Below are 56692 nucleotides of genomic sequence, written 5' to 3' on the forward strand. Positions count from 1 at the left end.
GAAATACGGGATTTGATTTCTCCCGGCTTTTCTGCTATAATTCCCTCGACAAGATCAGGCTTCTCCCGCCCTGCAGTTCCCTGCGCGGGAGAGCACAGAAGATGAGGAGGTCTTTCCATATGATACAGTTCAAACCCCAGGGAGTCTGTTCCCAGATGATCCGCGTGGAGCTGGACGGCGACACGGTTAAATCTGTAGAATTCACAGGCGGCTGCTCCGGCAACACGCAGGGTGTCGCCCGCCTTGTGCAGGGCATGAACGTAGACGAAGCCATCTCCCGGATCGAGGGGATCCGCTGCGGCTTCAAGCCCACCTCCTGCCCGGACCAGCTCGCGAAAGCGCTGCGGATGGCGAAGGCACAGGCACAGTAAAAAGAAATATACGGACATTGGAAAGAGAGGGCTCACCGCCATATATGTGGCAGCGCCCTCTCTTTCGTTTGGTTTTTCTTTTTTTGTTGTGCGTTCTCTTATGTCCTGCCGGACTGCTGTATCCGCTGTTTCACGACGGCTTTAGCCCATGCGGGCCTTTGTGACGGCTTATCAACGTAAGGAAATTCTTGTATTTTTTCATTCTTTTGTTTCCTTAAAGTGCACCGCAAAACAGCAGATGCAGCAGCCCGGCAGGATGGGATTGGTAACCCCCGCAGGGGACACGATACATGATCGTGTTTCTTGTTCTCTTGGGTTTTTTGTTTTTGTTTTTTTTACTTAGGTTTCTTCGTCTTCTTCAGGCGCATTAGGGTTGGCTTCATGGATATAGAGACCGTCCGTGTATGAGCTGCTCATGTCGTTGCCCGCTGAATGAATGCAGCGCACCCGGTAGTACCAGTCTCCCTCCACTTCCATCCGCCTGCTTGTGCTGACAGAATAGGTGTTTTTGTTCTCCTTGTGCCAGGAGTCTACAAACTCCCATTCTCCGTCCTCATCTTTGATTCTTTCAACCATAACCGAGACTTGTACCGACTCAACGTCATGCTGAGCGATGGTTGTCCCGCCTGCATAGAGCAGTTCCGGACCCATCTCCCGAATCTTGGAGTAGCCTGCCTGCAGATCTGCCCCCCGCGTCATCGCGCCTGCAATACCTGTGCTCTCGCTCTCCCACGTCAGGTAGGAGCCGTCTATTTGAGGCCCGCTTTCATTAGCCTTGCTCTGGAGTTCTGTCGTAATGGTAAGGCCCGCCACCAGCATGGCTGCAAAAAGCACAGATATTAGTCTTTTTTTCAAGTTTATCCCTCCTCCTTTTGTTCTGCTTTTCTTTCCATATAATAAGACACATGAACTTCCAAAAACTGACGCGTTTTTTACAAAAAATGTAAATTATCCAAAATTTCTTCCAGATCTTCTTCTGTCATTATGCCGGTAAGCTGATAATGCACATCTTTGTAGTCGAAACTGGCACTGTATTCCGTCTCTTTTGTCTGTTCTATCTCATATTTCTGAACTGTGACTTTCGTCTTTCCCAAGTCATATATATACTCTTTGATCAGCCCGTCCTCAATATCGTATCCCCACGCCCCATCACTATGAGAGATATTGATGATATATGAGAGAGTCTTATCCTGCTTCAAATATAGAATAAAGGCTGTTTGAAGTTCTTCATCTAACTCCATATAAGAAAACTTTATCTCTTCCGATCTCTGTACAATTCTCACCGGATCAATCCCAAAAACATCCTTTATCTCCTGATACGCCTGTTCTTCCAAATTTTCTCCCGAATTAACGGTATCTTCCTCATCCGAATTTACTTTCGTCATCTCCCTGTCCCCAATCGCCTGCTTTAGCACCTCCATCACCCTGGCCGGCCCGCCGACGCCCGTGATCCCCACGGCAGCCACGATCGCTACCACTGCGGCGATGCCGGCGGCGCGCTTGAAGAAGCGGGCGTGGATGCGGGACGCCTTCGATCCTTCCCGCTCCCGCTGGATCTGCCGTCCCAGGCGCAGCGCCTCCTGATCCTCCGGGGAGAGGCGGCCGTATGCCTGCTGCCGCTCGTAGGCTTCGATCTTCTCATAGAGCTTTTCCTTCGCGCTGTCATCGGGCGACAAGCCGGCGAGCTCCGGGGACTTCGCCAGTTCCTCCTCGATCTGCGCCGCCTCCCGGTCCAGTTGCTCCTGCATGAACGCGGCAAAGGCCTCCTCGTTCTTTCGCTCTTCCTCTGCATGTATCTTGCTGTTTTCTTCTCTCATGGATCTCCTCTCTGATCGCCTCTTTCACGGCGCGATCCACACTTTTTCTTGACCCCCGGCATCCATGCGTTTACAATTGTGATAGAACTATGAATCGGAGGAATACAGTATCATGAAACGTATTATCTTAACAGGCGGCGGTACCGCGGGACACGTCACCCCGAATATCGCTCTTCTCCCCCGGCTTCGGGAGTTACAGTATGATATCCACTACATCGGCTCCTACAACGGCATCGAGAAGGAGCTGATCGAACAGTTCGGGATCCCCTACCACGGAATATCCTCCGGAAAACTGCGCCGCTACTTCAGCGTACAGAACTTCACGGACCCGTTCCGCGTGCTGAAGGGATTCGGCGAGGCCAAGCGGCTCATCAAACTGCTGAAGCCGGACGTGATCTTCTCCAAGGGAGGGTTTGTATCCGTTCCTGTGGTCATGGCCGGAAAGAAGTGCAAGGTGCCTGTCATCATCCACGAGTCGGATATGACGCCCGGCCTTGCCAACAAGCTGTCCTTCCCCTCCGCCGCAAAGGTGTGCTGCAACTTCCCGGAGACCGTGGAACTGCTCCCCGCCGACAAGGCGGTGCTGACCGGCTCCCCGATCCGCCAGGAACTCCTGGAGGGGGATGCGCAGAAGGCCCGGGACTTCACAGGACTGACGGAAGACAAACCGGTGATCCTTATCATCGGGGGAAGTCTGGGTGCCGTGGCGGTCAACAATGCGGTGCGAAGCTGCCTGCCGGAGCTTCTGAAGGACTTCCAGGTGATCCATCTGTGCGGCCGCGGCAAGCTCGACCCGACGCTCAATAACCTGAACGGCTACGTGCAGTACGAATACATCAAGGATGAGCTCAAGGATCTCTTCGCCCTGACGGATATCGTCATCTCCCGGGCGGGGGCCAACGCCATCTGCGAGCTCCTGGCCCTGCACAAGCCCAACCTCCTGATCCCCCTGTCTGCGAACGCAAGCCGCGGCGACCAGCTCCTGAACGCCCGCTCTTTTGAGCGGCAGGGCTTCAGCATGGTCCTGGAGGAAGAGGAGATCACGGATGAGAAGTTCCTCTCCTGCATCCGCCAGTTGTATGAGAACAGGCAGTCCTATACGGACGCCATGTCACGGTCCCGCCAGCAGGATTCGATCGATACCATCATCGATCTGATTGAGGCTGCTGTCAATGGCCGGTAAAAGGTTTGTGAAAAAACAGGTGTCGAAATGACACCTGTTTTTACGTTCTATAGATATGGTCATATTCTTCCCTGTAATGTTTCTTTATCCAGTTCTTAGCCCTGTACAGCATGCTCTGAAAGCTGTCCAGGCTCATGCCCATGCACGCCGCCACTTCTTTCTGCGGTTTCCCCATACAGTACACAAGCGTCACCGCGTCAAACCATCTCCGGCTTTTCCGGTAGAGGGCGCCAAGGATCGTGTCCGCCGACCGGATCACTTCCCGCCTCCACAGCCTGGCAAAGAAGATATCCTCACTGCTCTCCTCTGATCCGAGGCTGCCTTCCTCGTCTTCTTCCATGCCAAGGGACGTACTGCGGGCGATGTCCCGTATGTGATTGAGCGCCATGTTCTTCGCCGCAGTGAGCAGCCACTTCCTGGCATTCTCCACCTTTGTGTGCTCCATGTAGATGTAGTAGCGCAGAAAAGTCTCCTGCATGATATCTTCTGCGGCATACCAGTCTTTCAGATACAGATATGCCGTCTGGAAGACGAGATCCTTATACGCATCGTACACCGCTTCAAAGCCGGGTCTTCCCATAAACTCTGTTCCCACATCATTTTCCTTTATCTGCTGTTAATCCGGGCCCGGAGACTACTGTTCCCCGCTCAGCTTCTTCAGGATCTCGTCCCGGTCCTCATCCGTGAGCGTCCCCATCTTCCAGCCAAGGCCCACGCCGTCGTTCTCATAGCGGGGGATCATATGCATATGGAAGTGGAACACCGTCTGTCCTGCCGGCTCCCCGTTATTCTGCACCAGGTTGTAGCCGTCGCACCCGAGCACGTCCTTCATGCGGGACACGATCTTCTTTGCCACGGGAAGGACCTTTGCCGCCACCTCATCCGGCAGGGCGTAGAGGTCCGCGTAGTGCTCCTTCGGAAGCAGGAGCGCGTGTCCCCTCGAGGCCGGCCCCAGATCCAGGATCGCCCGGAAGTCGTCGTCCTCATAGATGGTCGCAGAGGGGATCTCCCCGTTTGCGATCTTGCAGAAAATACAGTTGTCATCTCTCATTTTCTTTTCCTTCTTTCTTTAAAAAATGGTTTAAAAAATAGTGATTGAATATTTCATCCGCCGATGCTAAACTGGTTGTCCAGAAAGGGCGGTGATAAACGTTGTTCACCTCTGCAGATTACGACAAACTACAGCATTTAATGGCAGAAAACGCGGAAAACCGCGCGCTTCTGGAGAAGCTTCTGTCCGCCCACGAGGAGTCCGTCGCGGCCATCAGCCATGAGATCCGCAATCCCCTGACCCTCGTGTACAGCACGCTCCAGCTTCTGGAGACAAGGCATCCGAAGATCACCTCGGACAAGTACTGGCAGTCCATGCGCCAGGATGTGGAGTACATGCAGGCGCTGCTGACAGACTTATCCAGCCTGAACCACAGCCGCTCCCTGCGCCTGTCCGCGTTCTCCTTCCGCGCTTTCATGGAGGAGCTTGTCCTCTCCTTCGCCGCTTCCTGCGCGGACGGCCCTGTAACGTTCACGTCCCGCCTGGACCCTGCCCTCCCCGTCATCCGGGGCGACCGGATCCGGCTGCGGGAAGTATTCCTCAACCTTCTGCGCAACGCCGGAGAGGCGGTGGACGGCGCCGGCTCCATCTTCCTGGACGCCTCCTTCCTGCCCGCCGGGCCTCGCGCCGGGGACGGACCTTCCGCGCCGGGGGAAGCCTGCATCCTCGTCACGGTCCGCGACACCGGCTGCGGCATCCCGAAGGAACAGCTTTCCCATATCTTTGAGCCCTTCTTCACCTGCAAGCCGAACGGCACGGGGCTTGGCCTGGCTATTGCCGACCGGACCGTAAGAGCCCACGGCGGCCGCATCCTGGTCCGGTCATCTGTACAGGCCGGAACCGAATTCCGGGTCTTTCTTCCGGTACAGGAGCACGGACAGGAGAAACCCGGCGGCCAGTCCGCCGATGTGGGCGAAATTGTCAACGCCGGAGCTGGTGAACCCGTAGTACAATGTGAGGGCGATCATGAGCAGGATCCCCTGCCCGGAGACCGTTCCGATCCGCCCGTGGTTGCGAAGCGCAATGTACAGAAGCGCCCCGATGATCCCGAAAATGGCGCCTGACGCCCCTGCGCTCACCGCGTACTCCCCGGTCCTTATCTCCGCGAACGCCGAGAGGAGGTTGCCGCAAAGCCCGGCCGCAAAGTAGAGGAGCAGGAACTTCAGCTTCCCCAGGACAAGCTCCAACTGCCAGCCCATCACTCCCAGCATCAGCATGTTGTTGACCAGGTGGGAGAACCCGAAGTGGAGGAAGATGGACGTAAACAGCCGGTAGTATTCGCCCTCCTTTAGGAGCGGCACATACATGGCGCCGTTTTGCAGCATATAGTATGCGTCCTCCGTCATCCCGCCGAAGCTGAGGAAGATAAATACGGCAGCATTCAGGGCGATCAGGGCGATGGTGCAGGGTGCTTTTTTCCGGTACATACTCTCTTCCTTTCTTCCCGGCTGCGCGCCGCGCAGGGATGATGATCGGTTATGCTTTATTATAGCATAAAGCGCCCCTGTCTGGATACGGTTGTTCTAAAAACCGTGTATAGAAAATCACCTCTCTCACAGTTCCTCCTCGTCTATATAGATCCCGTCCCAGTCCCTCCATCCGGGCTTCCTGTGGCGGCGCAGGAAATCCCGCACCGGGTGCCACATATTCTCCGTCTCCCGCATGATGCTGCTGCCCGCCTCCTGCCGGGCGATCCAGTCGTGCTCCGCCGTGTCATAGGGCAGGGCCTCCTCCTGTTCCGGCGCGGACGGCTGCTGCATCTCCTCCAGCTTTTTCGTGATCTTGTGGAGGCTGTAATTTTCCCGCATCGTCTCCCGGTGCAAAAGGAAGGAGGTCCGCACGCTCTCGTCATCCCGGTAATCCGTCCACTGCACAAAGGACTCAGTCAGGCTGTGGAACGCCTCCCATATATTCCGGCCGCCGGCCGGCCAGTAGCAGAAGCTGTAGACCCCGTCCTCCCAGAAGATGTACGCCGGATCAAGAAGCAGCCGGTCCGGGCAGAGCAGGTGGCTGTTCACCTCCTGTATGACGCCGAGGAGGTCGGAGATGAACTGCAGCATCTCTTTTCCGCTCATTTTCGCCTCCCTGTATTTTGTCTTCATGGAGATCTTGCCGCTGACCTCGTACTCATACACGCTGGCCCCGTCCTCGCCGCGCCCCCGCACGGGCAGAAGACCCCGGACCGCATTTTCCTCCAGCATGCGGATCTGGTAGTCCTCCGCGTATTCCCCGGATCCCTCCAGCACGAGCACCGCGCCGTCCAGCCCCCGGCGCACGTCGGCGTGCCTGATCCCGTATTCCCGTTCCATCTCTTCCATATCCATCCTCCCTCTTCCTCATCCTGTCAGTCTGCGCAGATCCCGGATGTGCTCCTCCGGATCCGTCACCGCCGCCCGCTGCTCCACCTGCAGGTGCAGCCCTCTGCGCACGGCAGACGCGCGGACCGTGATCTCTTCCTCCCCGACTTCTATCTGTGCCTCCGCGCCCGGGAAAAAGATGCACTTGCCCCGGATCCTATCCCGGAACGCCTGCTGCAGAAGGGCGGCGTCGGCCCCCTCCCGCTCCCTGGCCTTCGTGCTCCCGATCACCGCCGTCTCATAGGCGCAGGAGGAAATGATATTCTTGTCATGAAAATAAAATAAAAGCAGCAGGCTGCTCACAAGGATCAGCCCCACCAGCGGCATGAGAAAGGCCGCTTCCACGGTAAGGCTCCCCTTACATGTACGGTTTCGTCTTCTCCTCATCGTCCCGCCTCCTTCCCGGACATGCGCCCTTTTCTCCCGCTACGGCCCCGCGTACTCCGCCGCCAGGAAAAACAGGAAGCCCGCCGTGACAAACGGCGCCATGGGAAGGGCCGCCTTCCGGGACCAGCGCTTCCTGGCCAGACAGATGCAGGCGGCACAGGCCAGCAGGACCCAGGCGGATGCCAGCACTTCCATGAGCTGCCAGAAGCCGAGGTAGAGCCCCAGCACCGTCACCAGCCAGCCGTCCCCATAGCCCACCGCCTCGCGCGTAAGGCGCGCGGTCAGAAGGAGCATCGCCCCGGCCAGCGCGCCCGCCGCCGCGGCCGGCCACCAGGCGGCGCCTTTTACGACGGTACACCCCGCCGCCAGGATCCCCGCCACAAGAAGGACAAAACCGGAGATCCGGCGGAACCAGATGTCATAGACAGAGATGCCAAGAAGAAAGGCGAGACAGATGAGATGCTCCGCCGTCAGAATCTCCCCCAGCCTTTCCACATCCAGCCACCACGGTCCTATCCGCATTTTGAACACGCCCCCTTCCCCACCGCCTCGGACAGGGGCAAGGCGTACACCGTCCGCTTCAGTCCGCTGCAGTTCAAGCTGCTGTGATACTTCTCCCCGTAGTCTGTGACATAGACAAGGCCGTGGGCTTCCCCGTGCACGCAGCCGCTGCAGGGGTAATACTTTCCCTGGCTTTCATTGCGAAGCCCGTCCAAGGCGGACGCCGGCACCATCTGGATGGATAGTTCCAGGTAGGTGCAGTGGTAATCCCTGTGGTAGACCATCCCTGTCTCCGTGACATACACGGTCTCCTCCTCTCCTGTCAGGAGCCCGGCCTTCTCATACCCGGTCCAGCCCTTGACCCGCAGGCTCTCCTCCATGGGGACCGACACCCCGCCAAAGACAGGCAGGGGCAGGCGGACCCGGTAGGCGGCCTCCAGTTCCATGATCCCCGTCACCATGGACATGCGGGATCCCTCGCAGCGGATGCCGCCGCTCCCGCTCTCCACAAGGCTCCGGTCCAGCCTGTCCGCGCCGGCCGCCTGCACCAGGTCCTGCTCTATGCTGCCCGGCAGGAGGAACGGTTTTGCATAAGCCGTCTCCGCCGCCGCTTTGCCCGCATACTGCAGGCCGCAGCGGATGCTCGTCCGCACCGCCGTCACCTCCAGCATGCAGCACAGGGCCAGCACCGCGAAGAAAAACAGGGGCAGGGCCGCTGCTGCCTCCACGGTAATGCTGCCGCAGAACATACAGCGCGCGGGGACACAGAGGGACGCCCTCTTTGCGAAGATGCCCTTTCGGGCGTGTGAGGAAGTAAGATGGGAATGAAATATAATATCCGGGAACAGCATGCCAGTCTCCTTTCTGAAAATAGATCATGGACTAAGAGGGCGTCCCTCTGTGTCCCCCGCTGTGTCAGTTGTAACCAAAATACGTTGAAAAACGGTAGGAGATCCCCCTGCGGAGGCTGCACCTGCTGTCCAGCTCCAGCTTTGTGATGCAGTGATCGGCCCGGAACCAGTCCAGCCCTTTCTCCGTGCGCAGGTCCATCTCGATCAGGTCCAGGCTTCGCATGGCCGCCTCCCCGGTCCCGGTCAGGAACAGGAGCATCTGGATGTAGTCCCTGTAAGCCATGCCGCCCGTGGTATCTTTCCCCTCGTTCCACTCCTCCCCGTCCCCCAGCTTCAAAAGGGAGGACAAGGTTAGCTGCCAGCTCTCGCTGTCCTTGACAAGGGGGACCTTGCGGCCTCCCAGGAGCGCCCGGATATCCACGATGCTCTCCCCGAAGGACCAGGCAAACAGGATGGCCTGGGTGACCGCCTGGATGACGGCCGGCACAGCCAGAAGGGCGCACAGGGTGCCTGCCATGGCGGACGCCTCCGCCTTTCTCACGCTGTCCGTCTGGATGTAGGCGAAGTTGGCCGCCAGGCGGATGAGCAGGATCTTCTGCACGGCGGCCTCCAGATTTTCCCGGTCCGAAGCCTTCCCGGCAAGGATGTACTCCAGCTCATAGGCAAGCGGCCCAACCGCCTCCTCCCCGGAACCGTCCCCCTCCGGGACGGCGCAGGAGAAGTGATCCAGCAGGTAGACGCCCAGGGCCAGCCTGGACGCCTCCCCCTGCTCTGCCACGTCATCAAAAGAACCGTACCCGCTCACCAGGCTGCGCCTGGAAGGCTGCCCGGACAAATCTGTCTGCTTATCCGACACCTGCCTGTCCCGGGGCATGACCAGGGACAGAAGGGGCGACTTCCTGAGCCCCTCCACGTGGTCCAGCGGATTCTCCTCTTCGGGTAGCTGCTGCTCCTGTTCTTCCAGCAGCGAGGCCAGATGATCCTCCCCGGCCTGCTCCTTCTTCCTGTAGTCCTCCGCTGCCTGCTCCTGTCCGCCCCAGATCTGCGCGTTCCCCAGGAGGCCTTCCAGCTTGTCAAGCCCGTACCGGTGCCGCACCCAGTCTTCGACCTGCACAAGGAAGGGACTGCCGCCCCGGTCCGTGAGGATCTCAAGCCGGGTGATGTCGTGCTCCATGCTGCCCGCCCCGTAGAAGGCAAGCCGTCCCGTCACCTTCTCCTCACCCCAGGAGCCGCTCTCGTAGCTGCCCTCCAGCGCGAACAGATCGTACTCTTCCAGAAGCTCCCTCTGGTACTCGGCAAAGACCGACTCCAGCGCCCGGTTCACATCCGCCCTGCGGTAGTTCTTGGCAGACTGGATGGAAGCGCTCTCCAGAAGGGAGCCCGCAAAGGAGATGAGCAGGATGAAGATAAGCGCCAGAAAGGCCGTCATCTCCCCCCGCAGGGCTTCTCCCCCGCCTCTATATGCCCGCGCTCTCACTTGTGATCTTCTCAAAGATCGTCTGCACGAGGCTGGTGAGCTGGGATTTGAAAATGATCACAAGACCGATCAGGACCACCAGGATCAGGATGATCTCCACCACGCCGACTCCTCTTTTCTCCCGCAGGACATGCATCAGGTAATATATTCTCCACATACTGTTTCCTCCTTCTCTTCTCTCGTTTTTGTTTGTGCTTTTCCCTAGAGGGGGATGGATAAAAAGGCGGGCACGATCACGATGACAAGCACCACCGCCAGCATGAGGAACATAGGCAGGAGCAGCTTTGTCCCCGCCTCCTCCCCCCGGCGCTTCGCCAGGGCCTTCCTCTCCTCAAAGGCGTGGATCCCCTCCAGCCGCAGGGCGTCCGCCAGCCCCTTCGTCCCTTTGCGCAGGTTCTGGGACAGAAGCGCCCCCAGCTTCATGTACGCCTGCAGGGCGCACCTGCTGCCGAAGTTCTCGTAGCACTCCTTCTCCGGAACACCGCCGCACATCTCGTTCCAGGCGGCGCACATCTCCTCGTAGGCAGCCCGGGTTCCGGATGTCTGCCTCCTTTGCTGGTAATCGTCCACGATCTTCTTCCAGGCGCTCTTGCTGCTCATCCCCGCCCCCAGGAGCAGGTTGAGCTGACTTACGATCTGGGGATAGTCCAGCATCATCTGCTGCCGCCGCCTCTCCCCCTCCTTCTTCTCATTCTGCTTTTCCAGGCAGACAAGGAGCGCTGCTGTCAGGATCCCCATGACAAGGACCACCCCGCCCCGGGGATCCATGGGAAGATGGTAGCGGATCTCCTTCCCGCCGACCTCCTCCGGCAGCCGGACAGACTCCTTCGTGCGGTTCCCGCCGTCGTACGTCCGGATCTCCTCCCGGATCCGCTCCAGCAGCTCCTCCCCGGCCGTCCGCTCCGGCTCAAGGATCCGGACGCTGACCGCGTGGACCGCCTGCTTCTTTGGATCCTCCGTGTAGGTAAGAAAGGCCCGGAGTCCGACGAGCACGCCGTCTGCCTCTTCGGCCAGCGCCTCCTGAAGCGCGCCCGCCTGGATCTCCCCTGTCACGTTCATCACATCATACCGGTCCAGCTCCCATTCCACCGTGACCGGCAGGTCCGGTATCTCCGTCACCAGATCCAGGTCCGCCGTGACGTGGTCCAGATCCCTGTTCTCTCCCAGGATCCGTGTCTCCAGCTCCTTCCCGGCGCGGGAGAAGACCTGCTGCAGCTCTTCCTCTGTGTACTGCCTCTCCCCCACCGTCACGTCAAGGGGGCCGTCCGCCCGCTTCCCGTCCACCGTGACGTCCAGGCGCACGTCCCTGTCCCCCTGCCCGTAACCGTTCCTTCGGATCTGCGTCTGCTCCCCGGCCGCGCGCTGCGCGTCCAGGATCAGGAGCGCCAGGGACAGCAGGAAGGTCAGAAGAAGGACAAGCAGGATCAGATTTCGATATTTACAATTTTTTGCCCGAGATAGCAGGCTCCCAGATAGACGGCCAGACATGCGCTCATCACTCCCGCTCCCGCCAGATTCCCGTACAGCGCCCCCATGAATTCCGGAAAACTCAGCTTCATATAGGCGATGATCCCGAAGGGGATGAAGGACATCACCCGGAACTCGTACTTCCTCGCAGCGAGGATCGTATCGATCTCCCGCTGCATCTCCATCTTGTCCCGGATCTGTGAAATGGAGTCGCGGATCACGGCCAGGGAGTCGCCCCCGCTCTTCTTTGCGGTGACGAACACGCTGACAAAATTCCGCACGTCCTCCTGGTCCACCCGCCTGGCCCAGCCGGTTAGGATCTGGTCCATGGGGATCTGCAGATAGATCTGGCGTATCATGTAGTCAAACTCCCTGCATATGGGTGTTTGTTCATTATAAAGTATACTTATATCTTTTTTTGTTTCTTTCATGGCGTTTTCCAGCGAATATCCCACATGAAGGGACGCTGCCAGAGACCGGATCGCCTCCTGAAACTGCACGGCGAATTCCCGTTTCTTTTTCTCCGTGCACTGGAGTTCCCAGTGTCTCAGATAGAGCAAGACGCCCGGCGCGAATACAAGAAAGGCCCGAACGGACTCATAGTAGAGCCAGGCGATCACCGCGAGATACCCCGCGTACTGCAGGACGGCCAGCACATATTCATGGGGCCGGATATCCTGCCGAAAGTAATTTTCCCGTGTGGGAGAGCGGATCTTTCTTCGCCCACTTCCCCGTGACGGTCCCTCCCGGTCCCGTCCCCGTCTCCTGAAATTCATAGAGACAGCCTGTCTGAATCTCCCCGTCCGCATAGTCCAGCACCTCCACGATCTCCAGTACTTTTCTGCTCTTGTCCCGCAGCCGCCCCACATGGATGATGATATCGATGGCGGAGGCGATCTGCCTCTGGATGGCTGCCAGCGGGATGTCCATCCCCATGAGCACCATGGTCTCCAGCCGCCGCAGCATATCCTGCGGGCTGTCGGAGTGTCCGGTGCTCAGGCTTCCCCGGTGTCCGGTGGACATGGCCTGGATCATATCGATGGTCTCCGCGCCCCGGACCTCCCCCACGATGATGCGGTCCGGCCGCATCCTGAGTGCCGTGCGGATGAGCTGACGGATGGTGATCTCCCCCGCCCCCTCCATGTTCGGGTTCCTGGCTTCCAGGCGCACCAGATTGGGCGCCCCCAGGATCTGCAGCTCCGCGTTGTCCTCGATGGTGATGATCCGCTCCTCCCCCGGAATGAACTGGGACAGGGCGTTTAAAAGGGTCGTCTTCCCGGACCCCGTCCCGCCGCTTATAAAGATATTGTAGCCGGAAACGACCAGTTTTTTCAGGAAGGCGGCCATCTCCTCGCTGAGCGCCCCGAGGCGGACCAGGTCCTGCATGGTGATCTGCTCGGCCGGAAATTTCCGGATCGTCACCACCGGGCCGTTTAAGGCCACCGGGTAGAGGACCACGTTGACCCTCGAGCCGTCCGGCAGCCGGGCGTCCGCGATGGGCACCGACTCGTTGACCATCCGGTTGGCCCCCGCCACGATCTGCTGGATCACATCCTCCAGCCTGCTCCGGGAAGGAAAGCGCTTGTCCGTCATGGTGATCCTCCCCTTCCGCTCCACAAAGATATTCTGCGTCCCGTTGATCATGATCTCCGTGATCTCCTCATCCTCGATCAGATCCTGCAGAAGGTCCAGCTTCCGGAACGCGTTGAAAAGCTCCCGGCCAAGTTCCGCCTTCTTCTGCAGCGGGATGTACTCCCTGGCGCTCTCCTCGTCCAGCACCTGAAAGATCAGCTCCGTCAGCTCATCGTCCCCGATCTCTCTTGACAGGTCCAGCCTTGCCAGGACTTTTTCCTGAAGCTGCTCTTCTTCTGTCACATCGTATCACCCTCTCCAGTACGTGCATGTATCCCGCCTGCCCGAGGGAATCCTCAAACTGCCGGATCTTGGAGGCGGCGGCAGGGTCATCTGCCACGGGCATGTAGATCTCATCGCAGACTCCCAGTATGCTGTAAAGTCCCTGCACGCAGTCCCCGATATCCAGCACAAGGGTGTCGTAGATGCTCGTCCGGAGCACCTCGTCAAAGAGCCAGAGCCATTCGCCCGGCTTCACATCCCGGATGTCTTCCGGTATGACTGCCGGCGGCACGTAGTCCATGCCGTCCATCCTCCTGACAAGTCCCGCCAGGACAGACGCCATCTTTTTGGACTCCTGCCTGACATAGTAGAGAAGCACCGACATGTTCCGGTTCCTCTCCTCCGGGAAATAGAGTCCCGCCCCGGCGAACGCCTCCAGATTCAGGTACAGCACGTTCTCTTCCGCGGCCAGTTCCCTTCCCTTTCTCAGGGCCATCCCTGTCTGCCCCAGCCGGTGCACCGGCGAGTAGAACCCCAGGATCCGTCCGGTTCCTTTCTTCCGGATCCCGAGAAACGCCGCGTCTTCCCCTTTTGCCAGAAGCTGCACAAGACGCATGCACACCGCCTCCCCCGACTGGTACTTAAAGATGGCGTCCTCCTGACCGCTGTCCCGCTCCGAGGCGAGGACAAAGATCTTATCCGCCTCATCCCCGCTGACTGTGCAGGCATCCGACACCAGCAGGACATCGACCGCGTCCTGTCCGCCTGCTTCCCTGATCTGTCCGGGACTTCCACATGTTTTTACTTGAAAGGCAAGTTCCCGTTTCCCGTTCAGAAAGGCAGCAAGGCGGGCGGCATACTCTGTCTCGGGGTCGCAGATGACCAAATTTCTGCTGCTCACATACAACCTCCTCACATGCTTTCCCGCATGTTCATTCATACATTCCTTACAGTTCCCTATTCAGTTGTGTCTTTTGTGTTTTTGAAATTCTCTGCCGATACGGCCTTGAATCACAGAAACATCCGTCAGATTTCCAATAAGATCGATCAGATACAAGTTATGAAAACTTGTATGGTGTATTATAGACCTGGTCTCCCGAAATGTCCATAGCCTTTTTCAAATTATTTTTTCTTTGTGAAATTCTCACAAAGATTGGTAGAGCATGATCCCGTAAAGGAGCGCAACCCCCGGAATTCCGAGCATTCCGGACGTCAAAAACGAGACCGGTCCAAGCCCCACAGACAGTTTGACGCCTCGGGAGTCAAGAAAATAATTTACAAAGAAAATGATTGCCATCCCAACGAGCGCCCGCACAAAAAAGTTTACGATCCATCCCCCGCGTAGGGAAACATCCCTGTCCTCTGTCACAGCGCAGCCTCCGTCTTTTTTACATATATATTGGCTCCTCCGGGTATGATATTCCCATTTTCCGGCTATACTGGAAATAAAGAGAAACAACCACCGGAGGTGACGCCCATGAGACTGTTCCAGCGGGGAAGAGCAGCGGAGGAAGATATCTACCGGAGGCTCTCCTTTGACCGGGAGAACTTCGATCTCGCCGCGGAGATCGCGCAGGCCAGGCAGGAGATCGAGAACGCCTACAACAACTTCCAGAACGCGAGCGACCCGGATCTCATCGACTGCTATATCTACAGCGGCAACGCCGCCTGGAAACGATACTGCTTTCTCCTGCGGCAGGCGAAGGCCCTGGACGCGTAGCAGGCCGCAATCACCGGAAATGCCAAAAAGAATGCCGGACCACATGATAAAGAGGGATAAGGAACTATCTAACGGCTGACAGACAGGTTGTAATAACAGAAAGCGGGTATATCACGAAATGCGGTATATCCGCTTTGTTACGCAATAGAACGCCGTTTTTGAGGGATTGAATATAAACACCTTACCCCTCTGTTTTCGAGCCCGCAAAGCCGTATAAATCAAGGCTTTTTTAACCCCTAAATGACCACAAGACACCTATGATAGATAGAGGGCGCAAGCGGTCTTTCCGTTTGCGCCCTCTTGTCTGCCTGTGAGCAAAGACGGGAAAAGCCGTCAAGGGCGCGAAGCGTTCATCTTGACCCTTGACGGCTTTTCTTGGCTTTGCTATTTCCTCATAAGGTCAAGAAAAGTTTGTCGACATAGCGGTATTTATATTTATCCGAGAAAAAATAAAAGAGCCGATAACCGCATTTTGATCTGCGTGTTATCGGCTCTGCGTCTGTGCGTCTGGCTCTTTGATAACTGTGGTATTCAGATGTTTTACATTGATTAAAGTCTCTTGTCTACACTTAGGACAGAACAGCGGAAAATATTTTAGTTCTGTGTCCCCACGGATTTTCAGCCTTGTCTTATTTCCGCAAACAGGGCAGCGCAACCATTCTGAAATCACATTTTCCATATCAGTTATCCTCCCTGTCGTAATACTGATTTTTAGGGAGTGTCTTTATGAGAATAAATGAATAAGTAATAGTAATTGCAAACAGTACCAACTGGAAGATGATACGCTTTTCTATCGTCAATCCTACCACATTTGCAAAAACACTTGTGATGTTAATTGCGGAGTGCGTAATTATGCAAGGGAACAAACTACCGCCACGATAATAAAGAATGACAAACAGAAAACCAATCGCAATCGCCCCTGTAACTTGAAGTAAGTTTTCTGCTATTCCCGCACCACTGCCATTCACCAAGTTTAATAAATGTCCCAAACCAAATGTAACACTTGAAATGATAATTGCCGTTTTTACATTGTCTTTTGCTATCGCTTTGAAAAGCAGTCCTCTAAAAATAACTTCTTCTAAAAATCCAACCCAAAGCATACAGGCAATATAGCAGACAGTTCCTGCCAAGTTCAAATTAAACGCCGCTCCGTTCCAAAAATTTCTTGTGGCTAAAATTATCAAGGGAATATAGAACAGAAAGCGGCTGGCAGATATAGGAGATTTGCAAAGCCCATATCGTTTTAGTAAGTTATTTTTTCGAATAAAAACCAAGAGGATCACGGACTGTAATATAGAAAAAATTGCACTTGCAGAATATTCAACCCCTATTTTTTCATTTAGTGGATTGGCTAAAGATTGCAGCACACAATAAATCACAATCCACACAATCGCAAAAGTCAGTTCGTTTTTTTCGTATAGTTTTCTCATTTCGTTTCCTCCTGTGTTGCTAATATTGCCCCTCTGTAAGCCCGTTCTAAATGAGATTTTATGAGTTCTTCATCATACTCCAAAGAATTGTTGGCTATGATACTCGCATATCCGTGAGCAAATAAAAAAACTGTCAAAAAAATTTCTTTCACTTGCTCTATACTTCCTCCGACTGCTCCTTGCATTGCCAAAAGAACAGGCGCAAGTTCTTCGGCATCTATCATTTCAAGCAAAGTCGTTCCATTAAAAAAGTTCGATTGAAAAAGGAAGCGGAACAAATGCGGTTCTTCAATCGCAAAGCGGATATAATTCAACCCAATTCCAAGCATAACGCCTTTCTGCGGGCTTTTAATATTCATTAGATATTCTGTATGATAGTCGTCTGCTTTTGCATAAGCCGCTTTTTTCAATTCTTCAATCGTTGCAAAATGGTACATGACTGGCTGTGTGGAGCAGTTCAGTTTCTTTGCAACAGTTCTTGCATTGATGTTTTCCGCTCCTGCTTCACGGGCTATCTCAAAAGCAGCGTCAATAACCATATCTTTTGTCACTTTTACTTTTGGTGGCATAAGTACTTTCCTTTCGAAAAATCATTAATGTTATATAACAATGATTATATATCAAAACTCAATGAATGTCAATAGGGTTAGGAACATTCTGTGGAGTGTTTTGAATAGGCTTTTCTGAAGTTTTTTCAAAAACTTTCTCAAAACTTTGGCAAAATCGCAAAGTGCGGTGTTGTATATAGTGAGGGACAAAGTGCAACAAAAGCCGCTTTTCGGACGGGATATTGAGTGAGAGAACACAAAAGGGTTTGGGATTTTCCCAACAAGAGAAAATGCGGCGCATTTTACGGAAAGGGTACCCCTTTCCTATGCTTGCTGCGGAAGAAGCAAGCGGCAAATGGGTACTCATTTGCTGTGCTTGCTCCTTACTCAAGACAAGGAAAGGACGGGAAAGGAATGGAAAGGAAACAAGAAATTGAATACAACGATTTGCTACCGAAAAAGGGCAACCCGCTGAATGAAATCGTTACATACAAAGTTGGCGGCACGCTTTATGAAGTGTCAACGGTTTGCGGCGGCTCTGAACTGCTCTATGACAAAATGAAACGGCTCATAAAATCGGAAACCGTGAAAACGCCTGCTGACAAAGAAAAGGAAGTCCGCTATAATGAAGATAACAACCTGTTTGTCGGGCGTTCATTACAGGAGGAATGAACAATGACAACAACGAAAAATTATCCCGACAACATTACCGCTTTATATGCCCGGTTAAGTCAAGAGGACGCGCTTGATGGGGACAGTAACAGCATTGTCAATCAGAAAAAAATCCTTTTGCAGTATGCAGAGGACAACGGTTTCCCTAACCCGACTTTTTTCATTGACGACGGCGTTTCCGGCGTAACTTTCGATAGACCCGGCTGGAATGAAATGATAGGGCTTGCGGAAGCGGGAAAGGTCAAAACGGTTATCGTCAAGGATATGTCCCGCATGGGGCGTGATTATCTGAAAGTCGGCTATTACACCGAGAGTTTCTTTGCCGAGCGTGATATTCGCTATATTGCAATCAACGACGGTGTGGACAGCGACAAGGGCGACAACGATTTTACCCCATTCCGCAACCTGTTCAACGATTTTTATGCACGCGATACAAGCCGGAAGATCCGAGCGATACTTAACGCAAAGGCAAATGCCGGAGAACACATGGGGAAACAGCCTTACGGATATTTGAGGGACAAGGACAATCCGAAACAATGGGTTGTGGACGGAGAAGCCGCCGAAGTAGTCAAAAAGATTTTTGCGCTGTGTGTAGACGGGAAAGGTCCTATGCAGATTGCAAGAATACTGCAAAAGGAAAAAGTTTTGACGGTAAAATCTTACTATGCAAAATGCGCCGGAAAGCCTTTGCCGGATAATCCGTATTTATGGGACGCAAACTCTGTTTCCAAGATTTTAGCGCGTTTTGAATACTGCGGACATACGGTCAATTTCAAAACCTATTCCAAGTCAAACAAACTGAAAAAGCGGTATGAGAACACGCCCGAAAACCGCCGGATTTTCCGCAATACCCATGAAGCAATCATTGACGAAAAACTCTTTGAACGGGTGCAGGAATTAAGGGCGAGCAAACGCCGCCCCGCCAAGCAAGCGGAACGGCAAGGGCTGTTTTCCAACTTGATTTTTTGCGCTGACTGCGGTGGTAAACTACACTTCCATACGGCAAGCAGTTTGACGCCCTCGCAAGACAGTTACCGCTGTTCCCGTTACAAGAGCAATACGGGAAGTTGCACCGCCCATTATATCCGAGAGGAAACGCTGAAACGGATTGTCCTGCAACGGATTTTTGATGTAACCGCTATGTTTTTCGACGACATTACTTCGTTTCGTGATGTCGTATATCAACAGCGTTTTGAGAACACGGAAAAGGATATGAAGCGGCGCAAGAAAGCATTGGAGCAGGCAGAAAAACGGATAGCCGAACTTGACCGGATTTTCAAGCGGATTTATGAAGATGATGTAAACGGAACAATCAGCCACGAACGGTTTTTGAAATTGTCTGCGGAGTATGAAGCCGAGCAGAAAGAATTGACGGAGTTTGTTTATGCAGAGCAAAACGCTGTTCATATCTTCGAGCAGGACAAGGCAGACTTTGACAACTTTGCCGCCGTCATTCGCAAGTATGTGGGCGTGAAAGAATTAACCCCTACGATAGTGAATGAGTTTGTGAAGAAAATCATAGTCCATGCGCCGGACAAGTCCAGCGGCCACCGCCGACAGAAAGTACAGATTGTTTGGAACTTTATTGGGGAAGTAAATCTTCCTAACGACAGTCAAGTGATTGAACGGCAAAGAAAAGGCAGAACGGCATAGCCACACGCTATGCCGCCCTGCAAGATACGATTACTTCCTTATCACTACTCAAGACATGATCCGGCATTCCTTTTTTCCTGTCTTACAGTTCGATCTCGATCTTCCTGCCCGTGCGCTTATAGGGGTGATACTTCACGCCCGCTGCGTCAAACATGCGCATGGAGGCGGACACGGAAGGAGTCCCCTCATACTTGTTGCAGTCGTAGATGACCTCCTTGATCCCGCTCTGGATGATCGCCTTGGCGCACTCGTTGCAGGGGAAGAGGGACACGTACAGCTTGGCGCCTTCCAGGCTGCCGCCCCGGTAGTTGAGGATCGCGTTGAGCTCGCTGTGCACCGTGTACACATACTTCGTCTCCAGCGGGTCCTCCCCCTCCCTGTTCCAGGGGAAATCCGCATCCGGGCAGCCGATGGGCAGCCCGTTGTACCCCATGGACAGGATCTTGTTGTCCTGGCTCACAATGCAGCATCCCACCTGGGTGTTCGGATCCTTGGACCGCAGCCCCGAAAGCATCGCGACCCCCATGAAATATTCGTCCCAGCTGATATAGTCCTCCCTCTGATTTGCCATAAAAACGCCTCCTCTTCCGCATTTCTCCTGTATGGTCACACCTGGATCACATGGTGGCCTGCAGCCTTGAGAAGCCGGTTCATGACCGCATGTCCGATCCCGCCCTCGTCAAAGGCTTCGCTGTATATATACTCCGTACCGTCCGCGTCAAACTCCCGCAGGACCGCGTACAGATTGGCCGCCACAGTGCTCTCGTCCTCCCTTGTGCCGATGCACTTCACGTTGCCGTGGTCATAGCGTCCCACCGTCTCCTCCGTGGCGATGATCCCGGTGCGGTGTCCCCGGGCTTCCTGTTCTGCAGCCAGGCTCCGGATCCGGGCGGTCACCCGCTCCAGGGGGCCCTCCACCACGACCATCTCCGCCCTGGGGGCGTAGTGCCTGTACTTCATCCCCGGCGCTTTGGGCGGCGTCTTGCTGTCCGCCGTCAGGATCGTGTGGTCCACGGCCACTTCCCCGACCGCCTCCTCCAGCATCTCCTTTGTCACCGCGCCCGGCCGCAGGATCATGGGCGGCTCCACCGTCATGTCCACGATGGTGGACTCCACGCCGATCTCCACCGGGCCGCAGTCCAGGATCATATCGATCTTCCCGTCCAGGTCCTCGCGCACATGCTGCGCTGTGGTGGGGCTCGGCCGGCCGGACGTATTGGCGCTGGGGCCGGACACGTAGCCGCCGGCCGCCCGGATGAGCGCCAGCGCGGCCGGGTTGTCCGGCATCCGCACGGCGACCGTGTCAAGTCCTCCCGTCGTCCCGTCCGGCACGATCCCGCTCTTGTCAAAGATCATCGTCAGGGGGCCGGGCCAGAATGTCCGGGCCAGGATGAGCGCCTTATCCGGCACCTGCCTCGCAATGGCGCGCAGATCCTCAAGCTGCGCAATGTGTACGATCAGCGGATTGTCCGAGGGGCGCCCCTTTGCCGCGTAGGTCTTCCGGGCCGCCTCCTCATCCAGGGCGTTGGCCCCAAGCCCGTACACCGTCTCCGTGGGAAATGCGACCAGGCCGCCCCGCTTCAGGATCTCCCCGGCCGCACGGATCGCATCCATATTTATATTTGTCCTGTCAATTTTTTCTACTCTCGTTTTCATGAGTCCTATTATAGCATCAATCCCTCTATTTTACCACCCAGCTTTCGATGCCCTTCGCGATGGATGCGGCCATCTTCTCCTGGTACGCCTCATCCGCGAGGAGCTCCGCCTCCTCAGGGCAGCTCAGAAAGCCGCACTCTACTATAATGGCCGGCACCTCTGTCTTTTTCAGCAGATAGTACGTGTCGTTGGCCTTGACAGGGCGGGCGTGCTCCGGATCCGCCTCCAAAAGCTCCCCTCGCATGATCTCTGCCGCCTGCCGGCTCTGCTCAGAGTGGGTGTAATAAAAGACCTGCGGCCCCCTCACCGCGCTGTCCGTATAACTGTTCTGATGGATGCTGACAGCGATGGCCGGCCGCAGGTCGTTGATCATCTTCACCCGCTCCCGCATATCCGCCGCCTTCCGGTTCTGCGCGTCCGCATCCCCCAGCATCGCGTCCTCCTCCCGGGTCATCACCACCTCTATGCCATGGTCTTTCAGCACCTCCCTTGTCCGGAGGGCCACGGCCAGGTTGATGTCCTTTTCCTCCTCCCCGTTCACCCCGATCTTGCCCGGATCGCGCCCGCCGTGACCAGGGTCCAGGACCACCAGGCTCCTGGAAACATGTTCCTGCTGTACGCTGACATACGTGCGGACCTTATCCCCCGCGCACAGAAGGGCTGCCAGCACCGCAAGCGCAAGCAGGAATTCCAGCATCTTCTTCACAAAAAAGCACCCCCTGCCGGCCTTATACAGGCGATAGATTTCACATCTATACGCAGTATATGGCTGACAGGCGGCGCTTATGCATGCCTTCTCAGACCGTATCGTCTGTCTTTAATTTACGTACTGCACGATCAGCTCCCAGATGTCGGACGTCTCCTGCCCGAGCCGCCATGCCGCCGTCCCGGCCAGCCCGTACTCCTTCATGAGCTTCAGCCTCGGCTCCAGCGACTGGGCATCTTCCAGCCAGACCTCATAGGTGACGCCGTTCGCCTCCCATGTGGCATAGTTCTGCTGCGTCGTCTCGTCCCAGGTGATCTGGGCGCCGGCCTGCTCCGCCACGGACCTGGCTTCCGCCATGCCGTAGGCAGTGCTCGTCACGTTCATGGTGTACTCCGCCGCGTCTGTGCCCTGGGCCGCCGCGATCTCCTCCTCCGTCTTGGGCGTCTCCTCCCAGACTCTCGTGAAGAACGGCACGCCGTTGATCACTTTCTCAGCCGGCACGTCCGCCAGGGTATTCTCGATCCCGGCTTTCACGAAGTCGTAGGAAGCCACGGACCCGGCCACCGGCGATCCGCCGTAGTGCTCATCGTAGCCCATGATGACGACATAGTCTGCCACAACGCCCTGCTCTTCCCGGTGGTACTGCCGGTTGTAATTCTGGGGTACATAGTTGTCCACCGAGAGCACGATGTTGTTCTTCCTGCACTGAACGGAGAGCTCCCGTATAAACTGGATGTAGTGCTCCCCGCATTCCTCGGAGATCATCTCAAAGTCCACGTTGATGCCGTCCACGCCGGTCTGGAACACCGCCGACATGAGCTGGTTGATCAGGTTCGTCCGGCTCGTGGTGCTGGACAGCAGCGCCAGGGACTCCTCCTGGGAGCTGATGCCCCCGTCAAAATCCCGGATCGCCGCCCATACCTCGATGTTGGACTGATGCGCATAGTTCACATACTCCGCGCTGGCGATCGAAGTCAGATTGCCGGCTGTGTCCGCCACGTGGAACCAGGTGGGCGATATGGTAGTCAGCCCCTTGGTGCTGGCGATCATCTCCAGGACACTGCTGTTGGCGTCGGAGTTGGTCACATTATGCCAGGCCATGTTGATAGTGTAGTCTTTGGTGATATTCGTGTACTGCTGCTCCTCGAAGCCGCGATCATATGTGGTCTTCTCCTCATCCCGGAGCCGGTTCTTCTTCAGATATCCGATGTAGCCGTCCTGGGTCCGCACTTTCTTCCAGTCACCCTCATCCTCGATGAGCGCCACCGTATCCCCCTTGGAGACCTCTGTCAGGACCGGGCTCTTCACGCCGGCCTGGTAGCGGACGGAGGTGTCGCGTTTTACCTCTGCCGTCATCTCCTCGGTCTCGGTCACCACCACGGCCCTGTCCGGATCCGTGAAGACCTCATAAGACATATCCGTGTACTGTGCGATAAAGTCGAGCGCGATGTACGCTGTACTTCCTTCTGTCCTTAAAATGACGTAGTCTGTGCCTGTCTTCTGGTTCGCCAGCGTGTACTCGCTGGCCCCCACATCCACGCGCACCGTGTCCGTGGGGAGCGTGTAGAGAAGGATATTCTCCGCCGGATCCCAGTAGAACCTGGAATTGATGTAATCCCGGACCGTAGAGTACTCCACGTAGGCCCTTCCGTCCGAAATCACAGCCGTCGGTTCCAGCACCTCATTATTCACGACAACAGCGACCTGTCCTTCGCTTTCTATTCCATAATATGCATTCCGGTCAGCCGGTTCATCCGAGGGTCCGTATCGTCTCCACAGGAAGAACGCTGCAATGGCCGCCACGATCAGTATAATGAGAAATCCTGTCTTCAGGATAAGATTCCGCTTCCTTCTGCGCCGCGCCTGTCTGCGCCCCTGTGCGGGCCGCCTTCTCCTGCGCTGCTGAGCCGCGCGCCGCTGATCGGTACGCCGCTGATCCGCGCGCTTCTGGTCCGTGCGTCTCTGGTCCATGTCTTACCTCCGTATATCCTGCCGGCATGATCCGGCTTGTGATGTCAGCATCATATATGCACTATTATACCAACATTTACGGCACACGTCATTATCTATTTCGACATTTTCAAGACTTTTGCGAGGGGTGTCCGCGCCTTACGGCTTTTTTATGTCTTTTATCTGTCCTTTTTTACATGGTCAAAGTACAGCGCTTTCACGTCTCCTTTCTCGTTCAGTACATAGTCCCGCATATAGCCGGGCTCCTCCCGGATCATATGCGCTCTCACGATCTGTGTCGGGCTTGCCGGCTTCCCCTCCAGTTCCATACATACTCCCTGTTTCTCATAGCTGTCCAGCTCCCTGAACAGGTCCTGATACTCCTTTGTGTCCTCCGGCATAGCTGCCTCCTTTTTCTGCGCGGGCGCAACTTTGCGCAGCCGCCGCATAAAATGGATCATAACTAGATCAACGTTGCTGCAAAGCCTATCTCCCCTTTCGGAAGTGCGTGATATATTAGGATAGGCCCTGCTACAGAAACCGTATTCCTGTGGTGCTGCAAACTCCTCCTTTGGTTCATATTGGCAATCTGACGTTTTTTGGAAATTAACATTGGATAAATACTCTGATCTTACATTGGAAATCCTGATGAACGGATCGGATCTCCCGGTCCATTCTAAGAATTTGTGAAGTGGGAATACTAATTCCTGTGCAACTATTATACACGGTCCGTTATGTTGACGCAAGCTTTTTTTATTTTTATTTTATTGAATGCCCCTGCCCCCTTATGCTATACTGTGAAAAAGGAAGTGATAATATGAAGATTGAGAAGATCAGCGACAACCAGATCCGCTGCACCCTCACACGCGCAGATCTGGCCGCCAGGCAGCTCCAGCTCAGCGAGCTCGCCTATGGAACCGAGAAAGCAAGATCACTTTTCCATGATATGATGCAGCAGGCAGCCTTTGAATTTGGCTTTGAGGCGGATGACCTCCCCCTCATGATCGAAGCGGTTCCCGCTTCCGCCGACTCCATTGTGCTGATCATTACGAAAGTCGAGGATCCGGAGGAACTGGATACGAGATTTTCTAAATTCGCCCCCTCCCCGGGCGGCGACTGGGAGTCCGTAAGGGAGAGCGCCCTCGAGAAACTGGAAGGCGCGGAAGAGCTCCTGAACCTCATCGGCAAAGTAAAGGAAAGCGTTGCGGCGCTGCCGAAGGAGGCGACTGCGGACACAGATACAGAAGAAAAGGAGAAAGCGCCGGCGATCCGGTTCTTCTCTTTTGAGACCATGGATCAGGTGATCGGGGCAGCCAGGCTGCTGCGGTCCATCTACACCGGTTCCAATACATTATATAAAGATGAGAAAGCGGAGCTCTACATTCTCGTTCTCACACAGTCCGATATGAAGACCCGCGACTTTAACAGGATCTGCAACATGCTCTCCGAGTACGGCTCCCTGGAGCGGGCCTCCAGCGCATCGCTGGCATTCCTGGAGGAGCACTGCGAGACGCTTCTGTCCGGCAATGCCGTGCAGCAGCTTGCAGAGATTTAAGAGAATGAAATGTAAGAAAAAAAAGGCTGCCTGTGTTGCATCACACAGGCAGTCTTTTTTTATTCGTTCGCCTTCAGAAATGCGTTGATCTTCTCTACAAGCAAATCTGCGTCGATACCGTGCACCATGGCGGCCTCCTCCAGGGATTCGCCCTGGGATGCCGGGCAGCCCAGACAGTGCATGCCGATCTCCATGAGGATCGGGGCAACGTTCATATTGATGTTCAGCAGTTCGCCGATTGTCGTTTCCTTTGTGATCATGGTCTGTTACGCCTCCTTTGTCTTTCAGTATTCCCTATTATATCCGCTTTCCCGCATTGTGTAAACATTTAAAATCAAATTCATGTAAAATTCTGGTTATTTATTTGTCAAGGTTCCGCCCTCTTTTTTTCGACAAAACGCGAATTTTATTATTTCTTCACAAAACATGTGTTCTTTCGTTTACCATAAGTAATCCACCAAAATCGGGGTTTTCCATGTGGATAATGTGGATAAGTTTGGGAAAACTTTAATTTTTCCACCTTTTTCATGGTTTCTTTGGTGGATAACTTGGATAACTCCTGTCCCTATCTTTTTACATGGTTTTACATTTTTGTGTATATTGTACAGGAATTCGATTTTTCTCTTAAGACATAAAATATTTATCTGTTTGCGCGCAAAAAAATAGACCGGCCAGGATATAATATCTCCCTGACCGGCAATGTTCTTTTCTGTCAGATCACCCGCCGCACTGTCTTGATCGGCATACAGGTGGCCGGTATCACGCCAATCCCCTTGGAGGCGTTGATAGCGTTGACGATCTGTCCGTCTCCCATGTAGATGCCCACATGGCCCTCATAGAGGATCAGATCGCCCGGCGCTGCCTGGTCGTAGCTGACAGCCGTGCCGGCGTACTCCTGATCCCACGTGGTCCGGGGCAGGCTGATCCCGAAGTGGGCGTATACGGACTGCACGAACCCGGAGCAGTCCGCCCCGTTCGTCAGGCTTGTCCCGCCCCAGACGTAGGGGTTGCCGATAAACTGGCAGGCATACTCCACGATGGCCTGTCCGGTCCCCGTCTGCGGGGCGGCCGCCGCCTGCTGTTCACCTGCGCCGCCCGCCTGCTGCGCTGCTTCCCTGGCCGCCTCAGCCTGTTGCGCCGCCTCCCTGGCGAGACGCTCTTCCTCCTCCTGTCTGGAAACCGCATAGGTAAATGCGCTCTCCCCGTCCGGACTTCCGGAGGCCTGTATGAGCTCCTGGGCTTTTTGCTGCGCGTCTTTTCCTATTATAATGTAATCCGTGTACACATAGCCGGTGACCGACCCGCTCTCGATCTTCGTCCACTCGCCCACAGGACCCTTGATCTTCGCGGCGTCGTCCCGGTACAGCTTGCCGACCCAGTCGCTCTGTGTCGTCGGTTCACTTCGCACGAACAGAAACGTATCCGCTCCCACATCCGTGAACGCCATATCTGAATACTCACCCATAGTCCCGGATACCAGACTGCTGTCCGCCTCTGTCACAAGACCGGACGCAAGACAGTCGTCCAGCACCGCCTCGATCCCGACTCCCGGCAGGGACATCTGCGAAGCTTCCTCAGACGCCTCCGCCTTCTCCCCGGAGAAGGAGATCATTCCAGTCAAAGTAACGATGAACAATCCTCTTTTAAGAGAAGAATTCATAAACATCCTCCTATTGCTTTGTTTATGTTTCCTTATCTTTTGTAAATATTACAGAATTGTTACAAATGTTACAATATGATCGTACCACTGTAATTTCCGCTTGTCAACAGTATTATCACTTTTTTCGCTCTGCATTTTCTTATGTTTTTCGGAAGGGGACCGGTTTTTAACGTCGATAATTGTTACAATTTGTTACATTTCAGTTTCCACATTGACTTTTCCGCCCCGTCTGCTATAATCAAATTACAGTAATTATTATCATTATTATTAACGAAAGGAGGCTGACACATGGCGACTCTGAAATACAGCCGACAGCGGGAGGCCATCAAGGAATTCCTTGCAGGCACGAAGGAGCACCCCACCGCTGACACCGTCTACATGCATGTGCGCGAAGAATTCCCGCGCATCAGCCTGGGAACTGTGTACCGCAACCTGAATCTTCTGGCGGACATAGGAGAGATCGCAAAGATCACCACCCCGGACGGCGGCGACCGTTTCGACGCTGCGACAAAGCCGCACTATCATGTAATATGTACCTCCTGCGGCAGGGTGATCGATCTGGAAATGAAACCAATGGATTCCATTGACAAACAGGCGCAAACGTGCTTTGATGGAAGTATAGACCACCACACGGCGCTGTTCTACGGAACATGCAGGGATTGTTTAAAAAAGAATGCAAAATAGGTATTGACATTTCCCGAAAAAGAGTGTAAATTAATATCAGTAACAATTACTGATATTAAAATATAAGAATAAGAAAGGAAGTAGAAACCCATGAAAAAATTTGTTTGTACAGTATGCGGCTATGTTTATGAAGGAGAGGCAGCTCCGGCTGAGTGCCCGGTCTGTCATGCACCTGCTGAGAAGTTCAAAGAGCAGACAGGCGGCAGAGAGTGGGCTGCTGAGCACGTGGTAGGCGTTGCCCAGGGCGTGAGCGAGGACATCCTGGCAGACCTGCGGGCCAACTTCGAGGGAGAGTGCTCCGAGGTCGGCATGTACCTGGCCATGGCAAGAGTGGCTCACAGAGAGGGATATCCGGAGATCGGCCTGTACTGGGAGAAGGCAGCTTACGAGGAGGCAGAGCATGCAGCGAAGTTTGCCGAGCTCCTCGGCGAGGTTGTCACAGACAGCACAAAGAAGAACCTTGAGATGCGCGTAGATGCTGAGAACGGCGCTACAGCAGGTAAGTTCGATCTTGCAAAGCGCGCAAAGGCCGCGAACCTTGACGCGATCCACGACACCGTCCACGAGATGGCAAGAGATGAGGCCCGTCACGGCAAAGCCTTCGAGGGTCTTCTCAAGAGATACTTTGGCTAAGATCTGATCAGAGAGGAGACTGAGACATGGCAAACAAATATGCAGGCACCAAGACAGAGAAAAACCTGATGGAAGCATTTTCCGGCGAGTCCCAGGCCCGGAACAAATATACCTACTACGCAAGCGCGGCGAGAAAGGCCGGCTTCGTACAGATGGCGAACATTTTTGAGGAGACGGCGAACCAGGAGAAGGAGCACGCCAAGATGTGGTTCAAGGAGTTCCACGGCATCGGCAGCGTAGACGAGAACTTACAGGATGCGGCTGCGGGCGAGAACTTCGAGTGGACCGACATGTACAAGCGCATGGCTGAGGAGGCCCGCGAGGAGGGCTTCGAGGAGCTGGCCGCCAAGTTTGAGGGCGTAGCCCAGGTGGAGGCTGCTCACGAGGCGCGCTACAAGAGACTGCTGGAGCACTACCTGGCAGGCGAGACCTTCAAAGGCGAGGCTCCCCTTGGATGGAAGTGCGGCAACTGCGGTTTCATCTACTACGGCGAGGAAGCGCCCGAGGTGTGCCCGGTGTGCGCGCATCCGAGAGCTTACTTTGAGAGAAAGGCCGAGAACTACTAAGATACACGGCTTTCAGGCAAATGAAGAAATGAAAAGAAGCGGCGGCATCTTTCGGGTGCCCCGCTTTTTTGTTCTGTTTGTTAACTATTGTGCTATACTTGGTTGACAATCAGGTTCATGCATGCTATCCTCAAAAAAGAGTTTTACGAAGAAAGGAGCTGTTCCCCTATGCGCGAACCTGTAACTGCTGCCGGTCCAGGCAGAAAAGGCAGGATCTACACCCTGTCCGCAACCGCCCTGATGACTGCTGTGACCTGCATCCTGGCCCCCCTCTCCCTTCCCATCGGGCCGGTGCCTGTCACCCTCACCAACCTGGTCATCTACCTGTCCCTCTATCTGCTCGGGTGGAGGTGCGCGGCGGTCAGCTGCGCTGTGTACATCCTCCTCGGCCTGGCCGGGCTGCCTGTCTTCTCCGGCTTCTCCGGCGGATTCGGGAAGCTGGCCGGCCCCACCGGCGGCTACATCATCGGCTTCCTCCCCATGGCAGTGGCGGCCGGGCTGATCATCAGCCATACAAAAAAGCGGATCCTCCACTTCCTCGCCATGGCTGCAGGCACTGCCCTCTGCTACGCTCTCGGCACCGCCTGGTTCTGCGTGGTCATGGACGCATCCCCCGCCGCGGCGCTGGCTGCCTGCGTTCTCCCCTTCATTCCGGGAGACATCCTGAAGATGCTGCTCGCGCTGCTCGCAGGGCCGGCTGTAAGAAAACGGATCCGCTTTCTGTAATCTGATTCTGTTTTATTTTATGCCATTGGCCTGGCATGCCCCGACGGGCGGATCAGAAGCCCGCTCCGAAGGAGGATGGGCCGCACTGCGTTGTACAGCACAGACACGAGAACGGTGGACACGACCGCATTCACAAACGTGGTGGCTGTGCTCCACTTGGCCAGCACCTCCGCCATCTGCTGGGGCTGACCGAGGATGTACATCTTGTAAAAGTATCCCACCACCGGATCCGCGATCACGTTGAACCCGAGTCCTGCGATGGAGGCGATGGTGCTCCACTTCGCCACATAACCCTTGTCCGTGCTCTCGCTGATCTTTGCGATCCGGTGGGCCACCAGGCCCGTGATCAGGCCGATGCACAGCTTCAGGATGAACGTCTTGGGCGCCCCTGTAATGTAGATGGGGTCCATGATATCCGCGATGCCCATCCCGATCGCGCCCGCCAGGCCGCCGTACCAGCCTCCCAGCAGCAGGGCGCCCAGCACGCAGAATGCATTGCCGATGTGAAGGGAGGTAGCGTCTCCTCCCGGCATGGGGATCTTTATCTGAAGATAGGTAAATGACACATAGCACAGGGCTGCCAGGATGGCTGTCTGCGCAAGTTTCATGATCGTCTGATTTCTCTGTTCCATACGATGACTTCCTTTCCTTTTGTGTACCCTTATGATACCACCAGACTGGATCTGTATAAACAGCCAGTTATTTTATTTTTAACCAGTCCAGTTTATTTGTTTTGAAATACAAAAGAATTTTTGTTGCTTTTTTTGAAATGCCGGTTATAATATAGATATAAGACAACGTAGTTTTAATTACTACATGTAAAAGATTTTAGTTCTAGGAGGTATTGTTATGACACAGATGATCAAAACACACATCAAAGATCCTGGAAGCGCGATCACACACTTCATCGGCATGCTGATGGCTGTCTTTGCAGCAGTGCCCCTTCTTATCAAGGCCATGCATGAACCCGGCCGCATTTACGTGATATCCATAGCCGTGTACGCCCTGAGCCTGATCCTGCTCTACGCAGCGAGCACGACCTACCATACGTTTGACCGCTCCAGAAAGGTCAATACGATCCTGAAGAAGATCGACCACATGATGATCTTTGTCCTGATCGCGGGGAGCTACACGCCGATCTGTCTCCTCGTGCTCCGGAACCGGACGGGCATCATCCTTCTCGCCATCGTGTGGGGGATCGCCATCCTGGGCATCGTCCTGAAGGCCTTCTGGGTGTACTGCCCGAAGTGGGTCTCCTCGGTTCTGTACATCGGCATGGGATGGACCTGCGTGCTCGCTTTCACCCAGATCCTGAACGCCCTCTCGCCGGCGGCTTTCGGCTGGCTCCTGGCAGGCGGCATCATCTACACCATCGGCGGCGTCATCTACGCGCTGAAGCTTCCCATCTTCAACGGGAAACACAAGTATTTCGGAAGTCACGAAATCTTCCATCTGTTTGTGATGGCCGGGAGTGCCTGCCACTTTGTGGTGATGTACGCATTCGTCCTGTAAAGATCTGACAGATCCGGAAGTGCCTTTTGGCACTTCCGGTGATTTTATCCGCGGCTTCCTTCCCCCCGGATCAGCGCCTCCTTCTCTTTCCTGGTCAACTGCTTGACTTCGTACTCCCGACGCATGGCCTCCTCTTTTGTCGGAAACGCCTCGTGCCAGACAAGCTCCACCGGGCGTCGGCTCTTCGTGTACCTGGCCCCTTTTCCCTCGTTGTGGGACCTGACCCGCTTCTCAAGGTCGTTTGTCCAGCCGGTGTAGAGGCTCCCGTCACTGCAGGCCACCATATATGTATAATTCTGTTTCTCCTGGTTATCCACCGCTTTCACCCTGTTTCACGTTTTTACAGATTTCGCTCTGCCCTGTCAGTATACCACGTTTTTCGCCTTTTCTAAAGGGAAAGGCCGGCGCGCTTTCGCACCGGCCTTCCGGGTATGCTCCTCTTCCCCGTCCTAATCTGCCATATAGTCCACCGGATCCACCGGCTGTCCGTCTTTGCGCATCTCGAAATATACGTTGCACCCCTCTACGCTGTAGTACTTTGTGGGCTGCGCCACATAGCCGATCACCGTTTTGGCCTCCACCCGGTCTCCCGTGTTCACAGTCACATCTTTCAACTGCCCGTAGAAAAGTTCGTAGCCGCCCCCGATGTCAATGTTGACCGTAGTCCCCGTCTGGGCGCTCTCGTCAATGGACTTGACAACGCCCGGGGCGGAGCTGATGACCTGATCCCCCTCCGCTCCGGAGATGATAAGCGCCGGGTTGTACTTATACTGGTCCAGGGTGGAGAAATAGACAGTCTTGTCCATGCTGTAATTCATGAGCACATTGCCGTCCACCGGCCAGAGCAGGATGCTGTCCTGCCCGAACTGCAAAGCCCCGGCGCTCCCGGCTGTCTGGGCCGCGTTCCCGCCGGTCTGCGCCCCGCTTTCTGCATCTGTCCCGGCGTCCGTCCCCGCGGATGTACCGCCCGCATCCTGGGACGCGGCGCCTTCCGCATCCTTGGGATCAGCGGCCTGGCCATCCCGGGCCTGTCCGTCCCCGGCTTCCCCGTCCGGATCTTCCCTGGTATTGATCACCAGGCTGCTGCCCGCCTCTTCCTGGCCGGCCTGCTCCTTCTCCTTAGCCTCCTCTTCCTGTGCCTGCTGCCTGCGCTGCAGCTCCCGGCTGCTCTGGATCGTATATGTTCCCACCATGACCGCTGCGGCCACGAAGCACACGGCGAGCGTGATCCCTGCCCCTCTCCTTGGTTTTGAGGGTTTCTGTCTCTTATTCATATTCATCACCTCTGACTGTATTTTTGCCAGAAGCGTGCGGCATTATTCTGCCGCGCCGGAATTTGTGACGATTTGTGCCACCTCCCGGATCTGCGTTCCCTCAAAAAAATACTGCAGGATCTGCGCTGCGTCTTTCCCCTCCTTCGCCATCTCGTTTGCCGTGTACTGGGAAAGCCCGAGTCCGTGCCCCACGCCCCTTGTCGTAACCCGCAGTTTTCCCTCGTATTTCTGCAGGATAAAGCAGCTTGAAGCAAGCCCGTAGGTTTGGCGGAACGCCTCCCCGTTTACCGTCTCCTGCCCCACCCGCACCTGGGTGACGTAGCCGGCTGTATCGGATGCGGTGACCTCCGCGTCCATGTCGTCCAGGACGACGGTCTGGAGCTGCTCCTCCGACTCGATATCAAGCGGGCAGTCCCGGATCTTCAGATACGGAAAATCCTCACTTCCCAGCACTTCCTTCCCGTCCCTGGTGCTCCCGTTTGTCAGCCTCGTAAACGGCGTATTCGCAGGGCTGTCCCCGTACACGATGACTTGTCCCTCCGTGTCTTCCCAGGCCGCCTCCATCTTTCTGCGATAGCGCCCGTACCGGCCGCCCCACTCCCGCCGCATTTCCTCCTCCGTCCAGTATTCATCCTCCAGGGTCACCTGGCTTCCTCCCTCCCCCATGGCCCTGCAGACGGAGGTGCGCACGAGGACCGCCTGGCATTGCAGGGCTTCCTCTTCATAGTCGGCCGGGATCTCCCGGGCCATCCGCCCGATGCAGTAGTCGGAGAGGGGAAGCGTTGCCTCTTCCTCCCCCTTTACCGCTTTGACCGTGAGAGCGTCCGCGGCCGGGGCGCCCGTCTCCACAAGGGGCCCGCTCAGGAACACCGTCACAATATAGGGGAGCAGTACGATGATGATGATGTAGCATCCGGCTTTTTTCAGTCTGCTGCGCATAAAAAACCCTCCCATACAGAAGTGTATGAGAGGGCTCTTTTATTTATTCTTCGTCCGTGTCCGTCTTCACTTCCACCCGGATCTTATCCAGATGCCAGATGTCGTCCACGTACTCCTGGATGGTGCGGTCAGATGTGAACTTGCCGCAGCACGCCGTGTTGAGGAGGGCTTTCCTTGCCCAGCCCTCGGTATCCTTGTAGGCTTCCTCCACTTTCTTCTGGGCCTCCGCGTAGGAGCGGAAATCCTTGAGGATAAAGTACATATCCGCCCGGTTGCCACCCTGGTTGGTGAGCAGGGAGTTGTACAGGTCGCGGTACATCTCCGTGTCGCCGTGGGAGTAGGTGCCGTCCACAAGCTGGTCCACCACCTTGCGGATGTCCTGGTCGTTGTGGTAGATATCCTGGGGGTGGTAGCCGCCGTAGTTCTCGTAGTTGATGACCTCCTCAGAACTCAGTCCGAAGATGAAGGCGTTCTCCACGCCTACCTCCTCCACGATCTCCACGTTGGCGCCGTCCATGGTTCCCAGCGTGGGCGCGCCGTTGAGCATGAATTTCATGTTGCCGGTTCCGGACGCCTCCTTGGAGGCTGTGGAGATCTGCTCGCTGACATCCGCCGCCGCGAAGATGATCTCCGCGTTGGACACCCGGTAGTCCTCGATGAAGACAACCTTCAGCTTGCCGTTGATGCTGCGGTCGTTGTTGACCACGTCCGCCACGGAGTTGATGAGCTTGATGATCTCTTTTGCCCGGATGTAGCCGGCGGACGCCTTGGCGCCGAAGATGAATGTCCTCGGATAGAAGGACATCTCCGGGTGCTCCTTGATCTGGTTGTACAGGTACATCACGTGGAGGATGTTGAGGAGCTGCCTCTTGTATTCGTGGAGGCGCTTCACCTGCACGTCAAAGATGGAGCGGGGATCCACTTCAATGCCGTTGTGCTTCAGGATGTAGGCCGCCAGGCGCTCCTTGTTCCTGTATTTGATATCTGTGAACTCGGCCAGCGCTTTGGAGTCGTCCGCGTATTTTTTCAGGCCGGACATGAGGGACAGGTCTGTGATCCAGTCCTTGCTTCCCAGCTTCTTTGTCACCCAGTCCGCCAGGAGCGGGTTGCCGTGCATGAGGAAGCGGCGCTGTGTGATGCCGTTCGTCTTGTTGTTGAACTTCTGGGGCATCATCTCATAGAAATCCTTCAGCTCCTGGTGCTTGAGGATCTCTGTGTGGAGCCGGGCCACGCCGTTTACGGAGAAGCCGGCCACGATGGCCAGATGGGCCATGCGCACCTGCCCGTTGTAGAGGATGGCCATCTTCTTCACCTTCTCCTCGTTGCCCGGGTACATCTCGCGCACCTGGATGAGGAAGCGGCGGTCGATCTCCTGGATGATCTGGTACACTCTGGGGAGCAGCTTGGAGAACAGGTCAATGGGCCATTTCTCCAGCGCCTCCGCCATGATGGTGTGGTTCGTGTAGGCGCAGCAGTGTGTGGTGATCTCCCACGCCTCGTTCCATCCCAGTCCCTCCTCGTCCAGAAGGATGCGCATCAGCTCTGCCACAGCCACGGTGGGGTGGGTGTCGTTCATCTGGAAGATGACCTTCTCGGGCAGCTTGTGGATGTCGTCGTGGGTTCTCTTGTATTTTGCCACGGCGGCCTGGATGCTGGCTGACACGAAGAAGTACTGCTGCTTCAGGCGCAGCTCTTTTCCTGCGTAGTGGTTGTCGTTGGGGTAGAGCACCTCCACGATGGTCTTTGCCAGGTTCTCCTGCTCCACGGCCTTGTGGTAGTCGCCCCGGTCAAAGGACTCCAGCTGGAAGTCCGTGATGGCCTGGGCGTCCCAGATGCGCAGGGTGTTCACGTGGTGGTTGCCGTAGCCGACGATCGGCATGTCGTAGGGGATGGCCAGGACAGACTCGTAGTTCTCCTGGACGAATTTCGTGCGGTTCGTGGCGTCGTCGTACTCCACCCGGATGTTGCCGCCGAAGCGCACTTCCTTGGCGTACTCCTCCCGGCGCAGCTCAAAGGGATTGCCCTCTTTGAGCCAGTTGTCCGGCATCTCCACCTGGTAGCCGTTCTCGATCTTCTGCTTGAACATGCCGTAGCGGTAGCGGATGCCGCAGCCGTAAGCCGCGTAGCCCAGCGTCGCCAGGGAGTCCAGGAAGCAGGCCGCCAGACGGCCAAGGCCACCGTTTCCGAGAGCCGGATCCGGCTCCTCGTCCTCGATGGCATTGAGGTCAATGCCCATCTCCTCCAGGGCCTCCTTCACCTCCGTGTAGGCGGTCATGTTGATCAGGTTGTTGCCAAGGGCGCGTCCCATCAGGAACTCCATGGACATATAGTAAACGGTCTTCGGGTCGTCTTTTTTAAACTGGTTCTGGGTGGCGATCCAGTCGTCGATGATCGCCTCTTTCACCGCGTAGGACACAGCCTGGAACAGCTGCTGCGGCGTCGCCTCATCCACGGTCTTGCGGTAGAGGGTCTTCACATTGTGTTCTACTTCCTTCTTAAACGCTTTTTTCTCAAATCTTGGATTATACATGTCTCCATTCCTTTCTCAGATCCTTATCGTTCCACACCGATCGTCACAGCCTCGCCGTTGATCTTCCACTCCTTCACATAGCCTGCGGGAGCGGCTTTCTCCACGGATACGGCGAGGGTCTCGCTTCCGATCTCCTGTGCGTGCGCAGCGAAGACGCCCTCGGCTTTTCCGCTGCCGTCGTAGGTGATGCGGATCTTGTCGGTCACTTCAAAATCAGCCTCTTTTCTCATGGTCTGTACTTTGCTGATGATCTCGCGGACAAATCCTTCCTCCAGAAGCTCCGGCGTCAGGTTTGTGTCCAGCACGACAGTGATGCCGCCGTTGTCCTCAGACACATAGCCCTCCATCTGGGCTGTGTCGATCAGCAGGTCCTCCTTGAACAGGGTGATCTCCTGCCCGTTTACATCCAGCTTCAGGGCGCCTGTGGCGTTCACCTCGTCCATGGCTGCGTTTCCGTCCACGCTGTCCAGGGCCGTCTTGATGCCACCTAACATTTTACCATATTTTGGCCCCACTGTCTTTAACTGTGGTTTAAATGTATATGAAGTAAAGGCGCGTACATCGTCGGTAAAGTTTACAGTTTTCACATTCAGCTCGTCGCGGATGATCTCCTGGTAGAGATCCGGGAGCTGCTGCGCGCTCTTCACAAACATCTGGCCGATGGGCTGGCGGTTCTTGATGTTGGCCGTGTTCCTGCAGGCCCGGCCCATGACGACGATCTTCAGCACCAGATCCATGTTCTTCTCCAGCTCCTCATCGATCCGGGACTCGTCCGCCACGGGGAAGTCGCACAGGTGGATGCTCTCCGGCGCAGATGCGTCGATGCTGCGCACCAGGTTCTGGTAGATCTCCTCCGTCATGAAGGGCACCATGGGCGCCGCCGCCTTGCACAGGGTCACGAGGGCTGTGTACAGGGTCATGTAGGCGTTCACTTTATCCTGGGGCATGCCCTTGGCCCAGAAGCGCTCGCGGCTTCTCCTCACGTACCAGTTGCTCATGTCGTCCACAAACTCCTGGAGGGCTCTGGCCGCCTCGGGAATGCGGTAATTGCCGAGGTCCTCATCCACGGTCTTCACGAGTGTGTTCATCTTGGAGAGGAGCCATCTGTCCATGACGGGCAGCTTCTCATAGTCCAGTGTATATTTTGTGGCGTCGAACCCGTCAATATTCGCGTACAGCACAAAGAAAGCGTAGGTGTTCCACAGGGTGCCCATGAACTTGCGCTGTCCCTCCACGACGGCTTTGCCGTGGAAGCGGTTGGGCAGCCAGGGCGCGCTGTTCACGTAGAAGTACCAGCGGATGGCGTCCGCGCCGTATGTTTCCAGGGCCTCAAAGGGATCCACCGCGTTGCCCTTGGACTTGCTCATCTTCTGGCCGTTCTCATCCTGCACATGGCCGAGGACGATGACGTTCTTGTAGGGCGCCTTGTTGAAGATCAGCGTGGAGATGGCAAGCAGGGAGTAGAACCAGCCTCTCGTCTGGTCCACAGCCTCGGAGATAAAGTCCGCCGGGAACTGCTGCTCGAACAGGTCTTTGTTTTCAAAGGGATAGTGGTGCTGCGCAAAGGGCATGGAACCGGAGTCGAACCAGCAGTCAATGACCTCCGGCACCCGGTGCATCTGTCTGCCGCACTTCGGGCACCTGATCGTCACCTCGTCGATGTAGGGGCGGTGCAGCTCGATGTCGTCCGGGCAGTTATCGGACATTTCTTTCAGCTCCGCGATGCTGCCGATGGAGTGCTGGTGTCCGCACTCGCACTCCCAGATGTTGAGGGGTGTGCCCCAGTAGCGGTTCCGGCTGATGCCCCAGTCCTGGACATTCTCCAGCCAGTCGCCGAAGCGGCCCTTGCCGATGCTCTCCGGGATCCAGTTGATGGTGTTGTTGTTGGCGATCAGATCGTCTTTTACCGCCGTCATGTTGATGAACCAGGACTCGCGGGCATAGTAGATGAGCGGCGTGTCGCATCTCCAGCAGTGGGGATAGCTGTGCTCGAACTTCGGCGCGTCGAAGAGGAGGCCTCTCGCCTCCAGGTCTTTTAACACCTCCGGGTCCGCCTTTTTCACAAACAGGCCGGCAAAGGGCGTCGTCTCGCCCATATTTCCCTTCTCATCCACAAGCTGCACGAAGGGCATGCCGTACTTGCGGCCTACCTTGGCGTCGTCCTCACCGAAGGCGGGGGCGATGTGTACCACGCCGGTACCGTCTGTCAGGGTGACGTAGGTGTCGCAGGTGATGAAGAACGCCTTCTTGTTCTGCTTCGCGGCGCAGTCGTAGGCGCACTGGTACAGGGGCTCATACTCCTTGTACTCCAGGTCTTTTCCCTTGTAGGTCTCCAGCACTTCGTAGGCCGGCGCATCCTCTGTGGCCAGTTTGCCCAGGACCGTGTCCAGAAGGGCCACTGCCATGTAGTACACGTAGCCGTCCGCGGCCTTCACCTTCGCGTAGTCCTCCTCCGGGTTCACGCACAGGCCGATGTTGGAGGGCAGCGTCCAGGGTGTGGTCGTCCAGGCCAGGAAGTAGGCGTCCTCGTCCTTCAGTTTGAAACGGACGATGGCGGAGCGCTCCTTCACGTCCTTGTAGCCCTGTGCCACCTCCTGGGCGGACAGGGGCGTGCCGCAGCGGGGGCAGTAGGGCACGATCTTGAAACCCTTATAGAGAAGACCCTTGTCCCAGATCTTCTTGAGCGCCCACCACTCGGACTCGATGAAGTCATTGTCGTAGGTCACGTAGGGGTGCTCCATGTCGGCCCAGAAGCCGACCGTGCCGGAGAAGTCCTCCCACATGCCCTTGTATTTCCAGACACTCTCCTTACATTTGTTGATGAAGGGCTCCAGGCCGTACTCCTCGATCTGGTCCTTGCCGTCCAGGCCCAGCGCCTTCTCCACTTCCAGTTCCACCGGCAGGCCGTGGGTGTCCCAGCCGGCCTTCCTGGGCACCATATAGCCCTTCATGGTCCGGTATCTGGGGATCATGTCCTTGATGACGCGGGTCAGCACGTGCCCGATGTGGGGCTTGCCGTTGGCCGTCGGGGGCCCGTCGTAGAAGGTGTAGGTCTCGCCCTCTTTGCGGTTCTCCATACTCTTCTCAAAGATGTGGTTGTCGTCCCAGAACTTCTCGACTTCCTTCTCGCGGCCGACGAAATTCAGGTCTGTAGAAACTTTCTTGTACATGGCTTCCTCCTTGTGAAAATGTTAACAGGTCACGTAACACTTTTCAAAAGTGTTACGTCCGGAATTACACCAACTCCTGCGCTATTGTGCATATTGTGCGGAACAATTTCCGACAATACGAAAAAAATCTCCATCCATCAGGATGAAGACTCTGTTCCCTTCATTTATAAACCACCCAACATACGATCATATGCCTTCCGGTAACGGCGGACTCCGGCAGCTCCTACTCAGTATCTTTTCGGAGACTGCGACTCAGAAGTGATCTTCAGGCATATGCTACTCGTACCGGGCTTGCACCTTCCCCGGCTCGCTTTGACTTTCCTCCATGCCCTACTGTCTTCGTCATGGTCTTTCTCTTATGGTTTGATAAGTCTATTTCTTTTTTGCACGCTAAAAATTATAATAGGAAACCCCTGGCAAGTCAAGGGTTTCCCGCTATTTTCTGTGTTGTATTTTCTGTGCCGGCCGCTAGTTTCTGCGGCTGCTGTGATGCTCCCTGTGGTGGGCATGATGTTCTCCGTCTCTGTGATGGGGATGATGCCCGTGGTGATGGTGATGCCTGCGCCTTCTGCGCCGCTGCAGCCTGCACCAGACTGTAGCCAGGGCAAGGAGAAGGATGACCGCAGCGATCGCGATCAAAAGCGGCCTGCTGACCGCCGCCGTATCCTCCCCGTCCGCATCCTCCTCTTCCGGCGCCTCCGCTTCCCGGAAAGAAGCGTTCTTGCGAACCTGTACTTCTGTCACACCGACAGGATTATCTTCATAAAGATACGTCAGTATCGCCGTGTCCGTTCCTCCCGAAACATGCGCAAGGCTCTGGTCAAGATCGGAAAACGCTGTCCCTTCCGGCAGCGTTACGGACGCGCCTTCCGGGATCTTTGCAATTTCATCGCTGCCCGTTTCCTCAACCGGCACGCGGCTGAAGTTAGTGAACGCATAGTCGAAAAGGGCCTTTGTATCTGAATAGACATGCCCGGGAAAAATCTTCAAGGTGACGCATACAAGCTTCATATTCCCATTATCTGCCAGCGTTACCAGCGTATTGTTCGCCTCTGTCGTATACCCGGTCTTGCCTCCTACCGCGTATTCATAGTAATCCGTATACCCCTGCACTAGCATCTCATGCTTCTGCTGAAAAACATGCTCCTCTGTAGTCGCAGATGCGGGGATCGTATACTGCGCCGTCTGGCAGATCGTAAAAAATTCCGGATAGCTGAAAAGCTCAGCCGCGATCAGGGCCATATCCCTGGCGCAGGTATAGTGCTCCTCATCATGGACGCCATTGGTATTGATGAAATGCGAATTTGTCCCGCCCAGTTCCTTCACCTTCCGGTTCATCTCATCGATAAACCACTGGTAATCCTGCCCCTGCTTCTTTGCAACAGTCTCTCCGACCGCATAAGCCACTTCATTGGAGGAGGCCAGCAGCATGGCGTACAGAGCCTGTTCCATGGAGATGACGTTCCCCTCCTTCATGCCGATGGACGCATAGCCGTTGCCAAGACATGCCAGGCTGTCCGCCGTGATCACCACCTCATCCGTCATCTCGGAATACTGAAAAGCCAGAAGGGCCGTCAGCAATTTAGTAATACTTGCGGGAAACTCCCTCTGATCCATATTTTTCCCATAGAGAACAGCACCGGTCTCCGCATCCATCACAATGCCTGCCTCGCCGTTAATACCGGGACCCTGCGGCCAGCCTTTCAGCTTGTTCGTCTGGACTTCCTGCTTATACGTATCATCCATCAGCTTCTGATACGCCTTCTCGGCCTTCTCCTCTTCTGTCAGCTCCCTGCCTTCCTCTGCCGCGGCGGTTTCTGGCGGTTCCGAGGCACGGACGGCATAAGAGCACGGGGTTATAAGCATGGTCATTGACATAACCGCAGCGCATACTATCTGCAATCCTCGTTTCATTTTCAACAAACTCCTCTGGAAATCTGTCTTCTATTATAAACAATTTTATCTATATCTACAATAAATAAACCATGCCTTTTTATTTTATGCACCCAGCTTATACAAAGCGATGCACACGGAAAAGACGGCCACTGCCTTCTTCAGGACTTCCGGCTTCAGGAAGGACGTGTTCCGGCTGCCGGCCCAGACGCCGGCGCCGTGGCTTGCCATGGACACCGCCAGCAGGACCGCCATGGACTTTGGATCGCACTGCAGGGAGTAGCCGATGCAGGAGGGGATGGCGATAAAGATGGAGTTAAAGAGGGCCACACCCACCGCTGTCTTCACCGGCACGCCCAGCACCACCAGGAGGGGCATGACAAGGATCGGCCCGCCGGCCCCCGACAGGGCGCACACAGCCCCTGTCGCAAGTCCGAACAGAAGGCATATAAAGATATTTATATCTTTCTTTTGATTATTATTTCTTTCTTTATCTTTTCTTGCCAGGATGGAAATGCCGGAGAGCAGCACCACCAGGTAGAGGATCCGCTTCACGATCCCCTCCTGGAGCAGCAGGTTGAGCCACACCCCGGCCGCCGCGCCCGCAAGGCTCCCGGCGCTGATCCAAAGCCCCAGCTTAAGATCCAGGTTCTTTGCCCGGTAGTAGTTCCAGGACCCGAGCACGCCGGATATAAGGAAGGCAAAGAAGCTGAGCGCCATCCCCTGGGCGGCCGGCATGCCCAGAAACCCGGTGTACAGCATAGGCAGGAGAAAACCGGCAATGCCGGTCAGCCCGATCATGCCTCCGATGAGCAGATTTGCAAGAATAACAATCAAACATTCGACCATTACGGCTGTTTTCCTTTCTAATTTGCATGATTTCCTGCATTTTCATCTCTGTAGGCCACGGCCTCCCGGTAGATGGCATCCTCATCCAGCGTCCGGATCTCATAATCCTTCATGAGGATCCGGCCGCCGCAGATGGAATCCCGCACATCCCCGGCATTCACGCTCTCCAGTACTGTGTTGGCCATATGGCCGTATACTGCCATACAGATCCGGCGCTTGTCAAGTCCGATCAGGTCCGCCCGGGCTCCCGGCACGATGCGGCCGTCCCTGTCCGGGTCCCCTCCCAGGCAGGCCTGCCCGCCCCTGGTGGCCATGGCAAGGATCGTCTTGGCCGGCATCACCGCCGGCTCTGCGAGGGGGACGCCCCAGGTCAGGTTCATGACGGAGCGGAAGATCTTCATTTCATTAAAGAGGCTCAGGCCCCCGTGAGCGGCCCCGTCCGTCCCGAGCCCCACCGTGATCCCCCGGCTGATAAGCTCCGGCGTCCGCGGCGCCGCCTTGCCGCAGTTGCTGAAGGGGCAGTGGCAGACCTTCACGCCCCGCTCCCCGAGGAGGGCTGTCTCCCGCTCTGACAGGAGCAGGCTGTGGGCCCCCAGGAAATCCGGTCCCAGCACGCCCAGGCTGTCCAGGTATTCGTAGGGCCGCATCTGCTTCCTCTCCATATAGTAATTGATCTCGCCCGGATACTCGTTCATATGCGCCTGCAGCATAGTCCCCTGCTCCCTGGCTCTCGCCGCGGCCATGCGGATCAGTTCCTCGGAGCAGGAAATGAGGGAGCGGAGGGAGTAGTAAACTTTAAGATTTCCTTTTCCATGAAATGCTTTATAAAGTTCATCGGTTCGCCGGATCGCGGTCTCCCCGTCCATGGCAATGGAGTCCGGCAGTCCCTTCTGGTCCATGGTGGAGAAGGAGAGAGCCCCCCGAAGTCCGCTCTCCTCATACACCGCGGCGGCCTCCTCCATAAAGTAGCTGCCCGCGTCGATGAACCCGGTGGTCCCGGCATGGATCATCTCCACCGCCGCCATCCGGGCGCTGAGCCGCATCTTCTCCGGCGTCAGGGTGCTCTCGTAGGGCAGCATGATCCGGGTCCAGATCATGGGCATGGCGTCCAGCACCTGCCCCCGCAGGAGCTGCTGTCCAGTGTGCATGTGGCTGTCCACCAGCCCGGGCATGTAGACGCAGCCGCTGCCGTCCGTCTCCTCCTTCCACGTATAGGCCCCGGCCAGCTCCTTTAAGGGGCCGGTGGCCTCGATCCTCCCGTCCCGGATGAGGATGCTCTCTCCCTTTCGCAGCTCGAAATCTTCATCCAGGTAGTCGCTGCCGCGGATGAGAAGATCCGCTTCTTTCTTGTTCGTCCTCTCTTCCATATCCTGTGCCCTCCTAGATCGCATGGGTCAGGGACAGCACCAGCTCGGCGATGCAGGCGGACCCAAGGAAGGTGCCTGTCATGACGAGAATGCCCACGATGATCATCTTCCACCCCTGTTTTACGAAGGATTTCACCTGATCCCCGATGGAAATGCCCGCGTAGGCCCCCACAAGGGTGAGCGGCGCTGTGAAATTGATGCTGTTCGCCGAGGCGATGACAAAGTCCCTGGCCGGACAGATGGGACTCGCCACCAGAAGGCCGATGATGGAGCAGTACGCCACGATGGGCAGCTTCAGCGGCACGACTTTGCTCACCACCACCGCCGCCGCGGAGATGCCGAGGAGGATGAGGATCCCCGGCAGGGACTCCATGAATCCCACGTCAAATCCGACAAAATTGGCAAGGGCAATGCCAAGCCCCGATATGACAAGTAAAAGACCCCACTCTGCGTACCTCATCTATCTTACCTCCTGTTCTGCGGCCACTGCAGCCACTGCCGCCTCTGCGCCCTCTTTCTCATCTTCCTGTTCTTCCGCCGCCTTTCTACGGCTCTCCAGCACCTCGCTGGGCTCCCGCCTCAGCCTGGCAATGGGCGGTTCCAGGAGCTGGTAGAGCTTCTTTGTGAGGGGGATCCCGATGAAGATCGCCACGTAGATCCCGGTGATGCCGGACAGCGTCTCGCTTGTGCTGGCGAGGGCCGACAGCTCCGCGGCCATATCCGGGTAGACAAGAGCCAGGCTGGCCGTGGCGCTGGCCATGAGGATGCCCGCCCCCACCCCGGAAGCCATGCCGAGGGCATAGGGATGAAAGAGGTTCAGGGCCGCCACCATGGTCGTCATAAAGCCGAAGTAGATGGTACCCACCATGCCGCCCACCACGTAGATGGAAAGGCTCCCCGCGTCTCCGGGGAATCCGGCCCAAACATATCTGTGATCAGCGCCAGGTTCGACTCCCGGTTGATGGAGTGGGTGGCGCCGATGGCTTCCCGCTTCAGACCGAGGAGCAGGGCGAAGGGCAGCGCCAGAAAGATGGTTCCCAGGTTCCCGATCTCCTGGAAGATAAGCGCCGGACCTGCGGAGAGCACGACCTCGATGCTGGCCCCCGCATTGATCCCCAGCTTGGCGATAAAGGGACAGATGGCCACGATGACCAGCTTGGACGCCGCCTTTACCTCCTTCTTCTTAAAGATCTTCAGCGCCTCCGGCCCGGAGAGGATCCCCAGGATCAGGGCGTAGAAGATGGGGAAGAGGATCAGCGTCCCGGGCCCGACAGGGACCTGGATCTGCCCGATGGAGTCCGCGATCACAATAAAAATGAACGCCACGATAAAGATCTTGTATTCTGCCCGAAGCCCTGAAAGACAGATACACGATCCGCACATACCCGGCCGGGACCATCATCCACCAGAAGGACGCCGAGCTGGATTACTTCGGCATTGTCTGCGAGGGGTACCACCGGGTCATCAATGAATTTGAAAATGGAAATGTTTTTATGATTGAAAGAAATGATCCGATTGACTTTATCGGAGAAGTGACGATCCTGGCAGGCAAGCCTCGCACCTCGGTCACCATCGAGACGACGACCCCCTGCACGGTGCTCTATTTCTCCCGGAAAGACTTTGAGGACTGGATCGCACAGGACATCCACTTTCTGCGGCTCGTCTCCCGGAAGGTGGCCTACAAACTGTACCGCTCCTCCTGCAACCGGGGGAACCGCCTCTTCTACCCGCCCCAGCACCTGCTGCTCGCCTATTTCCTGCAGTACATCGAAGAGTATCAGTCCCCGGTCGTAAAGCGGACCCGGGAGGAGATCCACGAGGAGACCGGCATCTCCGTCAAGACGCTGAACCGGACCATCCGCCGGCTGAAGGAGGAGGGCCTGGTGGGGATCACGAAGGGGAAGGTGACCATGACGCCGGAGCAGATCGCCAGGGCAAAAGAGTACATTGGAAAACAGACATGCAAGGGTAAGGTATAGCTCCTGAAATCGTCGCAATCATCGTGCAACGATTTCTTTTTCGTTGCACAACGATTGCGACGAAAACCACTAATGATCCGCCGTGACATTTCGCATATATTTCGTTCCCCTTCCTGCGCCTGCCTTTTGGATCAGGCCTTTTTCTATCATTCCATTCAATGTCCGGAGCAGGGTATCTTTCTTTATTCCCGTACTTCTCTCCATCTGTATCCTTGTCATCTCTTTTTGCTTCTGCATCTGTTTCCAGACGATCCTTTCCATTTCTGTAAGTTCGCCCATTTCTTCAATCACCGGCAAAACCACTTTAATAGAATTCTCGAACACCTTATAAACCGGCTTTTTCAGGGAATTTTGATACAAATGATTGATCCTCAGAATACCCGTCCCGAATTTTTCAATATATTTTAATCGGAAGAAAACATTTCCTATGATCGGATTTCTCAAAATGGATATCTGCCCATTCACATACTCATCCGCACTCAGTTCTGACGGCAGACCTCCGGGCGAGCTGATCTCAATCCTGTCTTCAAACATGCTCACTTTTATGGACGCCTTTACATCCCATGCCCGGTGGACCAGCGCATTGGCGATCGCCTCCCTGTAGGCTTTCTCCGGGATCTTCTCAATCGTTCTTCTTTCCATTCCGTCTATTTTTTCATATTGATAATATTTCCGGTACATTTCCATACTCTTCTCAAGCTGGATCAGGAGCGATACCTTCTCTACAACTTCCCTGTCCATGATCTCGTCAATATCTTTTCCGAATCTGACCATGTCCACACCTTTAAAATCGTTTTTGTCCGCAAGAAGCGCCGCCGCATTATTATAGCCCTTTCTCTCAGAGTAGAGTTCCAGCGTCTTTAAAATATCTTTATCCAGCTTCTCCACTTCCAATACCCGGACCAGTTCCTCCTCCAGTCTGGAAAATGTAAGTTCCTGCCGGAGCGCAGGCATTTCCTCAAAGGATTGTCCCTGCCCTTCTAAAATCAGTCTGCTGTATTCCAGTCTGTCGACTTCTATCGTCGCCGTATCATTTCTTTTGTAGGCTTTTCCTTTATACATATAAGGCTTATACATTCCTTCAAAAACCGTTAAAGAGATACTATTTCCCTCCTGAATTTCCAGTGCATATTCCGGCACCGGACTGATGCTGTCATTGATTTTATTTTCCAGATTTAATTTTGCTTCCACCGGATCATTGACTCCCAGAATTTCACCGTCATCTGAAACTCCAAAAAGAATTTTTCCTCCTCCGTAATTGGCATACGCACTGACAGTTTTCAGAAAAGTATTGGAGCTGATCGTCGCTTTATATTCTAACTGTTTGTTTTCTCCCACTTTCTTCACCTCCTTTTTACAGTATAAAATCATCGCAAACAATTTGCAACGATTTCTTTTTCGTCGCAAAATGTTTGCGATGATTCTATTTTTCGTTGCACAACAATTGCAGCGAAAATTGCTTTTTTCTCTTCTTCCCGCGCTATGCCATCACCGGCTTCATGGCCTCCGCAAGCTTGTCCTTCTCTGCCTGCGCGGCCTCCAGATCTTTTCCTACGGTCGTGTAGTAGATCTTGATCTTTGGCTCTGTGCCGGAGGGGCGCACGATCACTGTCTCGTTGTTCTCCAGCTTGTAGATCAGCACGTTCGCCGCGGGAAGTCCTGTCTCCTCCGGCTTCGTGTAGTCTGTCACGGACGCAACCTTGTAGCCTGCGATCTCCTGCAGCGGGTTGTCCCGCAGTCCCTGCATGATGCCGGCCATCTTGTCCATGCCGCTCAGGCCCGGGAACTCAAAGCTGTCCACCTTGTTCAGGTAGCGGCCGTACTGCGCGTAGATCTCTTCCATCCGCTGCTTCAGGGAGCTTCCGATGCTCCGGTAGTAAGCGGCCATCTCACAGATCAGCATGGAACCGATCACAGCGTCCTTGTCACGCACATAGGGGCCGGCCAGGTAGCCGTAGCTCTCCTCGAAGCCAAAGATGAAGCGGTCCACCTCGCCTGCTGCCTCCAACTGCGCGATCTGGTCTCCGATCCACTTGAAGCCGGTCAGCACGCTGCGCAGCTCCACGCCGTAGTGCTCCGCCACCGCATCGGCCAGCGGGGTGGAAACGATCGACTTCACAGCCACCGGGTCCGCCGGCATGGTTCCCTTCTCGATGCGTCCGGCGCAGATGTAGTCAAGAAGAAGAACGCCCACCTCATTGCCGCTCACCAGCTCGTAGGAGCCGTCCGGGCATTTCATGGCGATCCCCACGCGGTCCGCATCCGGGTCCGTGGCCAGCATCAGATCCGCGCCTGTCTCCTTCGCCAGCTCCAGGCCCTTCTCCAGCGCGTCAAAGATCTCCGGGTTGGGATAGCTGCAGGTCGTAAAGTATCCGTTGGGATACTCCTGCTCCGGCACGATGGTGATATCCGTCACGCCGATGTCTTTGAGGATCTGGGTCACCGGCACAAGTCCGGAACCGTTTAAGGGGCTGTACACCAGCTTCAGTCCGGCTGTCCTGCAAAGGCCCGGGCGGACCTGTCTGGACTCGATGGCGTCGTAGAGGGCTCTCTTGCAGTCGTCGCCCACGAAGCGGATCAGCCCCTCTTCCACACCCTGAGCGAAGGACATGTATTTCGCTCCCGTGAGCACGTCCGTCTTCTGGATCTCCTCGTAGACAATGGCCGCCGCATCGTCCGTCATCTGGCATCCGTCCGGTCCGTATGCCTTGTATCCGTTGTATTTTGCGGGGTTGTGGGAGGCTGTCACCATCACGCCCGCGTTACAGTTGTAGTACCGCGTTGCAAAAGACAGCGCCGGTACGGGCATCAGTGCGTCGTAGATCCTGACTTTGATCCCGTTGGCCGCCAGCACGCCGGCCGCGTTCTTGGCGAACACATCGCTCTTTAAACGGCTGTCGTAGCTGATCGCCACCGTCTGCGTGCCGCCCTGGGTCTTCACCCAGTTGGCCAGACCCTGCGTGGCCTGTCTCACAACATAGATATTCATGCGGTTCGTGCCCGCTCCGAGCACGCCGCGAAGTCCGGCCGTGCCAAACTTCAGGGCCACGGCGAACCGCTCCTTGATCTCCTCGTCATTGCCTTCGATCCTTGTCAGTTCCGGCTTCAGATCCGCGTCTTCCAGATCCGCTTCCATCCAGCGCTTGTAATCATCCTGATACATGTTTAACCACTCCTGCTTTTTTTATTTGTGTAAAAACACCCGTTACAAATAATATACCATGTTTGCAGCGGCACGGCAATTCAATAAACGGCAAATATTCCCGGTAAAACTACCGTTTCCGCTCCAGATTGGCCCGCTCGTCATGAGCGTGGCCGAAGGTTTTTCAGACATGAAAAACGCCCCCATTACCTGTATCGTTTTATTCCTGCGGATGGATCATCACCTTGATGGAATCGCTGCTCATCTGCATCTGCAGGGCCTCCTCCATCTGCTCCAGGCCGTAGTGATGGGTGATCAGTTTTCTGATCTCCAGCCTGCCGCTGTTTAGCAGATTTACCGCCCTCTGGTGAGTGTCCGGGTTGATCATGGATCCCGTGATGCGCAGTTCTTTCTTATAAACGTCGAACAGCGGAAGAGACGCCTCCGCCTCCGGGGCCGGCACGCCGAACAGAAGAACGCTGGCGCCGAACCCGGCCGCCTGAAACGCCTGCTCTATGGTCGGCCTTCTGCCCACGCACTCGATCACTACGTCCGCGCCGTCCCGGCCCGTCTCCTCCAGAAGACGCGCCCGGATTTCCTCCCGGACCGGATCGATCACCGCGTCCGTCCCCACTTCCAGCGCGATCTTTCTGCGAAGCGCGATCGGCTCGCTCAGGATCACTGCGCCTGCGCCGGAGAGCCGCGCCATCTGCACCATGAGAAGCCCGATGGTCCCGCCGCCGATCACGAGCACGCTCTGGCCCGGCCGGATCCCTGCTTGATCAATACCGTGGATGACGCAGGCCAGCGGCTCCGCCATGGCCGCCACATCAAAATCCAGCGCCGGATCCACTTTGAACACCTGTGTGTCCCGACACATGCAGTACTGCGCGAACCCGCCGTCCACATTGACGCCAAGGGCAAAAAGATTCTCGCAGTTCTGCTTCTTTCCCATCCGGCAGGGCATGCATGTCCCGCAGTACATATTGGGATCCATGGCCACGTGATCCCCCGGTTTCACAAGGGTGACCCCGCTTCCCACCGCCTCGACCACGCCGGCGAACTCATGTCCCAGCACAACCGGCGGCGTCACCTGCGCCGATCCTTTCTCCCCTTTATAGATATGGATGTCCGTGCCGCAGATGCCGCACGCTTCCGTCCGGACCAGCACTTCATGGGGGCCGGGCCCGGCAAACTGCATATCGCGCACTTCAAATCTGGGCGTGTGATCCGCCCCTAAAAAATAGGTCCCTTTCATTTTCTTCCTTCCTTTCCCGTTCTCTCTTTATCTCTTGCTCCTGCCTGTCTCTTCTGCCTCTATCATACGTCTGCAAGGCGGCGTTGGCAAGACTCTCTTTCCCATAAAACAGGGCAGGACATACAGCATGTCCTGCCCCGCGCCTGTGTACAAGTATTACGCCGTATAGATCGACGATTCGGTGTCCCCGCCTGTACCCGTCCAGTTCGTGTGATAATGGCGTCCGCTCGGATCGTCCACCCGCTCGTAGGTGTGCGCGCCGAAATAATCCCTCTGCGCCTGCAGAAGATTGGCCGGCAGCCGCTCGCTCCTGTAGGAATCATAGTAGGCCACAGCCGCGCTGAGCGCCGGGATCGGAATGCCGGCTTCCACCGCCCGAGCGCAGACCTTCCGAAGTCCCGCCTGGGCGCCCTGGAACGCATCGCAGAAATACGGATCCAGCAGCAGGTTGGTCAGGCTGTTATCCCTGTCAAACGCCTCCTTGATCTTTCCGAGGAATACGCTGCGGATGATGCAGCCGCCCCGCCACATCAGGGCAATGCTCCCGTAACTGAGCTCCCACCCGTATCCGGCTGCAGCCGCCCGAAGAAGGCTGAAGCCCTGGGCGTAGGAGCAGATCTTCGCCGCGTACAGGGCGTCATGGAGGGCGGGCAGCATCTCCTCCCTGCTGCAGCCTGCGGCCGGCGAGGGCCCGGCCAGCCTCCGGGAGGCCTCCGTTCGTTCTTTCTTCATGGCGCTTATATATCTTGCGTACACGGCCTCCGAGATCAGGGTCAGCGGCACCCCCTCATCCAGCGCTGCCTGGCTGGCCCATTTGCCTGTTCCTTTCTGCCCGGCGCTGTCCAGGATCTTCTCCACCAAAGGCTCGCCGTCCTCGTCCCGGTACTGCAGGATATCCGCTGTGATCTCCACAAGATAGCTGTCCAGGACACCCCGGTTCCACTCTCCAAAGATCTTTCCGATCTCCTCGTCCTCCATATGGAGACAGTTTTTCATCAGCGAATACACCTCGCAGATCAGTTCCATATCCCCGTATTCGATGCCGTTATGCACCATTTTCACAAAGTGGCCGGCGCCGCCCTCTCCGACCCAGTCGCAGCAGGGCTCGCCATCCGTCTGGGCGCAGATCTTCGTAAAGACCGGCTTCACGTACGGCCATGCCTCCGGATCGCCGCCGGGCATAAGGGAAGGTCCTTTTCTCGCGCCTTCTTCCCCGCCGGACACACCGGTCCCGATAAAGCGGATCCCTTTTTCCTTCAGGGCACGGTACCGTCTCTGCGTATCCTGATAGAAGGAGTTCCCGCCGTCGATCAGGATATCTCCCTCCTCCAGCAGCGGGAGCAGTGTGTCGATCACCTCGTCCACCGGGGAGCCGGCGCGGATCATAAGCATGATCCGGCGCGGCCTCTCAAGGCTCTCCACCAGTTCTTTCCAGGAATACGCCCCTGTAAAATTGCGCCCCTTTCCGTTCCCGTCCATAAAAGCGTTCACAACGCCGTCCCGCACATCGAACACGGTTACGCGAAACCCTTTCTCCTCCATATTCATTGCAAGGTTTTCACCCATGACAGCCATCCCTACGACAGCTATATCTGCTTTTTTCATCATTGACCGCTTCCCTTCTGCATTTATCTGCTAATCCTTGCGTTTCCACTGTAAATCTGCCGCAGCATCTGCTCATCGTCCGGCTGCGCGTAGTCGTTGGGCGTCGTCACCGCCATCGCCCCGCAGGCCCAGCCAAGCCGGATCCAGTCCCCGGGCTCGTATCCCCTGAGGATGCCGTACAGAACGCCGGAGGCGAATCCGTCTCCTCCTCCGATCCGGTCAAGGACCGCGATCCTTCTTGGCTCTTCCGTATACCAGTCCTCCCCGGCAAGCATGACTGCACCCCACAGATTCTCGCCCGCGTCCAGCTCGCCCCGGATGGTGCTCGTGAGAAGATACGCGTCCGGATACCGGGCGCGGACCTGCCGCAGCATATCGCGGAACGTTCCGGGACGCTCCGGGTCGAGGGCAAGCGGCAGCAGATGCCCGTTTTCGTCCATCGGCTGGAAATTCATCAGGATATCCGCCTCCGACGCGATCCTGGAAAAGATCTCCGTCAGTTCCTCCTGCCTTCCCTTCCAGAAAGATTCCCTGTAGTTCATGTCAAAGGAAATGAGGGTACCCGTCTGTTTTGCCATTCTTGCCAGTTCCAGGCAGAATTTCCCCGTCTGCGGCGACAGCGCCGCGATCAGGCCGGACATGTGGAGGATCTTCACGCCGTCCCTGACAAACAGCTTCTCCAGGTCGAAATCTTCCAGGTCCAGCGTGCGCCCCACTTCTCCGGCCCGGTCGTTATACACTCTGGCGCCGCGCACGCCGAAGCCGCTCTCCGCAAAATTGATCTGATGGCGCAGTCCCCACGGACCGCCGGACTCCCGTTCCGGTCCTTCGTACGCAATGCCCCGGGCCCGTAGCTGCGCCCGGATAAATCCGGAGATCGGACTTCCCTTCACAAAAGCCGTAAGCACTTTCGTCCGGCAGCCAAGAGCGGCCGGAACCGAGAGCACGTTGGATTCGGCGCTCGTAGCCTGCATGGTAAACCGGTTGCTGATGCTGATCTGCTGCCGTCCGTCCGGCGCCATCCGAAGCCCCATGCTGGTAGGCGCCACCACGTCATAAAGCGCTTCTTTCCTGCATTTCATCCCCGTCTCTCCTTTCCGTCTACTCGTCTGACGGATCTACGTCGATCAGCACTTTCATTGTTGTCTCCCGGTTGTTGTCAATATACTCGTATGCCTTCTGGTAATCCTCAAAGGCAAAGTGCTGGCTCATCAGAGGCCTGAGCTGTATTTTCCCTTCTCCGACGCACCGGATCGCATCCACATAGTCTTCATGCCTGTACATCATGGATGTATTCAGATCCAGTTCCGAGTCGTTCAGCTTGGCGAGGTCCACATTCGCCATGGCCCCGAACACTGCCACCAGAATGATCGTGCTTCCTTTGCGGGCGTTCTGGATCGCCTGGTTCATCGTAGTATCATTGCCGGCGCAGTCGTAGATCACATCCGCCTTGTCAGGGCCAAACTCCCGGATCATGGCCTCCCCGAAATCCTGCTCTTTCGTGTTGACCGCGGCATCGGCGCCCAGCTCTTTCGCCAGCCCGAGCCGGTACTCTGACACATCCGTGATCATCACCTTGCGGGCTCCAAGCGCTTTGACCGACTGGGCAAGGAGCAGACCGATGGGGCCGCACCCGAGGATCGCCACATTTGCGCCCTGAAGCCCGGGAAAACGCTTCGCCGCATGGATCGTCACAGCCAGCGGCTCCAGCATCGCCCCCTCGTCATAGGTGAGGGAATCCGGGATCGGTGTGATCTTGGACGCGTCCACCGCAAAGTATTCGCTGGCTGTCCCGGTTGTCTGGAAGCCCATCACCTTAAGCTCCTCGCAGAGATTGTATTTCCCGTGGGTGCAGGGATGGCAGTGCCCGCAGAATACCTGGGGCTCGATCGTCACTCTGTCGCCGGCGCGGAGATCTTTGACGCCCGCTCCGGTCTTTACGATCTTTCCTGACACCTCATGCCCCTGTGTGACCGGGTAAGAAGTATACGGGTGCGTTCCGTGATATACATGGATATCGCTTCCGCAGATCCCGATCCGCTTGATCTTTACGAGCACCTGCCCCTCGCCCGGATCCGGGACCGGCACCTCCTGAAAGATGATCTTCTTTGGTTCCGTCATGACTTCCTGTTTCATTGTTTCCATTTCTTGCGCCTCCTCATGGTTTGATATCTTTCTTTTGCAGTACAAACTGTTTCGCCGACACCCCTGTGTACTCTTTAAAAACTTTTGAAAAATATTTCTGCTCCGGATAGCCGACCGCAAGCGCGACTTCATAGATCTTCATATCTGTCGTGAGCAGCAGCTCCTTTGCCTTCTCCATCCGGATCCTGCGCACATAAGAGGAGAATGTCTCTCCCGTTTCTTTCGTAAACAGCGTGCTGATATACTGCGGCGTCACTTTGTATACATCCGCATAGGTGCTCAGGGAAATATGGGTCGCGTAGTCCCGCTTTACTGCGTTCATAACTGAGTATACCAGATCCGAGTATGCGCCGCCATCCCCCGGTGCCTCCCTTTCCGTCAAAGTATCCTGCGGATTTAATTTCTCCAGCAGCCTTTTCACATCGGAGACGGTCACAGGCTTCAGCAGATAATCCGTCACCCCGTAAGAGATCGCCGTCTGCGCGTAGCTGAATTCCGCATAGCCGCTCAGAATGATAAAGATGCATCGGATATTCATCTCTCTGACCTTGCGGATCATCTCCAGGCCTTCCATCTTCGGCATGCGGATGTCAGTGATCACGATATCGGGCAGCATATCCTGGATCATCTTAAGTCCCTCCAGCCCGTCTTCTGCCTCGCCGATCACTTTCACTCCCATATCCAGCCGCCGGATAAGTTTGCACAGGCCTTCCCGGATCCGCAGTTCATCTTCCACGACGATTAATGTTTTCAATCCATTCACTCCTTCTCTTTTCCGTCAGAAGGTTCCTTCCTCATCTCCGGTATGATCAGTACAAATTCCGTGCCCCGGCCGAGCTCGCTCTCGACCCGGATCTGCGCCTCGTCCCGGTAATAGATCTTCAGTCTGTTCACCACGTTGCTCAGGCCGATGCTGCGGCTGTCCAGCGCCTTCTTCTCCAGTATGTTGCGCCGGAGGTCCTCCAACTGTTCAGGAGACATGCCTCTTCCATTGTCGCTGACAGTGATCTGCAGCTTGCCGTCTTCCCGCACATATGCCTTCACCATGATCACGCCGCCTTCGCCCGTCTCCCGGAAAGCGTGCAGGATGCTGTTCTCGATCAGCGGCTGCAGGAGCATCTTGTAGATCGGGTAATCGAGCGCTTCGTCCGTGATCTCGTACGTACAGTCAAAGGAATCATCGAACCGTTCCCGCTGGAGAAACACATATTTTTTCAGCCATTCGATCTCAACGGAAAAAGGTACGATGCCGTTGATATTCGATACGCTGTAACGCAAAAGGCTGCCCAGCATGCTCAGCATATCGCTGATCTCCTCTTCGCCGGCATCGATGGCCCGCCAGTTGATGGAGTCCAGCGTATTGTACAGAAAGTGCGGGTTGATCTGCGCCTCCAGCGCTTTGATCTCCGCGTTTTTCTGGCGTTCCGACGCCTCCCGGATCTCGCTGTTTTTCTGCTTGAGAGCCTCGACAAGAGACGTATTCCGATCCACCATCCGGTTAAACTGATGGGAGATCAGATACAGATCGTCATCCGGGGACAGATGCACTTTCAAAGAGCGGCTCTCGTCCGGATCGTAGTTCTCAATGGCCTCCCCTATATTCCGGATCTCACGGATGTAGCGGCCGGTAAAACGCATGACCACAATAAAGAATGCAGCCATGATCACGATCATGAGCAGGAGCACGATGGTGCTGAAGTTCCGGACCTCCCGCCTCTGTATATCTTCGTCCACAATGTAGGAGGCGGTCCAGCCGCTGTCCCCGATCTCCTGGTCGATCCTGTAACAGTTTCTGCCTCTGTATTCCTCCTGCAGATAAGACGAAAACTCCCGGCCGACACTCCGGCTGTCTGTCCCGTTCAGGATCTCCCCGCCCGGTCCTGTCACCACCGTCTCCACGCCTTCGTTGCTCGCCGCCCCCTGCTGGTAGAGGAGCATCTGCGTGCTGACTGCGTAAAGCAGCAGCCCGCTCCGCTCCTTTGTGTACAGATCCCGGACCGGCATGCCGATCAGCACCACCGGATCCGACTGCTGCATCCCTTCCAGAAGATCATAGGCCGCAGTGATCTTACGTCTCTGCGGATCCCCGATCTCATCCCGGATCTGCTGCCGGCTGTCTGCCGTCATCCACAGGGGCATCCCGTTGCGGTCATACCACTTGGAGTAGGACACGTACAGATCATTATCTGCTATAAACGCCGCGCTCCGCACATAGCCGAGGGAGTAGACCGCCGCCTGCAGCTCAATCTGCATATTCTGGAGATCCGCCGTGTACAGTTTGTCCTCCTCGTTGATCGCGGAAGCAAGATTGATAAAATCCCGGTTTGTGATCAGCTCGAAAAAGGAATCCTCATAGTTGTTCAGCCTCTCTGTAAGAAGGAGATCGTGCTGCCTCGCATTCTGCTGTATCAACTGCCCGGACTGCCTGTAGAGGCTCCGGGAGTAGATCTCATTTGCCACGATGATGACAAGGATCGTCGGAACGACAGACAAAATGACAAAGATCATCATAACCCGCCTCAGCAGCATGCTTCTTTTTTTCTTCGTTCCCGTATGTTTCAGCAAATCATCAATCCCCTTCTTTTCCTGCAGATAGCCCAGGCCGTTGTTCTGACCATTATAGCACGGCAACCGGCACTTTCAAATCCATACCCTGTTCCGCCATGCACACAGCCGTCAGATTGTTCCCTCCGTCCGCCGTGACGCTGACCTGCCCGTCCGTACTGCACATGCGGACATGGACCGGATTCTCTCCCTTCATATCCGGGATCGAGATCTCTGCCGGCACCCTGTCAACAGGCTGGTAGATCTTCAGCACCGTGCCGGTCTGATAATCGTAATCCGGCCGGTCTTCTGTTTCTCCTACCGGCAGGATCGTGTTCTCGCGCACGAGCAGCGGAAGATGGAAGTAGTCAAAGGTCTCTTTGTACCATCTTCCCCCTTCTTTCACTTCGCCGGTCAGATAATTGGTCCAGCGTCCTTCCGGCACATAGTAGGTAACCTCCCCGTCCGCCCGGAACACCGGCGCCACAAGAAGGGAATCTCCCAGCATGTACTGTCTGTCCAGCATCGCGCAGGTGGGGTCGTCCGGAAATTCCATGACCATGGGGCGCATCATCGGGATCCCTTCCTCGTGCGCTTTTACCGCCATCGCGTAGAGATACGGCATGAGTGAACATTTCAGCTTCACGAAAGCGCGGAGGACGTCGCATGCCTCCTCGTCAAAAAGCCAGGGCACCCGGTAGGATGTGGATCCGTGAAGACGGCTGTGGGAGCTCAAAAGCCCGAACTGACACCAGCGCTTGTATACGTCGGCTGTAGCCGTCTGCTCAAATCCGCCCATATCGTGGCTCCAGAAACCAAAGCCTCCCATGGAGAGGGACAGTCCGCCCCGCAGGTCCTCCGCCATGGACGGATAGGTGGCCGTACAGTCCCCGCCCCAGTGTACCGGGAACTGCTGGCACCCGGCCGTCGCGGAGCGGGCGAACAGGCACGCTTCCTTTTTCCCAAGCTTCCGCTCCAGCAGCTCAAATACCGTCTTATTGTAAAGATAT

The 56692-nt window shown here is 55.9% G+C and carries 58 protein-coding genes and 2 pseudogenes (2 of these 60 running past the window's edge); 14 read left to right on the top strand and 46 right to left on the bottom strand.

Features of this window, described 5'->3' with window-relative positions; all coding sequences use genetic code 11:
• Together H6A20_RS00855 and H6A20_RS00860 are read left to right on the top strand one after the other, a co-directional pair.
• Nucleotides 1–16, top strand: the 3' portion of a protein-coding gene (locus H6A20_RS00855; protein WP_204905262.1) for a hypothetical protein. Its footprint begins 797 nt before the window's first position; the window shows 16 of its 813 coding nt (coding positions 798–813); its start codon lies beyond the left edge, outside the window; it ends in the stop codon at nucleotides 14–16.
• A gap of 103 nt (nucleotides 17–119) precedes the next feature.
• Nucleotides 120–371: a TIGR03905 family TSCPD domain-containing protein gene (locus H6A20_RS00860; RefSeq protein ID WP_207750343.1), complete on the top strand. Its 252-nt coding sequence runs from the start codon at nucleotides 120–122 to the stop codon at nucleotides 369–371.
• Nucleotides 372–710: 339 nt separating this feature from the next.
• Here H6A20_RS00860 and H6A20_RS00865 read toward each other — a convergent pair whose 3' ends face one another.
• Nucleotides 711–1226, bottom strand: a complete 516-nt coding sequence (locus H6A20_RS00865; RefSeq protein ID WP_204905263.1) for a DUF6147 family protein — start codon at nucleotides 1224–1226, stop codon at nucleotides 711–713.
• Nucleotides 1227–1303: 77 nt separating this feature from the next.
• On the bottom strand, nucleotides 1304–2188 hold the full coding sequence (locus H6A20_RS00870; RefSeq protein ID WP_204905264.1) for a DUF4367 domain-containing protein: 885 nt from the start codon (nucleotides 2186–2188) through the stop codon (nucleotides 1304–1306).
• Between the two features lie 112 nt (nucleotides 2189–2300).
• On the opposite strand from H6A20_RS00870, the gene H6A20_RS00875 reads away from it, so the two are divergent.
• A complete protein-coding gene (locus H6A20_RS00875) occupies nucleotides 2301–3371 on the top strand; it encodes an undecaprenyldiphospho-muramoylpentapeptide beta-N-acetylglucosaminyltransferase (RefSeq protein WP_204905265.1) in 1071 nt (356 codons plus the stop codon).
• Nucleotides 3372–3411: 40 nt separating this feature from the next.
• Here the strand turns inward: H6A20_RS00875 and H6A20_RS00880 are convergent, their stop codons facing one another.
• Nucleotides 3412–3966: a sigma-70 family RNA polymerase sigma factor gene (locus tag H6A20_RS00880; RefSeq protein WP_204905266.1), complete on the bottom strand. Its 555-nt coding sequence runs from the start codon at nucleotides 3964–3966 to the stop codon at nucleotides 3412–3414.
• Nucleotides 3967–4005: 39 nt separating this feature from the next.
• Nucleotides 4006–4422: an HIT family protein gene (locus H6A20_RS00885; protein WP_204905267.1), complete on the bottom strand. Its 417-nt coding sequence runs from the start codon at nucleotides 4420–4422 to the stop codon at nucleotides 4006–4008.
• A 140-nt stretch (nucleotides 4423–4562) separates the two neighbouring features.
• Between H6A20_RS00885 and H6A20_RS00890 the strand changes: the two are divergent.
• Nucleotides 4563–5231: pseudogene (locus tag H6A20_RS00890) on the top strand (ATP-binding protein); the annotation flags it as partial.
• A gap of 12 nt (nucleotides 5232–5243) precedes the next feature.
• On the opposite strand, the gene H6A20_RS00895 reads toward H6A20_RS00890, so the two are convergent.
• The 12 genes from H6A20_RS00895 to H6A20_RS00950 form a co-directional block, all read right to left on the bottom strand.
• A complete protein-coding gene (locus H6A20_RS00895; protein ID WP_204905268.1) occupies nucleotides 5244–5849 on the bottom strand; it encodes a rhomboid family intramembrane serine protease in 606 nt (201 codons plus the stop codon).
• A 126-nt stretch (nucleotides 5850–5975) separates the two neighbouring features.
• Entirely contained in the window at nucleotides 5976–6740 is a 765-nt protein-coding gene (locus H6A20_RS00900; RefSeq protein WP_243426074.1) for a DUF6382 domain-containing protein, read from the bottom strand.
• Nucleotides 6741–6758: 18 nt separating this feature from the next.
• On the bottom strand, nucleotides 6759–7166 hold the full coding sequence (locus H6A20_RS00905) for a TadE/TadG family type IV pilus assembly protein (protein WP_204905269.1): 408 nt from the start codon (nucleotides 7164–7166) through the stop codon (nucleotides 6759–6761).
• 39 nt (nucleotides 7167–7205) lie between these two features.
• A complete protein-coding gene (locus tag H6A20_RS00910; protein ID WP_204905270.1) occupies nucleotides 7206–7688 on the bottom strand; it encodes a prepilin peptidase in 483 nt (160 codons plus the stop codon).
• Nucleotides 7679–8416, bottom strand: a complete 738-nt coding sequence (locus tag H6A20_RS00915) for a pilus assembly protein (RefSeq protein WP_204905271.1) — start codon at nucleotides 8414–8416, stop codon at nucleotides 7679–7681. The genes H6A20_RS00910 and H6A20_RS00915 overlap by 10 nt, the downstream gene beginning before the upstream one ends.
• Before the next feature lie 166 nt (nucleotides 8417–8582).
• Nucleotides 8583–9995, bottom strand: a complete 1413-nt coding sequence (locus H6A20_RS00920; protein WP_338106527.1) for a DUF5702 domain-containing protein — start codon at nucleotides 9993–9995, stop codon at nucleotides 8583–8585.
• Nucleotides 9976–10152, bottom strand: coding sequence for a Flp1 family type IVb pilin (locus H6A20_RS00925; protein ID WP_204905272.1), 177 nt, complete (start codon nucleotides 10150–10152; stop codon nucleotides 9976–9978). The genes H6A20_RS00920 and H6A20_RS00925 overlap by 20 nt, the downstream gene beginning before the upstream one ends.
• Before the next feature lie 44 nt (nucleotides 10153–10196).
• A complete protein-coding gene (locus H6A20_RS00930; RefSeq protein WP_243426075.1) occupies nucleotides 10197–11483 on the bottom strand; it encodes a hypothetical protein in 1287 nt (428 codons plus the stop codon).
• Nucleotides 11420–12238 carry a type II secretion system F family protein gene (locus H6A20_RS00935; protein ID WP_204905273.1) on the bottom strand — a complete coding sequence of 273 codons (819 nt, stop codon included), beginning with the start codon at nucleotides 12236–12238 and terminating at the stop codon, nucleotides 11420–11422. Before H6A20_RS00935 ends, H6A20_RS00930 begins: the two co-directional genes overlap by 64 nt.
• On the bottom strand, nucleotides 12123–13337 hold the full coding sequence (locus tag H6A20_RS00940) for an ATPase, T2SS/T4P/T4SS family (RefSeq protein ID WP_204905274.1): 1215 nt from the start codon (nucleotides 13335–13337) through the stop codon (nucleotides 12123–12125). Before H6A20_RS00940 ends, H6A20_RS00935 begins: the two co-directional genes overlap by 116 nt.
• Entirely contained in the window at nucleotides 13264–14217 is a 954-nt protein-coding gene (locus H6A20_RS00945) for a P-loop NTPase family protein (protein WP_204905275.1), read from the bottom strand. Before H6A20_RS00945 ends, H6A20_RS00940 begins: the two co-directional genes overlap by 74 nt.
• A 243-nt stretch (nucleotides 14218–14460) precedes the next feature.
• A complete protein-coding gene (locus H6A20_RS00950; protein WP_338106528.1) occupies nucleotides 14461–14685 on the bottom strand; it encodes a pro-sigmaK processing inhibitor BofA family protein in 225 nt (74 codons plus the stop codon).
• Between the two features lie 108 nt (nucleotides 14686–14793).
• On the opposite strand from H6A20_RS00950, the gene H6A20_RS00955 reads away from it, so the two are divergent.
• A complete protein-coding gene (locus H6A20_RS00955) occupies nucleotides 14794–15036 on the top strand; it encodes a YaaL family protein (protein WP_204905276.1) in 243 nt (80 codons plus the stop codon).
• A gap of 484 nt (nucleotides 15037–15520) precedes the next feature.
• Here H6A20_RS00955 and H6A20_RS00960 read toward each other — a convergent pair whose 3' ends face one another.
• Genes H6A20_RS00960 through H6A20_RS00970 form a run of 3 tightly spaced genes read right to left on the bottom strand, consistent with a single transcriptional unit; the run spans nucleotide 15521 to nucleotide 17035 of the window.
• Nucleotides 15521–15715, bottom strand: coding sequence for a cysteine-rich KTR domain-containing protein (locus H6A20_RS00960; RefSeq protein WP_087168412.1), 195 nt, complete (start codon nucleotides 15713–15715; stop codon nucleotides 15521–15523).
• A 1-nt stretch (nucleotide 15716) separates the two neighbouring features.
• Complete coding sequence (locus H6A20_RS00965; RefSeq protein ID WP_204905277.1) at nucleotides 15717–16466, bottom strand: CPBP family intramembrane glutamic endopeptidase; 750 nt, start codon at nucleotides 16464–16466, stop codon at nucleotides 15717–15719.
• Entirely contained in the window at nucleotides 16463–17035 is a 573-nt protein-coding gene (locus tag H6A20_RS00970; protein ID WP_204905278.1) for a TetR/AcrR family transcriptional regulator, read from the bottom strand. Before H6A20_RS00970 ends, H6A20_RS00965 begins: the two co-directional genes overlap by 4 nt.
• Nucleotides 17036–17260: 225 nt before the next feature.
• Between H6A20_RS00970 and H6A20_RS13475 the strand changes: the two genes are divergently transcribed.
• Nucleotides 17261–17686: a hypothetical protein gene (locus tag H6A20_RS13475; protein ID WP_243426076.1), complete on the top strand. Its 426-nt coding sequence runs from the start codon at nucleotides 17261–17263 to the stop codon at nucleotides 17684–17686.
• Between the two features lie 3 nt (nucleotides 17687–17689).
• Complete coding sequence (locus H6A20_RS00980) at nucleotides 17690–19339, top strand: recombinase family protein (protein WP_204905279.1); 1650 nt, start codon at nucleotides 17690–17692, stop codon at nucleotides 19337–19339.
• 82 nt (nucleotides 19340–19421) lie between these two features.
• Here H6A20_RS00980 and H6A20_RS00985 read toward each other — a convergent pair whose 3' ends face one another.
• From H6A20_RS00985 to H6A20_RS01005, 5 genes are all read right to left on the bottom strand, one after another.
• Nucleotides 19422–19910 carry a deoxycytidylate deaminase gene (locus tag H6A20_RS00985; protein ID WP_204905280.1) on the bottom strand — a complete coding sequence of 163 codons (489 nt, stop codon included), beginning with the start codon at nucleotides 19908–19910 and terminating at the stop codon, nucleotides 19422–19424.
• Nucleotides 19911–19945: 35 nt separating this feature from the next.
• Nucleotides 19946–20995, bottom strand: coding sequence for an L-threonylcarbamoyladenylate synthase (locus H6A20_RS00990; RefSeq protein WP_204905281.1), 1050 nt, complete (start codon nucleotides 20993–20995; stop codon nucleotides 19946–19948).
• A 25-nt stretch (nucleotides 20996–21020) separates the two neighbouring features.
• A complete protein-coding gene (locus H6A20_RS00995; RefSeq protein WP_204905359.1) occupies nucleotides 21021–21692 on the bottom strand; it encodes an N-acetylmuramoyl-L-alanine amidase family protein in 672 nt (223 codons plus the stop codon).
• A 120-nt stretch (nucleotides 21693–21812) separates the two neighbouring features.
• On the bottom strand, nucleotides 21813–23672 hold the full coding sequence (locus H6A20_RS01000; protein ID WP_204905282.1) for a glycosyl hydrolase family 18 protein: 1860 nt from the start codon (nucleotides 23670–23672) through the stop codon (nucleotides 21813–21815).
• A 158-nt stretch (nucleotides 23673–23830) separates the two neighbouring features.
• Nucleotides 23831–24112 (bottom strand): hypothetical protein, encoded by a 282-nt coding sequence (locus H6A20_RS01005; RefSeq protein WP_243426078.1) that lies wholly within the window; start codon nucleotides 24110–24112, stop codon nucleotides 23831–23833.
• Between the two features lie 356 nt (nucleotides 24113–24468).
• Between H6A20_RS01005 and H6A20_RS01010 the strand changes: the two genes are divergently transcribed.
• On the top strand, nucleotides 24469–25206 hold the full coding sequence (locus H6A20_RS01010) for an adaptor protein MecA (RefSeq protein ID WP_204905283.1): 738 nt from the start codon (nucleotides 24469–24471) through the stop codon (nucleotides 25204–25206).
• Between the two features lie 59 nt (nucleotides 25207–25265).
• On the opposite strand, the gene H6A20_RS01015 is transcribed toward H6A20_RS01010, so the two are convergent.
• Together H6A20_RS01015 and H6A20_RS01020 are read right to left on the bottom strand one after the other, a co-directional pair.
• Nucleotides 25266–25466 (bottom strand): DUF1858 domain-containing protein, encoded by a 201-nt coding sequence (locus H6A20_RS01015; protein WP_204905284.1) that lies wholly within the window; start codon nucleotides 25464–25466, stop codon nucleotides 25266–25268.
• A gap of 452 nt (nucleotides 25467–25918) precedes the next feature.
• Nucleotides 25919–26866, bottom strand: a complete 948-nt coding sequence (locus H6A20_RS01020) for a C40 family peptidase (RefSeq protein ID WP_204905285.1) — start codon at nucleotides 26864–26866, stop codon at nucleotides 25919–25921.
• A 288-nt stretch (nucleotides 26867–27154) separates the two neighbouring features.
• Between H6A20_RS01020 and H6A20_RS01025 the strand changes: the two genes are divergently transcribed.
• The 4 genes from H6A20_RS01025 (at nucleotide 27155) to H6A20_RS01040 (ending at nucleotide 29475) form a co-directional block, all read left to right on the top strand.
• Nucleotides 27155–27550, top strand: coding sequence for a Fur family transcriptional regulator (locus H6A20_RS01025; protein WP_204905286.1), 396 nt, complete (start codon nucleotides 27155–27157; stop codon nucleotides 27548–27550).
• 90 nt (nucleotides 27551–27640) lie between these two features.
• Nucleotides 27641–28183 carry an NADH peroxidase gene (locus tag H6A20_RS01030; protein WP_204905287.1) on the top strand — a complete coding sequence of 181 codons (543 nt, stop codon included), beginning with the start codon at nucleotides 27641–27643 and terminating at the stop codon, nucleotides 28181–28183.
• A 26-nt stretch (nucleotides 28184–28209) separates the two neighbouring features.
• Nucleotides 28210–28749, top strand: coding sequence for a rubrerythrin (rbr, locus tag H6A20_RS01035; protein WP_204905288.1), 540 nt, complete (start codon nucleotides 28210–28212; stop codon nucleotides 28747–28749).
• Nucleotides 28750–28917: 168 nt separating this feature from the next.
• Nucleotides 28918–29475, top strand: coding sequence for a biotin transporter BioY (locus H6A20_RS01040; protein ID WP_204905289.1), 558 nt, complete (start codon nucleotides 28918–28920; stop codon nucleotides 29473–29475).
• Between the two features lie 17 nt (nucleotides 29476–29492).
• Here the strand turns inward: H6A20_RS01040 and H6A20_RS01045 are convergent, their stop codons facing one another.
• On the bottom strand, nucleotides 29493–30107 hold the full coding sequence (locus tag H6A20_RS01045; RefSeq protein ID WP_204905290.1) for an ECF transporter S component: 615 nt from the start codon (nucleotides 30105–30107) through the stop codon (nucleotides 29493–29495).
• Between the two features lie 217 nt (nucleotides 30108–30324).
• Here H6A20_RS01045 and trhA point away from each other — a divergent pair, with 217 nt between their 5' ends.
• Nucleotides 30325–30987 carry a PAQR family membrane homeostasis protein TrhA gene (gene trhA, locus H6A20_RS01050; protein ID WP_204905291.1) on the top strand — a complete coding sequence of 221 codons (663 nt, stop codon included), beginning with the start codon at nucleotides 30325–30327 and terminating at the stop codon, nucleotides 30985–30987.
• Nucleotides 30988–31031: 44 nt separating this feature from the next.
• Here the strand turns inward: trhA and H6A20_RS01055 are convergent, their stop codons facing one another.
• From H6A20_RS01055 to H6A20_RS13970, 10 genes and pseudogenes are all read right to left on the bottom strand, one after another.
• Nucleotides 31032–31271, bottom strand: coding sequence for a GIY-YIG nuclease family protein (locus tag H6A20_RS01055; RefSeq protein ID WP_204905361.1), 240 nt, complete (start codon nucleotides 31269–31271; stop codon nucleotides 31032–31034).
• A gap of 165 nt (nucleotides 31272–31436) precedes the next feature.
• A complete protein-coding gene (locus H6A20_RS01060) occupies nucleotides 31437–32261 on the bottom strand; it encodes a M23 family metallopeptidase (protein WP_204905292.1) in 825 nt (274 codons plus the stop codon).
• A 42-nt stretch (nucleotides 32262–32303) separates the two neighbouring features.
• A complete protein-coding gene (locus H6A20_RS01065) occupies nucleotides 32304–33200 on the bottom strand; it encodes a SpoIID/LytB domain-containing protein (protein ID WP_243426079.1) in 897 nt (298 codons plus the stop codon).
• A gap of 43 nt (nucleotides 33201–33243) precedes the next feature.
• Nucleotides 33244–35730 carry a glycogen/starch/alpha-glucan phosphorylase gene (locus H6A20_RS01070; RefSeq protein ID WP_204905294.1) on the bottom strand — a complete coding sequence of 829 codons (2487 nt, stop codon included), beginning with the start codon at nucleotides 35728–35730 and terminating at the stop codon, nucleotides 33244–33246.
• A gap of 23 nt (nucleotides 35731–35753) precedes the next feature.
• Nucleotides 35754–38900: an isoleucine--tRNA ligase gene (gene ileS, locus H6A20_RS01075; RefSeq protein WP_204905295.1), complete on the bottom strand. Its 3147-nt coding sequence runs from the start codon at nucleotides 38898–38900 to the stop codon at nucleotides 35754–35756.
• A 468-nt stretch (nucleotides 38901–39368) separates the two neighbouring features.
• Nucleotides 39369–40778, bottom strand: a complete 1410-nt coding sequence (locus tag H6A20_RS01080; protein ID WP_204905296.1) for a D-alanyl-D-alanine carboxypeptidase family protein — start codon at nucleotides 40776–40778, stop codon at nucleotides 39369–39371.
• Nucleotides 40779–40898: 120 nt separating this feature from the next.
• Nucleotides 40899–41630 carry a sulfite exporter TauE/SafE family protein gene (locus tag H6A20_RS01085; RefSeq protein ID WP_338106530.1) on the bottom strand — a complete coding sequence of 244 codons (732 nt, stop codon included), beginning with the start codon at nucleotides 41628–41630 and terminating at the stop codon, nucleotides 40899–40901.
• A 29-nt stretch (nucleotides 41631–41659) separates the two neighbouring features.
• On the bottom strand, nucleotides 41660–43009 hold the full coding sequence (locus H6A20_RS01090) for an amidohydrolase family protein (protein WP_204905298.1): 1350 nt from the start codon (nucleotides 43007–43009) through the stop codon (nucleotides 41660–41662).
• A 13-nt stretch (nucleotides 43010–43022) separates the two neighbouring features.
• The gene (locus H6A20_RS01095) at nucleotides 43023–43469 is read right to left on the bottom strand and encodes a hypothetical protein (protein ID WP_204905299.1); all 447 of its coding nucleotides are present in this window, start codon (nucleotides 43467–43469) and stop codon (nucleotides 43023–43025) included.
• Nucleotides 43470–44392: pseudogene (locus H6A20_RS13970) on the bottom strand (DUF3100 domain-containing protein).
• On the opposite strand from H6A20_RS13970, the gene H6A20_RS01105 reads away from it, so the two are divergent.
• Nucleotides 44383–44988: a Crp/Fnr family transcriptional regulator gene (locus H6A20_RS01105; RefSeq protein WP_338106539.1), complete on the top strand. Its 606-nt coding sequence runs from the start codon at nucleotides 44383–44385 to the stop codon at nucleotides 44986–44988. The pseudogene H6A20_RS13970 and the gene H6A20_RS01105 overlap by 10 nt on opposite strands.
• A 69-nt stretch (nucleotides 44989–45057) precedes the next feature.
• Here H6A20_RS01105 and H6A20_RS01110 read toward each other — a convergent pair whose 3' ends face one another.
• The 9 genes from H6A20_RS01110 to yicI all read right to left on the bottom strand — a co-directional run.
• Nucleotides 45058–46326: an RNA-binding domain-containing protein gene (locus H6A20_RS01110; protein WP_338106534.1), complete on the bottom strand. Its 1269-nt coding sequence runs from the start codon at nucleotides 46324–46326 to the stop codon at nucleotides 45058–45060.
• A 142-nt stretch (nucleotides 46327–46468) separates the two neighbouring features.
• A complete protein-coding gene (locus H6A20_RS01115) occupies nucleotides 46469–48151 on the bottom strand; it encodes a phospho-sugar mutase (RefSeq protein ID WP_204905300.1) in 1683 nt (560 codons plus the stop codon).
• A gap of 199 nt (nucleotides 48152–48350) precedes the next feature.
• The gene (locus tag H6A20_RS01120; protein WP_204905301.1) at nucleotides 48351–49388 is read right to left on the bottom strand and encodes a zinc-dependent alcohol dehydrogenase family protein; all 1038 of its coding nucleotides are present in this window, start codon (nucleotides 49386–49388) and stop codon (nucleotides 48351–48353) included.
• 156 nt (nucleotides 49389–49544) lie between these two features.
• Nucleotides 49545–50993 (bottom strand): decarboxylating NADP(+)-dependent phosphogluconate dehydrogenase, encoded by a 1449-nt coding sequence (gnd, locus tag H6A20_RS01125; RefSeq protein ID WP_204905302.1) that lies wholly within the window; start codon nucleotides 50991–50993, stop codon nucleotides 49545–49547.
• Between the two features lie 23 nt (nucleotides 50994–51016).
• A complete protein-coding gene (locus tag H6A20_RS01130) occupies nucleotides 51017–52075 on the bottom strand; it encodes a sugar kinase (protein ID WP_204905303.1) in 1059 nt (352 codons plus the stop codon).
• A 19-nt stretch (nucleotides 52076–52094) separates the two neighbouring features.
• Nucleotides 52095–53129, bottom strand: coding sequence for a zinc-dependent alcohol dehydrogenase (locus H6A20_RS01135; RefSeq protein ID WP_204905364.1), 1035 nt, complete (start codon nucleotides 53127–53129; stop codon nucleotides 52095–52097).
• Between the two features lie 22 nt (nucleotides 53130–53151).
• Nucleotides 53152–53892 (bottom strand): response regulator transcription factor, encoded by a 741-nt coding sequence (locus tag H6A20_RS01140; protein ID WP_204905304.1) that lies wholly within the window; start codon nucleotides 53890–53892, stop codon nucleotides 53152–53154.
• 5 nt (nucleotides 53893–53897) lie between these two features.
• Nucleotides 53898–55649, bottom strand: a complete 1752-nt coding sequence (locus H6A20_RS01145; RefSeq protein ID WP_204905305.1) for a sensor histidine kinase — start codon at nucleotides 55647–55649, stop codon at nucleotides 53898–53900.
• Between the two features lie 106 nt (nucleotides 55650–55755).
• Nucleotides 55756–56692 carry the end of an alpha-xylosidase gene (gene yicI, locus H6A20_RS01150; RefSeq protein WP_204905306.1) on the bottom strand. The gene runs 1328 nt beyond the window's last position, so only the last 937 of its 2265 coding nucleotides appear in the window; its start codon lies beyond the right edge, outside the window; its stop codon occupies nucleotides 55756–55758.

The organism is Mordavella massiliensis (assembly GCF_016901695.1).
Taxonomy (GTDB): Bacteria; Bacillota; Clostridia; order Lachnospirales; family Lachnospiraceae; genus Claveliimonas; species Claveliimonas massiliensis_A.

Coding starts and splice junctions, on each gene's coding strand:
- H6A20_RS00860 (WP_207750343.1), top strand. CDS start 120: ATGATACAGTTCAAACCCCAGGGAGTCTGTTCCCAGATGATCCGCGTG.
- H6A20_RS00870 (WP_204905264.1), bottom strand. CDS start 2,188: ATGAGAGAAGAAAACAGCAAGATACATGCAGAGGAAGAGCGAAAGAAC.
- H6A20_RS00875 (WP_204905265.1), top strand. CDS start 2,301: ATGAAACGTATTATCTTAACAGGCGGCGGTACCGCGGGACACGTCACC.
- H6A20_RS00885 (WP_204905267.1), bottom strand. CDS start 4,422: ATGAGAGATGACAACTGTATTTTCTGCAAGATCGCAAACGGGGAGATC.
- H6A20_RS00895 (WP_204905268.1), bottom strand. CDS start 5,849: ATGTACCGGAAAAAAGCACCCTGCACCATCGCCCTGATCGCCCTGAAT.
- H6A20_RS00900 (WP_243426074.1), bottom strand. CDS start 6,740: ATGGAAGAGATGGAACGGGAATACGGGATCAGGCACGCCGACGTGCGC.
- H6A20_RS00905 (WP_204905269.1), bottom strand. CDS start 7,166: ATGAGGAGAAGACGAAACCGTACATGTAAGGGGAGCCTTACCGTGGAA.
- H6A20_RS00910 (WP_204905270.1), bottom strand. CDS start 7,688: ATGCGGATAGGACCGTGGTGGCTGGATGTGGAAAGGCTGGGGGAGATT.
- H6A20_RS00915 (WP_204905271.1), bottom strand. CDS start 8,416: ATGTTCTGCGGCAGCATTACCGTGGAGGCAGCAGCGGCCCTGCCCCTG.
- H6A20_RS00925 (WP_204905272.1), bottom strand. CDS start 10,152: ATGTGGAGAATATATTACCTGATGCATGTCCTGCGGGAGAAAAGAGGA.
- H6A20_RS00930 (WP_243426075.1), bottom strand. CDS start 11,483: ATGTCTGGCCGTCTATCTGGGAGCCTGCTATCTCGGGCAAAAAATTGT.
- H6A20_RS00935 (WP_204905273.1), bottom strand. CDS start 12,238: ATGAATTTCAGGAGACGGGGACGGGACCGGGAGGGACCGTCACGGGGA.
- H6A20_RS00955 (WP_204905276.1), top strand. CDS start 14,794: ATGAGACTGTTCCAGCGGGGAAGAGCAGCGGAGGAAGATATCTACCGG.
- H6A20_RS00960 (WP_087168412.1), bottom strand. CDS start 15,715: ATGGAAAATGTGATTTCAGAATGGTTGCGCTGCCCTGTTTGCGGAAAT.
- H6A20_RS00965 (WP_204905277.1), bottom strand. CDS start 16,466: ATGAGAAAACTATACGAAAAAAACGAACTGACTTTTGCGATTGTGTGG.
- H6A20_RS00970 (WP_204905278.1), bottom strand. CDS start 17,035: ATGCCACCAAAAGTAAAAGTGACAAAAGATATGGTTATTGACGCTGCT.
- H6A20_RS00980 (WP_204905279.1), top strand. CDS start 17,690: ATGACAACAACGAAAAATTATCCCGACAACATTACCGCTTTATATGCC.
- H6A20_RS00985 (WP_204905280.1), bottom strand. CDS start 19,910: ATGGCAAATCAGAGGGAGGACTATATCAGCTGGGACGAATATTTCATG.
- H6A20_RS00990 (WP_204905281.1), bottom strand. CDS start 20,995: ATGAAAACGAGAGTAGAAAAAATTGACAGGACAAATATAAATATGGAT.
- H6A20_RS00995 (WP_204905359.1), bottom strand. CDS start 21,692: ATGCTGGAATTCCTGCTTGCGCTTGCGGTGCTGGCAGCCCTTCTGTGC.
- H6A20_RS01000 (WP_204905282.1), bottom strand. CDS start 23,672: ATGGACCAGAGACGCACGGACCAGAAGCGCGCGGATCAGCGGCGTACC.
- H6A20_RS01005 (WP_243426078.1), bottom strand. CDS start 24,112: ATGATCCATTTTATGCGGCGGCTGCGCAAAGTTGCGCCCGCGCAGAAA.
- H6A20_RS01010 (WP_204905283.1), top strand. CDS start 24,469: ATGAAGATTGAGAAGATCAGCGACAACCAGATCCGCTGCACCCTCACA.
- H6A20_RS01015 (WP_204905284.1), bottom strand. CDS start 25,466: ATGATCACAAAGGAAACGACAATCGGCGAACTGCTGAACATCAATATG.
- H6A20_RS01020 (WP_204905285.1), bottom strand. CDS start 26,866: ATGAATTCTTCTCTTAAAAGAGGATTGTTCATCGTTACTTTGACTGGA.
- H6A20_RS01025 (WP_204905286.1), top strand. CDS start 27,155: ATGGCGACTCTGAAATACAGCCGACAGCGGGAGGCCATCAAGGAATTC.
- H6A20_RS01030 (WP_204905287.1), top strand. CDS start 27,641: ATGAAAAAATTTGTTTGTACAGTATGCGGCTATGTTTATGAAGGAGAG.
- rbr (WP_204905288.1), top strand. CDS start 28,210: ATGGCAAACAAATATGCAGGCACCAAGACAGAGAAAAACCTGATGGAA.
- H6A20_RS01040 (WP_204905289.1), top strand. CDS start 28,918: ATGCGCGAACCTGTAACTGCTGCCGGTCCAGGCAGAAAAGGCAGGATC.
- H6A20_RS01045 (WP_204905290.1), bottom strand. CDS start 30,107: ATGGAACAGAGAAATCAGACGATCATGAAACTTGCGCAGACAGCCATC.
- trhA (WP_204905291.1), top strand. CDS start 30,325: ATGACACAGATGATCAAAACACACATCAAAGATCCTGGAAGCGCGATC.
- H6A20_RS01055 (WP_204905361.1), bottom strand. CDS start 31,271: ATGGTGGCCTGCAGTGACGGGAGCCTCTACACCGGCTGGACAAACGAC.
- H6A20_RS01060 (WP_204905292.1), bottom strand. CDS start 32,261: ATGAATAAGAGACAGAAACCCTCAAAACCAAGGAGAGGGGCAGGGATC.
- H6A20_RS01065 (WP_243426079.1), bottom strand. CDS start 33,200: ATGCGCAGCAGACTGAAAAAAGCCGGATGCTACATCATCATCATCGTA.
- H6A20_RS01070 (WP_204905294.1), bottom strand. CDS start 35,730: ATGTATAATCCAAGATTTGAGAAAAAAGCGTTTAAGAAGGAAGTAGAA.
- ileS (WP_204905295.1), bottom strand. CDS start 38,900: ATGTACAAGAAAGTTTCTACAGACCTGAATTTCGTCGGCCGCGAGAAG.
- H6A20_RS01080 (WP_204905296.1), bottom strand. CDS start 40,778: ATGTCAATGACCATGCTTATAACCCCGTGCTCTTATGCCGTCCGTGCC.
- H6A20_RS01090 (WP_204905298.1), bottom strand. CDS start 43,009: ATGGAAGAGAGGACGAACAAGAAAGAAGCGGATCTTCTCATCCGCGGC.
- H6A20_RS01095 (WP_204905299.1), bottom strand. CDS start 43,469: ATGAGGTACGCAGAGTGGGGTCTTTTACTTGTCATATCGGGGCTTGGC.
- H6A20_RS01115 (WP_204905300.1), bottom strand. CDS start 48,151: ATGTATCAGGATGATTACAAGCGCTGGATGGAAGCGGATCTGGAAGAC.
- H6A20_RS01120 (WP_204905301.1), bottom strand. CDS start 49,388: ATGAAAGGGACCTATTTTTTAGGGGCGGATCACACGCCCAGATTTGAA.
- gnd (WP_204905302.1), bottom strand. CDS start 50,993: ATGAAAAAAGCAGATATAGCTGTCGTAGGGATGGCTGTCATGGGTGAA.
- H6A20_RS01130 (WP_204905303.1), bottom strand. CDS start 52,075: ATGAAATGCAGGAAAGAAGCGCTTTATGACGTGGTGGCGCCTACCAGC.
- H6A20_RS01135 (WP_204905364.1), bottom strand. CDS start 53,129: ATGAAACAGGAAGTCATGACGGAACCAAAGAAGATCATCTTTCAGGAG.
- H6A20_RS01145 (WP_204905305.1), bottom strand. CDS start 55,649: ATGATGATCTTTGTCATTTTGTCTGTCGTTCCGACGATCCTTGTCATC.